General features: G+C 38.5%; 48 protein-coding genes, 2 tRNA genes and 2 pseudogenes (1 of these 52 running past the window's edge). 29 read left to right on the top strand and 23 right to left on the bottom strand.

What is annotated here, in order from left to right:
* Nucleotides 1-610 carry the 5' portion of a Gfo/Idh/MocA family protein gene (locus tag FJR05_RS05665; protein ID WP_168643215.1) on the bottom strand. The gene continues 485 nt to the left of window position 1, outside the view, so only the first 610 of its 1,095 coding nucleotides appear in the window; the start codon lies at nucleotides 608-610; its stop codon lies off the left edge, out of view.
* A gap of 130 nt (nucleotides 611-740) precedes the next feature.
* Nucleotides 741-2,120, bottom strand: coding sequence for a UDP-N-acetylglucosamine 1-carboxyvinyltransferase (gene murA, locus FJR05_RS05660; protein ID WP_168643246.1), 1,380 nt, complete (start codon nucleotides 2,118-2,120; stop codon nucleotides 741-743).
* A 284-nt stretch (nucleotides 2,121-2,404) separates the two neighbouring features.
* Here murA and FJR05_RS05655 point away from each other — a divergent pair.
* A tRNA-Leu gene (locus FJR05_RS05655) sits at nucleotides 2,405-2,488 on the top strand.
* Between the two features lie 203 nt (nucleotides 2,489-2,691).
* Here the strand turns inward: FJR05_RS05655 and FJR05_RS05650 are convergent.
* Together FJR05_RS05650 and FJR05_RS05645 are read right to left on the bottom strand one after the other, a co-directional pair.
* Nucleotides 2,692-2,764 (bottom strand) — tRNA-Arg (locus FJR05_RS05650).
* Between the two features lie 49 nt (nucleotides 2,765-2,813).
* Complete coding sequence (locus FJR05_RS05645) at nucleotides 2,814-4,004, bottom strand: murein hydrolase activator EnvC (protein WP_168643214.1); 1,191 nt, start codon at nucleotides 4,002-4,004, stop codon at nucleotides 2,814-2,816.
* Between the two features lie 225 nt (nucleotides 4,005-4,229).
* Between FJR05_RS05645 and FJR05_RS05640 the strand changes: the two genes are divergently transcribed.
* A complete protein-coding gene (locus FJR05_RS05640) occupies nucleotides 4,230-4,682 on the top strand; it encodes a hypothetical protein (RefSeq protein ID WP_371416810.1) in 453 nt (150 codons plus the stop codon).
* On the opposite strand, the gene FJR05_RS05635 is transcribed toward FJR05_RS05640, so the two are convergent.
* The 5 genes from FJR05_RS05635 to FJR05_RS05620 all read right to left on the bottom strand — a co-directional run bounded on the left by FJR05_RS05635 (nucleotide 4,670) and on the right by FJR05_RS05620 (nucleotide 11,661).
* The gene (locus FJR05_RS05635; protein ID WP_254446756.1) at nucleotides 4,670-6,328 is read right to left on the bottom strand and encodes a sensor histidine kinase; all 1,659 of its coding nucleotides are present in this window, start codon (nucleotides 6,326-6,328) and stop codon (nucleotides 4,670-4,672) included. The genes FJR05_RS05640 and FJR05_RS05635 overlap by 13 nt on opposite strands.
* Before the next feature lie 353 nt (nucleotides 6,329-6,681).
* Nucleotides 6,682-7,020, bottom strand: a complete 339-nt coding sequence (locus FJR05_RS05630) for a P-II family nitrogen regulator (protein ID WP_039201734.1) — start codon at nucleotides 7,018-7,020, stop codon at nucleotides 6,682-6,684.
* Nucleotides 7,021-7,180: 160 nt separating this feature from the next.
* A complete protein-coding gene (gene hetF / locus FJR05_RS05625) occupies nucleotides 7,181-9,652 on the bottom strand; it encodes a cell division protein HetF (RefSeq protein WP_168643244.1) in 2,472 nt (823 codons plus the stop codon).
* 249 nt (nucleotides 9,653-9,901) lie between these two features.
* Nucleotides 9,902-10,027 (bottom strand): hypothetical protein, encoded by a 126-nt coding sequence (locus FJR05_RS27570; RefSeq protein WP_256376174.1) that lies wholly within the window; start codon nucleotides 10,025-10,027, stop codon nucleotides 9,902-9,904.
* 1,349 nt (nucleotides 10,028-11,376) lie between these two features.
* A complete protein-coding gene (locus tag FJR05_RS05620) occupies nucleotides 11,377-11,661 on the bottom strand; it encodes an RNA-binding protein (protein ID WP_168643212.1) in 285 nt (94 codons plus the stop codon).
* A 468-nt stretch (nucleotides 11,662-12,129) separates the two neighbouring features.
* Here FJR05_RS05620 and nrdJ point away from each other — a divergent pair.
* The 3 genes and pseudogenes from nrdJ to FJR05_RS27155 all read left to right on the top strand — a co-directional run.
* A pseudogene (nrdJ, locus tag FJR05_RS05615) lies at nucleotides 12,130-13,356 on the top strand (ribonucleoside-triphosphate reductase, adenosylcobalamin-dependent); the annotation flags it as partial.
* 272 nt (nucleotides 13,357-13,628) lie between these two features.
* Nucleotides 13,629-14,504: an NUMOD3 domain-containing DNA-binding protein gene (locus FJR05_RS05610; RefSeq protein ID WP_168643211.1), complete on the top strand. Its 876-nt coding sequence runs from the start codon at nucleotides 13,629-13,631 to the stop codon at nucleotides 14,502-14,504.
* A gap of 8 nt (nucleotides 14,505-14,512) precedes the next feature.
* Nucleotides 14,513-16,738 (top strand): annotated as a pseudogene (locus tag FJR05_RS27155) (LAGLIDADG family homing endonuclease); the annotation flags it as partial.
* Nucleotides 16,739-16,790: 52 nt separating this feature from the next.
* Here the strand turns inward: FJR05_RS27155 and FJR05_RS05590 are convergent.
* Nucleotides 16,791-17,621 carry a DUF3598 family protein gene (locus FJR05_RS05590; protein ID WP_168643210.1) on the bottom strand — a complete coding sequence of 277 codons (831 nt, stop codon included), beginning with the start codon at nucleotides 17,619-17,621 and terminating at the stop codon, nucleotides 16,791-16,793.
* A 202-nt stretch (nucleotides 17,622-17,823) separates the two neighbouring features.
* On the opposite strand from FJR05_RS05590, the gene FJR05_RS05585 reads away from it, so the two are divergent.
* Nucleotides 17,824-18,042 (top strand): hypothetical protein, encoded by a 219-nt coding sequence (locus FJR05_RS05585; protein WP_168643209.1) that lies wholly within the window; start codon nucleotides 17,824-17,826, stop codon nucleotides 18,040-18,042.
* 164 nt (nucleotides 18,043-18,206) lie between these two features.
* Nucleotides 18,207-19,535: an S-layer homology domain-containing protein gene (locus tag FJR05_RS05580; protein WP_168643208.1), complete on the top strand. Its 1,329-nt coding sequence runs from the start codon at nucleotides 18,207-18,209 to the stop codon at nucleotides 19,533-19,535.
* 331 nt (nucleotides 19,536-19,866) lie between these two features.
* Here FJR05_RS05580 and FJR05_RS05575 read toward each other — a convergent pair whose 3' ends face one another.
* A complete protein-coding gene (locus tag FJR05_RS05575; protein ID WP_371416809.1) occupies nucleotides 19,867-20,742 on the bottom strand; it encodes a peptidoglycan-binding protein in 876 nt (291 codons plus the stop codon).
* A gap of 342 nt (nucleotides 20,743-21,084) precedes the next feature.
* On the opposite strand from FJR05_RS05575, the gene FJR05_RS05570 reads away from it, so the two are divergent.
* Together FJR05_RS05570 and FJR05_RS05565 are read left to right on the top strand one after the other, a co-directional pair.
* Nucleotides 21,085-22,503 carry a hypothetical protein gene (locus FJR05_RS05570; protein WP_168643207.1) on the top strand — a complete coding sequence of 473 codons (1,419 nt, stop codon included), beginning with the start codon at nucleotides 21,085-21,087 and terminating at the stop codon, nucleotides 22,501-22,503.
* Nucleotides 22,504-22,584: 81 nt separating this feature from the next.
* Nucleotides 22,585-22,881, top strand: coding sequence for a hypothetical protein (locus tag FJR05_RS05565; RefSeq protein ID WP_168643206.1), 297 nt, complete (start codon nucleotides 22,585-22,587; stop codon nucleotides 22,879-22,881).
* 128 nt (nucleotides 22,882-23,009) lie between these two features.
* Here FJR05_RS05565 and FJR05_RS05560 read toward each other — a convergent pair whose 3' ends face one another.
* From FJR05_RS05560 to FJR05_RS05545, 4 genes are all read right to left on the bottom strand, one after another.
* Complete coding sequence (locus tag FJR05_RS05560; RefSeq protein WP_168643205.1) at nucleotides 23,010-23,192, bottom strand: chlorophyll a/b-binding protein; 183 nt, start codon at nucleotides 23,190-23,192, stop codon at nucleotides 23,010-23,012.
* Nucleotides 23,193-23,389: 197 nt separating this feature from the next.
* On the bottom strand, nucleotides 23,390-24,325 hold the full coding sequence (locus FJR05_RS05555) for a cation diffusion facilitator family transporter (RefSeq protein ID WP_168643204.1): 936 nt from the start codon (nucleotides 24,323-24,325) through the stop codon (nucleotides 23,390-23,392).
* A gap of 260 nt (nucleotides 24,326-24,585) precedes the next feature.
* Nucleotides 24,586-25,377, bottom strand: a complete 792-nt coding sequence (locus tag FJR05_RS05550; protein WP_168643203.1) for a YdcF family protein — start codon at nucleotides 25,375-25,377, stop codon at nucleotides 24,586-24,588.
* Between the two features lie 409 nt (nucleotides 25,378-25,786).
* Nucleotides 25,787-26,503: a heme oxygenase (biliverdin-producing) gene (locus FJR05_RS05545; RefSeq protein WP_168643202.1), complete on the bottom strand. Its 717-nt coding sequence runs from the start codon at nucleotides 26,501-26,503 to the stop codon at nucleotides 25,787-25,789.
* A 219-nt stretch (nucleotides 26,504-26,722) separates the two neighbouring features.
* Between FJR05_RS05545 and glmM the strand changes: the two genes are divergently transcribed.
* Both glmM and FJR05_RS05535 read left to right on the top strand, forming a co-directional pair.
* Nucleotides 26,723-28,159, top strand: a complete 1,437-nt coding sequence (gene glmM, locus FJR05_RS05540; protein WP_168643201.1) for a phosphoglucosamine mutase — start codon at nucleotides 26,723-26,725, stop codon at nucleotides 28,157-28,159.
* Nucleotides 28,160-28,267: 108 nt separating this feature from the next.
* Nucleotides 28,268-28,906 carry a peroxiredoxin gene (locus FJR05_RS05535; RefSeq protein ID WP_168643200.1) on the top strand — a complete coding sequence of 213 codons (639 nt, stop codon included), beginning with the start codon at nucleotides 28,268-28,270 and terminating at the stop codon, nucleotides 28,904-28,906.
* Nucleotides 28,907-29,014: 108 nt separating this feature from the next.
* Here the strand turns inward: FJR05_RS05535 and FJR05_RS05530 are convergent, their stop codons facing one another.
* The 3 genes from FJR05_RS05530 to FJR05_RS05520 all read right to left on the bottom strand — a co-directional run bounded on the left by FJR05_RS05530 (nucleotide 29,015) and on the right by FJR05_RS05520 (nucleotide 32,625).
* Complete coding sequence (locus tag FJR05_RS05530; RefSeq protein ID WP_168643199.1) at nucleotides 29,015-30,625, bottom strand: hypothetical protein; 1,611 nt, start codon at nucleotides 30,623-30,625, stop codon at nucleotides 29,015-29,017.
* Nucleotides 30,626-30,710: 85 nt separating this feature from the next.
* Nucleotides 30,711-30,920: a hypothetical protein gene (locus tag FJR05_RS05525; RefSeq protein ID WP_168643178.1), complete on the bottom strand. Its 210-nt coding sequence runs from the start codon at nucleotides 30,918-30,920 to the stop codon at nucleotides 30,711-30,713.
* Between the two features lie 37 nt (nucleotides 30,921-30,957).
* Entirely contained in the window at nucleotides 30,958-32,625 is a 1,668-nt protein-coding gene (locus tag FJR05_RS05520) for a DUF262 domain-containing protein (protein ID WP_174783585.1), read from the bottom strand.
* Between the two features lie 281 nt (nucleotides 32,626-32,906).
* Here FJR05_RS05520 and FJR05_RS05515 point away from each other — a divergent pair, with 281 nt between their 5' ends.
* The 5 genes from FJR05_RS05515 (at nucleotide 32,907) to FJR05_RS05495 (ending at nucleotide 36,576) form a co-directional block, all read left to right on the top strand.
* The gene (locus FJR05_RS05515) at nucleotides 32,907-35,018 is read left to right on the top strand and encodes a TIGR00300 family protein (RefSeq protein WP_168643198.1); all 2,112 of its coding nucleotides are present in this window, start codon (nucleotides 32,907-32,909) and stop codon (nucleotides 35,016-35,018) included.
* Nucleotides 35,019-35,106: 88 nt separating this feature from the next.
* Nucleotides 35,107-35,724, top strand: a complete 618-nt coding sequence (locus FJR05_RS05510; RefSeq protein ID WP_168643197.1) for a hypothetical protein — start codon at nucleotides 35,107-35,109, stop codon at nucleotides 35,722-35,724.
* Between the two features lie 36 nt (nucleotides 35,725-35,760).
* Complete coding sequence (locus tag FJR05_RS05505) at nucleotides 35,761-36,000, top strand: type II toxin-antitoxin system HicB family antitoxin (protein WP_168643196.1); 240 nt, start codon at nucleotides 35,761-35,763, stop codon at nucleotides 35,998-36,000.
* Complete coding sequence (locus FJR05_RS05500) at nucleotides 36,000-36,221, top strand: type II toxin-antitoxin system HicA family toxin (RefSeq protein WP_168643195.1); 222 nt, start codon at nucleotides 36,000-36,002, stop codon at nucleotides 36,219-36,221. The genes FJR05_RS05505 and FJR05_RS05500 overlap by 1 nt, the downstream gene beginning before the upstream one ends.
* 76 nt (nucleotides 36,222-36,297) lie before the next feature.
* Complete coding sequence (locus FJR05_RS05495; RefSeq protein WP_168643194.1) at nucleotides 36,298-36,576, top strand: UPF0175 family protein; 279 nt, start codon at nucleotides 36,298-36,300, stop codon at nucleotides 36,574-36,576.
* Between the two features lie 550 nt (nucleotides 36,577-37,126).
* Here the strand turns inward: FJR05_RS05495 and FJR05_RS05490 are convergent.
* Complete coding sequence (locus FJR05_RS05490) at nucleotides 37,127-39,151, bottom strand: bifunctional serine/threonine-protein kinase/formylglycine-generating enzyme family protein (RefSeq protein WP_168643193.1); 2,025 nt, start codon at nucleotides 39,149-39,151, stop codon at nucleotides 37,127-37,129.
* Nucleotides 39,152-39,259: 108 nt separating this feature from the next.
* Here FJR05_RS05490 and FJR05_RS05485 point away from each other — a divergent pair, with 108 nt between their 5' ends.
* Both FJR05_RS05485 and FJR05_RS05480 read left to right on the top strand, forming a co-directional pair.
* Entirely contained in the window at nucleotides 39,260-40,036 is a 777-nt protein-coding gene (locus tag FJR05_RS05485; protein WP_168643192.1) for a Uma2 family endonuclease, read from the top strand.
* Nucleotides 40,037-40,084: 48 nt separating this feature from the next.
* On the top strand, nucleotides 40,085-40,591 hold the full coding sequence (locus tag FJR05_RS05480; RefSeq protein ID WP_168643191.1) for a DUF2085 domain-containing protein: 507 nt from the start codon (nucleotides 40,085-40,087) through the stop codon (nucleotides 40,589-40,591).
* A 39-nt stretch (nucleotides 40,592-40,630) separates the two neighbouring features.
* Here the strand turns inward: FJR05_RS05480 and FJR05_RS05475 are convergent, their stop codons facing one another.
* Nucleotides 40,631-41,470, bottom strand: coding sequence for a DUF4351 domain-containing protein (locus FJR05_RS05475; RefSeq protein WP_168643190.1), 840 nt, complete (start codon nucleotides 41,468-41,470; stop codon nucleotides 40,631-40,633).
* Nucleotides 41,471-41,849: 379 nt separating this feature from the next.
* Here FJR05_RS05475 and FJR05_RS05470 point away from each other — a divergent pair, with 379 nt between their 5' ends.
* The 8 genes from FJR05_RS05470 (at nucleotide 41,850) to FJR05_RS05435 (ending at nucleotide 49,700) form a co-directional block, all read left to right on the top strand.
* On the top strand, nucleotides 41,850-43,883 hold the full coding sequence (locus FJR05_RS05470) for a multicopper oxidase family protein (RefSeq protein WP_217385527.1): 2,034 nt from the start codon (nucleotides 41,850-41,852) through the stop codon (nucleotides 43,881-43,883).
* Nucleotides 43,884-44,308: 425 nt separating this feature from the next.
* On the top strand, nucleotides 44,309-46,699 hold the full coding sequence (locus FJR05_RS05465; RefSeq protein ID WP_168643189.1) for a dynamin family protein: 2,391 nt from the start codon (nucleotides 44,309-44,311) through the stop codon (nucleotides 46,697-46,699).
* Nucleotides 46,692-47,201, top strand: a complete 510-nt coding sequence (locus FJR05_RS05460; RefSeq protein ID WP_168643188.1) for a hypothetical protein — start codon at nucleotides 46,692-46,694, stop codon at nucleotides 47,199-47,201. Before FJR05_RS05465 ends, FJR05_RS05460 begins: the two co-directional genes overlap by 8 nt.
* Before the next feature lie 15 nt (nucleotides 47,202-47,216).
* A complete protein-coding gene (locus FJR05_RS05455) occupies nucleotides 47,217-48,461 on the top strand; it encodes a hypothetical protein (RefSeq protein ID WP_168643187.1) in 1,245 nt (414 codons plus the stop codon).
* Nucleotides 48,461-48,628: a hypothetical protein gene (locus tag FJR05_RS05450; RefSeq protein ID WP_168643186.1), complete on the top strand. Its 168-nt coding sequence runs from the start codon at nucleotides 48,461-48,463 to the stop codon at nucleotides 48,626-48,628. The genes FJR05_RS05455 and FJR05_RS05450 overlap by 1 nt, the downstream gene beginning before the upstream one ends.
* Before the next feature lie 42 nt (nucleotides 48,629-48,670).
* Nucleotides 48,671-48,958, top strand: coding sequence for a hypothetical protein (locus FJR05_RS05445; protein WP_168643185.1), 288 nt, complete (start codon nucleotides 48,671-48,673; stop codon nucleotides 48,956-48,958).
* The gene (locus FJR05_RS05440; protein ID WP_168643184.1) at nucleotides 48,958-49,353 is read left to right on the top strand and encodes a type II toxin-antitoxin system VapC family toxin; all 396 of its coding nucleotides are present in this window, start codon (nucleotides 48,958-48,960) and stop codon (nucleotides 49,351-49,353) included. The genes FJR05_RS05445 and FJR05_RS05440 overlap by 1 nt, the downstream gene beginning before the upstream one ends.
* Nucleotides 49,354-49,403: 50 nt before the next feature.
* Nucleotides 49,404-49,700: a hypothetical protein gene (locus FJR05_RS05435; RefSeq protein ID WP_168643183.1), complete on the top strand. Its 297-nt coding sequence runs from the start codon at nucleotides 49,404-49,406 to the stop codon at nucleotides 49,698-49,700.
* A gap of 250 nt (nucleotides 49,701-49,950) precedes the next feature.
* Here FJR05_RS05435 and FJR05_RS05430 read toward each other — a convergent pair whose 3' ends face one another.
* The gene (locus tag FJR05_RS05430; RefSeq protein ID WP_168643182.1) at nucleotides 49,951-52,401 is read right to left on the bottom strand and encodes an ATP-dependent Clp protease ATP-binding subunit; all 2,451 of its coding nucleotides are present in this window, start codon (nucleotides 52,399-52,401) and stop codon (nucleotides 49,951-49,953) included.
* A 243-nt stretch (nucleotides 52,402-52,644) separates the two neighbouring features.
* Here FJR05_RS05430 and FJR05_RS05425 point away from each other — a divergent pair, with 243 nt between their 5' ends.
* Nucleotides 52,645-52,941 carry a DUF3288 family protein gene (locus FJR05_RS05425; protein WP_168643240.1) on the top strand — a complete coding sequence of 99 codons (297 nt, stop codon included), beginning with the start codon at nucleotides 52,645-52,647 and terminating at the stop codon, nucleotides 52,939-52,941.
* Between the two features lie 71 nt (nucleotides 52,942-53,012).
* Here FJR05_RS05425 and FJR05_RS05420 read toward each other — a convergent pair whose 3' ends face one another.
* Complete coding sequence (locus FJR05_RS05420; protein WP_168643181.1) at nucleotides 53,013-54,479, bottom strand: MlaD family protein; 1,467 nt, start codon at nucleotides 54,477-54,479, stop codon at nucleotides 53,013-53,015.
* 51 nt (nucleotides 54,480-54,530) lie between these two features.
* Nucleotides 54,531-55,322, bottom strand: coding sequence for an ABC transporter ATP-binding protein (locus FJR05_RS05415; RefSeq protein ID WP_168643180.1), 792 nt, complete (start codon nucleotides 55,320-55,322; stop codon nucleotides 54,531-54,533).
* 83 nt (nucleotides 55,323-55,405) lie between these two features.
* Here FJR05_RS05415 and FJR05_RS05410 point away from each other — a divergent pair, with 83 nt between their 5' ends.
* Entirely contained in the window at nucleotides 55,406-55,801 is a 396-nt protein-coding gene (locus FJR05_RS05410; RefSeq protein ID WP_168643179.1) for an MAPEG family protein, read from the top strand.
* A gap of 359 nt (nucleotides 55,802-56,160) precedes the next feature.
* Nucleotides 56,161-57,537: a DUF697 domain-containing protein gene (locus FJR05_RS05405; protein ID WP_174783590.1), complete on the top strand. Its 1,377-nt coding sequence runs from the start codon at nucleotides 56,161-56,163 to the stop codon at nucleotides 57,535-57,537.
* Nucleotides 57,538-57,671 lie beyond the last annotated feature (134 nt).

Below are 57,671 nucleotides of genomic sequence, written 5' to 3'. Positions count from 1 at the left end.
CCGTTATTAAATGAGCGTTTAATTTGTGAACTGAACCGAATAACCAGTTAATATAATCAAAAGCATGAGAACCTAAAGAACCTAAAGCACCTCCACCTTTTTCTTGACTAGAATACCAATTCCAAGGACGAGAAGTATCAGCGCGAGAAGAACCCAACCAATCAATTTTAATTAATCGGATTTTTCCTACATAATTCTCAGCCAGAAGTTGAGCGAAAAATTGCCATTCTGGAACAAAGCGAAATTCAAAATCTACAGTGGCAATTACACCTTGATTCGTTGCTAACTGATATAATTCTTTAGCTTCAGTGACATTTAAAGTAACGGGTTTTTCTAACAAAAGATGTTTACCAGCTTGCAAAACCTGTTTAGCCATTTCATAGTGTAAAAATGGCGGTGTGGAAATACTAACAGCTTCAACTGTAGGTAAAGCTAGAATTTCTGCTAGATTGTTGCTTGCATAGGAAATATTATGAGTTTCCGCAATGGTTTTGGCTTTATTGATATCTCGATGATAAACGGCGACAATCTGAGTATTATGATGCGCTTGAAATGCCGGAATATGAACTTTTTGACCAAATCCTGTACCAACAACTGCTACCCCAATCATGTTTAGTTTTTATGAAATTTACTTAATAATAATTGTACAGATTAATTGGATTTTCAGAAAGTTAATGGCGAAAATTATCAAGAGATAGAAATAATCGCCATTAAGTTTACAAAAACAAAATTCTCAAATCCTAGATAGAAACTGAGGCTGAAGTAATAGTGTTATTTGCAAGTAAATCTACATCTTTAGATGCTTCATTGACGCGCAGAATTTTTGCTCCTAATTGCTGCAATTTGAGATCAAGACGATCATAGCCTCGATCTAAGTGGTGTAGTCCTTGAACAGTGGTTGTTCCCGTCGCTGCTAATCCGGCTATCACTAAAGCTGCGGAAGCTCTTAAATCCGTGCCTATGACTGGTGCGCCCGATAATACTGGTACTCCCCGAACAAAAGCAGTATTACCTTTAACCCGGATATCTGCGCCTAAACGATTTAACTCAGAAGCATGACGCAAGCGATTTTCAAAGACTGATTCGTTAATGATACTGTCACCTTCGGCCACTGTTAGTAAAGCCATGAAAGGTGCTTGCATATCCGTAGGAAATCCCGGATGGGGCAAGGTATCAATATTTATAGCTTTAAGTGCTTTAGCTGGCAAAATCCGTAAGCAATCTTTCCCTTCTTCGATAATTGATACACCAATCTCCTGTAACTTGGCAATAACGGGGATTAAATGATCTGGTACAACTGGGGATAGAAGTATTTCAGAGCGAGTAATTGCACCAGCAATCAACAATGTTCCTGCTTCAATGCGATCAGGAATAATAGTATAATCCGTAGAGTGTAATTTAGGTACACCAACTATCGTAATTGTACTTGTTCCTGCCCCTTGAATTTTTGCTCCCATAGAGTTACAGAAGTTAGCTAAATCAACTACTTCTGGCTCTCTGGCAGCGTTGTCAATGATGGTTTCTCCATCTGCTAGGGTAGCAGCCATCATCAAGGTTTCTGTCGCACCGACGCTGGGAGTATCTAAGTAGATTTTTGCTCCTGTTAATCTGCCATTATTTCCAGGAACATGAGCATTACAAATACCATGTTCAATTAACACTTCTGCGCCCATTGCTTGCAGTCCCCTGACGTGCAAATCTACAGGTCTAGCACCAATGGCACAACCCCCCGGTAAGGGCATTTGTGCTACTCCTAGCCGAGCTAAAATGGGACCAATGGCAAAGAAACTGGCTCGCAGTTGGGTAACTAGTTCATAGGGAGCTTTAGATGTGGTAATTTCCCGTGCATCAACATCTAAGATGTCACCATCTCTATTTAAACGTAATCCTAAAGCTGATAAGACTTGTCCCATCCGCTCTACGTCCGCTAATAAGGGAACGTTGCGAATGCGACAATCACCGGAACAGAGGAATGTTCCAGCCATGATTACCAGGGCGGAATTTTTAGCTCCGCTAATTTTTACATGACCTCCCAAAGGATGCCCTCCACTGATTTGCAAGACTGAGGAGTCTGTTGCTAGTGAAGACTTGGCATCTGGTAAGCTGCTAGAAGAATTAATAAGCCTACCTCCAAAAGTACGTAATTATAAAGGTTTGATGTTGGTTTTGATTCTAAGTTGATTATCCTCTAGCTAAAAGCAAAGAAGAGTTTTCTCTAAGTTGTCAAATGCCATAAAGTCGTTAGATTCTATCATGCACTATGCCGGCTTGATTGCAAAAATGGGGATTGGCTAGATGTGAACAAAATTTTAAAGTTGTTCTGTCTCTATTCTGGCAAATCTTTATCTTGACAAATAAAAAAAATCGGGCAATAATGATAAACTGTTAATAAGATTAGATTTCTGCGGAACTGGCGGAATTGGTAGACGCGCTAGATTCAGGTTCTAGTGCCTTCACGGGCTTCCGGGTTCAAGTCCCGGGTTCCGCATATTAATTTTAGATGTAGTTTTTGACAAAATGCTATAGCTTTGGTCGCTAGTGGTGGGCTAGTTAATGAAAGACCAAGTATATAAAATAGCTTCAGAATTAGGGAAAATTATGTATAAAGATAATATATTCACCATGATGAAGTTGAAATAATCAATGGTTTTTGTCATGGAAGGCTAATTCAAATCCCAAAGAAAATAAAAGTGAGCGCGGAGGGATTCGAACCCCCGATCTACAGGACCGGAACCTGTTGCTCTATCCACTGAGCCACGCGCCCTTATACTTTTGATAGTATAACATACTTTTTGAATTTAAATAGAATTCAATTATAAGTAATTTGCTGGATCAACAGGTGTACCATCACGACGGACTTCAAAATGGAGGTGGGGTCCGGTGGATAGGCCTGTAGAACCAACAGCAGCGATCGCTTGTCCTTTCTGTACAGTTTGTCCTTCACTGACATATAATTCGCTGGTGTGTCCATAGAGGGTGGTTATCCCCTGACTATGGCTAATAATCACGGCTTTACCATAACCACCATACCAACCGGCAAAAATCACCGTCCCTGAATCTGCGGCACGAATTATACTCCCATAGCCGGCGGCAAAGTCTAAACCGGCATGAAACCGCCGATAACCCAGAATTGGGTGTATACGCCAACCAAAGGGGCTACTGGTGGGTGCATCACTAGGAAGTGCAAAGATACCTGTACCGGGAATAATCACATTTTTACTCGCGGTTTTCGCCCTGGCTGCTTCTAAGGCTTTTTGTTCGGCTATTTTCTGTTGAATTAAAATGGTGAGATTTTGGGAATCTTGTTCTAGTTGATTTTGGGCGGCTTCTAGTGCCAATCTATCATTATTTAAACGTTGGACTAATTCCGTTTGTGATTGTGCTTGATTTTGGTAATCGGCTTTTTGGGCTAATAATTGTTCTCTAATTAAAGCAATTTGATTTTTTTGTCCTGCTACTTCTGTTCTTTGTTTAATTAATAAATTTGCTTGTTGAGATAATTTGGCTAAAATTCCTTGATCTGCCTGATAAACTAATTTAAGGCGATAACGACGACTGATAAAATCACTAATATTTTGACTTTGTAATAAAACCGCCCACCCTTGAGAAGTTGGGGAACGTTGCAGAAACCGTAACCTGGCTACTGTAGACATTTGGCGGTTTTCATAATCACGTTCTGCAATAAACAAATTAGTTTCTAATTGCTGAAGAATTTGGTTAGCTTGTTGTAATTTTATTTCACTATCTTGGATATAATTATTAGTAATTTGCAAATTTTGATTCAAACCACCAAGGTGTTTTTGTGCCTCTGTTTGTAAGTTAGTTAAGCGATTCTGTTCCTGAATCACATTTTTACGTTGTTGCTGAACTTGTTGCTGTTGTTGTTGAAGGGTATTAATAGAATTTGCCCACACTGGTAATAGGATGATCATAGACCAAACAAGACCGCAAGATATTAAAAATAACCACCACAATCTAATTTTTTGCCAAAATATCCTTTTCATTTAGTTATATTCAGCGAAGAAGTGCAAACATAAACAGTATTATGCCTGACCTTTGGCAAAATTTAACACAGTAATTCAAACTAGAGTCCTATTCATGGCAGTAATTACGGATACTAAATGATATATTGATTATCATAAGCCGCAATAGTAGTTGTGTAGCAATACACTTTATTATTTTGGGTATCCTATTAATATGAAAACCATAAATAATTATTGATACTAGCAGTGCGAAACCGTCAACTCCCTTATTTTTTATTTTCTTTGACTTTAGTGATCATCATTGGCTTTGTGAAGTGCTTAGATAAATTACCAAACTTACCCTGTGAAAAAGAGGGATTTATGGTTAGCCAAATTACACAATCTTATATCCATCCTGAGAAAATAGTAGTCCGTCCTTGGTTGGGTCAACATCATGTATATGCTGTATTTATGCTGCCAAATAATTATGTATATGACGAGTTTATGAAAGTTAACTTACCAGTTAATAAAACCTTTTGTGGAATTGCAATTAAATTTACTCAAGCCATAGATGACATTAACCTTAAACCAGACCATTATTTAGTCAGAGGATATTTACAAACACGCACTGCACTTAAATATATCTTTGCAGGCAAAATGAATGACTTAAAGCAAATAAATAATTGGCAATTAGGTTATGGTAAACTTTACAATGATTGATTAATAGGGATTTCAATCGTAAATTCTGTACCTTGGTTAGGTGTGGACTTGCAAGACAACCTGCCATGATGTTTATCCACTATAATTTTGTAACTAATTGATAACCCCAGTCCTGTACCTTTACCTACTGGTTTGGTGGTAAAAAACGGATCAAACAGCTTAGAATTAATTTCTTCAGAAATGCCAAGACCATTATCAATAATCCGAACTAATATCCAATTTTCATCTGTAACTTCAGTTCTAACCCATATCTGATTGGGGTTATTTTTCATTTCATCTATTGTATAATGTAAATGGCGATCGCTCACAGCATCAATAGCATTAGCCAGAATATTCATAAAAACTTGATTAAGCTGACTAGGATAACAATTCACTAAAGGTAGAGAACCGTACTCTTTGATTAAAGTAATTTTAGCGTTATTATTTGTTTCTTTGAAGCGATGAGACAAAATCATCAATGTCCCATCAATACCTTCGTGAATATCAACTTCTTTGATTTCCGCTTCATCCAAACGAGAAAAATTACGAAGAGATTGAATAATTGCCTTAATTCTCTCTGCACCAATCTGCATAGATTGCAGCAATTTAGTGAAATCTTCCTTTAAGAAATCCACATCTATCGCCTCAAGTTCTTCCGCTATAATCTGCGGAGGGTCAGGATAATGTTGCTGATATAATTCTACTAATGTAAATAATTCTTGGCTATATTGCTGACTATGAATTATATTTCCGTAGATAAAATTAACAGGATTATTAATTTCATGGGCAATCCCCGCTATCATTTGCCCCAAGGAAGACATTTTTTCTGTTTGAATTAATTGTAATTGCGTTTGTTGTAATTCTTGGAGAGTTTGTTGCAATTCGCTATTTTTTTCCTGCAATTCCTGTGTTCGTTTTTCTACTGAATTTTCTAAATTTTGATTACTTTTCTCTAAGGCATCTTGGGCAATTTTTCTGCCTTTTACATATCCTTGTAATAATTGCAATACAAACATCCACGCTATCATCAGCATGAATAAACTCACCGCAGAAACAAAGATTGACCAAAATAATCCTTGCCGATATTCATTAATTTTAACCTGAAGTTGTTGAAAAATTTCTTGATTGCGACTAGCAACACCAGCAGCATATTTTTGTTTTTGAAGTTCATATTGGCGACTAGCTAAAAGTTTTTGTGCCAATTGGTTTTTACCCCTTTGAACTAAATTAAATGATTCATATTCCATTGCCACTAAATTCTGATTAGCAATGTCAGTCTCCTTAGCAGCTTCAGAGGCATAAGCTTGAGGTGCTAGTTTAATAGATTCCTTAATTACCGCATCTAACTGTGGTTCAAATGATTTATAACGTCGTTCCCAAAGAGAATTACCTGTAGCAGCATTCATTCTTGCTGACATGGTTAACACTTCATCTAAATAAGTAATTCTATCACTCAAATTTTGAAGTTTTAACTCATGTTTAATAATATTATTAAAATTTAGATATGCGTGCCAAGATATCCAAATTTGGGGAACAAATAAACATAACGTTAAAAATACACTTACACTGACAACTTGAGATGGGAGTAATGTCAGTTGATTCGGTAAATTCTTTAACCAATGATAGATTTTATATTGAGGAAAATTCAAGTCACTTTTTTTCATCATTAATTGCGATGTGTTGAAATTGCTTGTCCTTAAGCTTGTATTCCAAAACTATAGCGGTTATCCTTCAGATACAATACAATCGAGGCTGAGGAAACCCCGCCCCTACAGGTTTTGCAATTTAATCACTGTATCTCATCCAAGTGCATACCGCCATAATACTAATTTAAACTAACTACTGAATTTGATTGTGCTTAAAATTTATTTTTTGTTACATAGTTCTGTTTTGTCTGTTCACCTACTGAGATAAATCGCCAACCTTATACTTAATAAACAGCGTTGCTGATTTCCTGTTTTCACATTTACAAAATCAGCAACGCCTATTTTTTAGATAAACAGTATCAAATACTGACTACTTACACAGCTTCAGTATTCTTTTCTCCTGTTCTAATTCTCACAATTTGTTCAACAGGGGAGATAAAAATCTTACCATCGCCAATTTCACCAGTACGGGCAGCAGCGATAATTTTATCCACAACCATATCAACTTGGGCATCTTCAACCACAATTTCCACTTTCAGTTTTTGGAGAAACTCCACAGTATATTCCGAACCCCGATAGCGTTCAGTTTGCCCTTTTTGCCGTCCGAAACCCCGAACTTCAGAAACTGTCATCCCGACGATGCCCGCATTAACCAAGGCTATTTTCACTTCATCCAACTTAAATGGACGAATAATGGCTTCTACTTTTTTCATTTTTTTGATTCCTGACTTCTAATAACGTCGTTTATATATCTAAGCAGATTCATTGTCTCACGCTGTGAATATAGCCATAGTTATTTAATTTCAGCCTGATGGATGGGATTTCACACTTTTTTCACATTTCCCATTATGGACTATTTTTTGGCAAAAGTGATCATTTTGCCTGTCCCAGACCCTGCCAATCAGCGATCGCCTGTTCCGTCCATAGCCAATTTTGTGATAACCTCTCAATAGTAAAGTCTGCTGGTGCATTTTGAATCACCATCTGTCGCAGTTTAATCGCTTCCTGTAAATATTGCTGGCCTTTATCAGCAGGTTGATTCTTAGCTGATTTATATAAACCCAACGCTAACCCAGCATAAGCCGTCAAAGCCTCCGTTTCTCCCGCTATTTGGGGATATTTCACCGGACCTGAACCTTGATTCTGTTGAGGTTTTAAAGCTAAACTCAGAGACTTAAACCAAGCATCATTAGCATAATTGAGATTATTCTCCGCATAATAGGCAAATCCCAAAGAATTATTATACAAAAGAGAATCTGGCTGATTCTGTACAGCCCTAGCCCAATAACGACGGGCATCATCAATACTATACTTATTATTGTTCGTTTGCACTGACTGCCAAGCTAAACGTCCCCGAAAAAAGTTCACAGATGGATTTTCCGCATCCTCAACAGGAATCAAATTTAAAGCCGTTTCCGCAGCCGCAAAGGCCCCACGATTCAGTAACTCATTAACAGCATCCAACCCAGACTTTAAATTACCTTGACTCAACTGTGCCGTAGCCGTAGCCGTAACAATTCCCGTAGATGAACTAGCTAAATTAATGCGTGGATACTGATTACTTGTGAAATTTTCTCCAGGAATGGGTGGAACATCAGAAGACTTCTGTGCTTGTCGTTGATGCCACCACCAACCAATCCCAACCATAATAGTAATTACACCTGCGCCTAGCAAACCATACAACAATGGTGATTTTGTCCGGTGAAAGCGATTACCCTTGGGAGTTACAGGTGATGGTGATAACTGAGGATTTACCTCACGCTGCTCAAAATTCACAGGAGTTGGGGTAATCTGAGTCGGGACATTTCCCCAATCTAAATTTTGTTTCGGGGGGGCAACCTGCATTTCCGACTGATAATGATGATTCTCCTCGATTAATTCCGCCTTCATACTTGGTTCTTCAGCCTTAGTCACCGGCTTGCCAAGCTGACGAAACAAATCGGAAACTATTGCTGAGTCCTCATTATAACTAGGGTCATCATACTCAATTTCATCTACCAGATCACCCCAAGTATCCTCCCCTAGCCAGTCTACCTCCGTCGTTTCCTGCCCAAAATTAGGATTAAGAATATCATCTATAGCCATCATACTCTCAATATTACTGGCTACAGCAGCATAATTATAACTATTGGTCGGCTTAGGCGGCTGATATTCCTTCAGCAACTCAGAATAGCCAGATAAATTAACTTGTGGTGTCAAACAGCCATCAAATTCTCGCTGAAGATACAAAATCGGCAAAGCCCAGTACATCTGTTGAGAACCATAGGCAGAAATTAAACCTTGACGGACTCGACTTACACATAAATCTAAAGCATAGCCCTGACCCAAATTGTGGTAAAACAACTGCGTCAGCGTCAACGCCACCTCATCAGGGATGCGCTCTGACATCGCCAAAATACTTCTAATGCCTCGTTTGACCAAACTTTCAGTTAAGTTCCGTTCGCCTGAATCTTCAGCCACCTCAGACCTCGCCCGATATGCCCCCAAACAGGAATTAAACACTGCCATTTGAATATTATTATTTACCAGCAGCCCAGCTAAATCATCCCCACTGAGAGTTTCTGTTAAACCAGTTTTTTTACTCACTAAATAAATTTGTCCACCATTGCCACCCACATTGCTATGACCAGAATAATGGAGGATATGGTAATGTCCCTGTTCTAAAGCTTGGGTAAGTTCTTCCCGTCCCGGTTGATCTAAAACAGTCAATTCAATTTCTGGCAGATGATGATTACCATCAGCCACTTTTAATGTTTGCCGGTGCAGTTCTGCCTTGAGATTAATAGCTTCTTGTTTGAGTAAATCCAGCCGGACTAAATCAGTAGGTGCAGAAATGACCATTAACACTCTGATCCCCCGTGCTTCCGGCGACGTGGGCAGATGATGAGTTGGTAAACGCGATGGTGGGACAATCCCACTTTGGTAACGGGCAAAGGTAATATAAGGCCCAGTAGCTAAAGGGCGATCGCCCGCGTGCATAATTTCCCACGGCAACCGCGCCAACCGCGTATCCTTCAGTCCCAATCTTAGCCGCAGCACCTGTTGGTGATTTTGGGCAATACCTTGGGCAGTAATCCAACTATCTCGCAGCGTTCCCTGAAACAACGCATTATACAAATCTTGTCCCAAGGCCACCAAGTTAACAGAGTTTCTGGCTACCATATTCCCCTGCAACACCGACTGCAAAGGATCATCCATTAAATCCCCAGCCGCAGCCAACCACTCAGCCACAGGCCAATGCACCAGTTCTTCTGCCACCGGCACCCCAGGCGCAACTTGTTCCGTCCTCACCAGATAGTCATTTTTCCCCACCGGCGTTGCGGAAAGGTGAAATTCCTGGGTCACAATTTCTGCTCCATAAAACTTAGACAATGCTGATAGCACAACGTGGCGCAAGCCATACATTGCTGTTTATTTCCCGCCTCCACCAAGGTAGAATACTACTTCTTGTCCACGTGCGTAACTTTCGGATCAGCCAACCGTACAAATTCCTTTCGTACATTCAGTAGGTTATAACCCACATTTAAATCTCTATCCATTGTAATTATATGCCCTAAACATTAACTGTTCTGGCATCGGCAAACATGATCCCGTTCACCCCACAGAAAGAAATATAGAACAATTAGCAGTATTGCCTTTGAGAATAATGTCATAAGTGACTAACCCTGCCAATACCTTAGATGTATTTTGCCATGCTAATGTTTCAGATGTGTTTAACAAAGGTTTTATACCTATTGGGCTGCCATGACTTTATCCGGATTGCTTGATCCCCGGAAAGAACTGTTTATTGGTAGATGCACCTTGATCTTCAATCCCCCTAGTTGACCAAAATTCACTAGGGGTTTTCTTTTTTCATTTTGGTAAATAAAAAACGTTCCTGGGTGACAAGAACGTTTCTAAGCATTTGTAGATAAACTATTAAGTAGATAAGATCCCAACAACCAACTCCCCTACCCAACCACCAGCCACAGGAATTTTTTCGGTATGTGACAAACAGCAATTTTTGGGTAATTTTTTCCGGAGCATAAGTTAAAAACAATGAACAGTTAACAAGTAGATGCACCCTGATAACTAACTTCCCCTAGCTGGCTAACACCTCTGGGGGTTTTTTCTTGTCTGTAATTAGCACCACACAATTATTGCCCTATACCCATTTTTTTTCCGGAGCATCACATAGAAACCTAGAACAATTAACAAGTAGATGCACCCTGATAACTAACTTCCCCTAGCTGGCTAACACCTCTGGGGGTTTTTTCTTGTCTGTAATTAGCACCACACAATTATTGCCCTATACCCATTTTTTTTCCGGAGCATCACATAGAAACCTAGAACAATTAACAAGTAGATGCACCCTGATAACTAACTTCCCCTAGCTGGCTAACACCTCTGGGGGTTTTTTCTTTTCCTACCGTTGTCAAAAACCTCTGGTTAGTTGACCCCTGAACTCAAAACAAACTTGTTAAATATAAATTTATCCGGAATATCGTTATGCACTTGAGAACATTTAGTTGGTAGATGCACCCTGATAACTAAACTCCCCTAGCTGGCTAACATCCACTGGGGGTTTTTTCTTGAAAACTGAAACTCAACCTACCCTATCATCAAAACAAGTCTCTGGCAATATCCATACTCAATAAGTTTTTAGTAACTTTGGCTAGTCGCACTTACAGACTGTAATATTAGCTGACGCAATGGCGAGCATTGTTGTTTATCCTACAGCTTTACCACAGAATACAGTTCGTGATTGCCTAAATATCAGACTTGCGAATGAACCAATCTGACAACTTTTTCAGAATCACTTTCATTCCATTGTGATCCCTGGCTCTAATTTGAGAATGATCACCGCGATAGATAATAGGACTCTTAATTATTTCTTTATATATCTGTCCTTAGTATAGCCTATTGCAGATTCATAAGGTACAGTATCGGAATTTAAGGGAAATTATTACTTAGGAAATAATAGGCAATAGGTAATAAAATAATCTTACCAGTTACCTATTATCCATAGCCAACCTAGATTAGCAAACTTTAACTATCTAATTGCTTGTTTAGTTAAAAATCTGGTTTTTTTACCCCCAACTACCTCGTCGGTTATCCTCTCTTCGGTTATCCTCTCGTGGTTTTGCTTTGTTAACTCTCAATTGACGACCCATCCATTCTGCACCATCTAATTCTGTAACAGCTTTGTCTTCTTGACTATCGTCCATCATGTCAACAAAGGCAAAGCCCCGCAGTCTTCCGGTTTCACGGTCTGTAGGTAACACAACTCTTTTAACTTCGCCATAATCAGCAAATACGCTTTTTAGGTCTGCTTCGGTAGCTTGGTAGGAGAGATTTCCAACGTAAATAGTCATTATGTATCACGTAATTTTCAACAAGGGGCGATAGTTCAGGCATAAAACAGACACTTTGCAAGTCTGATTTCAGAGACAACAAAAATTATAGAGCGTAAACCTTGACGGATAACTGATCTACAATTGAAGATGCCACTAGCCTGGGCATACGCATATCTCTAATATCATAACTGATTATTGCATTGGTTCGATGTGTGGTATTTTACAATATCTGATTATCAACGTAAAAATTACACAAACAGCACTATTACACAGATGGCCCATTCCGCGAAAACTTAGAGGTAAAATCTTGAGATTCTATTACCTTGATAATGCACTGTCAGGTTTTTATACTTAAACAAAAAACAAAAATATAGTTATAATTGACACAAACTAAGCTATAGCGCAAAGTGGTAAATTTTTCAATCTTTAATCCTAAATCTACTTGGCGTATAGTCATAGTTTGTCCACAAGCAATCATACTTTATCATGGTTCGAGAACTTGAACGTCAACGTCAGGGTGCAACTTTTCCAGAATCAGCCCCAGCAGCCAATCCAGTGTTTTTTAGAACCTACAGCCGTCGGACAGAGGCAGGTTTAAGGGAAACATGGGAGCAGGTGTGCGATCGCACTTTACGCGGTTTAGTAGAACTGGGAAAACTCACCCGTGAAGAAGCTGCCATTTTAGACAAGATGCAGCGAAACATGAAATCCCTCCCCAGTGGGCGCTGGATGTGGGTTGGGGGTACAGATTGGTTAACCAAACCCAAAAACTTCTCCGGTGCTTATAACTGCACCTCTACCAACCTTGTAGACTGGAGTGCTTTTGGATTGATGATGGATCTAGCCATGATGGGCTGCGGTACAGGTGCTATCATTGAACCACAGTATATTAATCAACTTCCCCCTATCCGTAATCGCCTAACTATCACCATCAAAGGTGAAATTGGCAGCACTCCTAAAGAACAGCGTCGTGAATTTACACAAACCCATATAGAAGCAAACACCGCTATTATCCACGTTGGAGACAGCCGGGAAGGTTGGGTAAAATCCTATCAAACCCTGTTAGAACTTTCTACCGATGAACGCTTCACAGGTGACGTTCAGGTAATTGTTGATATTAGCGATGTCCGCCAATCTGGGGAAACCCTCAAAGGTTTTGGCGGCATGGCTAACCCTGTGAAGTTGCCTGGATTGTATCAGCGTTGCGCCTCTATTCTCAATAAGGCAATAGGCAGACAATTAAATTCAGTTGAATGCTGTTTATTAATTGATGAAGCCGCTGTAACAATTGTTGCTGGCAATATCCGTAGAAGCGCGGGCATGAGACAATTCGTTTCCGAAGATGAACAAGGCGCAACTGCCAAAGATAACCTCTGGCAACAAGACACAGAAGGAAACTGGCGCATAGATCCAGAACGCGATTCTTTGCGAATGGCCAACCATACCAGAGTCTTTCACCGCAAACCAACCCTAGAAGAGTCCATTGCTGCTGTACGTAAACAATATTACAGTGGTGAAGGGGCAATTCAATGGGCAGGTGAAGCTGTCGCTAGAGCTAATGCTGATTTATTAAATACACCAGAAATCAAAAAAGACTTTTTGCAGGCTTACGAGCAAGGAAAAGCCAAAGAATGGATACAAGAATACCATCCTGAAATTGATGCTGATGAGCTAGAACATAGAACAGGTAGATTTGGCTTAAATCCGTGTGGTATTTTGTAATACTTGCCTCACGTAAAAAACCCCGCAAATACGGGGAAAGCTGAGAAGCTAATCCCGTGGTAATCAATGGAACTAAAAAGCTGTTGACACCGTACAGCGTAGAGAGTGAAACTAGATTGCAATGAAAATTGTTTTCTAGAATATAAATCTCCAAGAGTGTGGGGGTACGTATGACAAGTAATTTTTATGGCTACTCGGGTTTTTACGGTGAGCATTGTCTCCGGTCTAGTCTTGAATACATTTACGCAAGATACTTGGACTATATGAACATTGGTTGGACATACGAACACAAAACTTATACACTCTCCAATGGAGTCAGGTATAAACCTGATTTCCTCTTGGAGACAGGTGAATATGTTGAAATCAAGGGTGCTTTCAACTTTACGTATGACCTGCCAAAAGTTCAGCTTTTTCAGTCTGAGTACAATGTAAAAGTTACCATTCTGCAAGAAAAAGACTTAAGACAACTTATCAAGCCCACTCCTTTTGTATTTGAACACTTGAAACAGGAATGGAAATCATTTGCTAAAGTCAGAGGCATGAATAGCTTTGGGAGTAAAAACCCAATGTATGGTGTTACTCAAACTGAGGAAACCAAAGATAAAATTAGTGCTAAGGCAAAAGCTAGATTTGCAGATCCTGAATTTAAGGAAAAGTTTCTCAATAGTCCAAAGCGAAAAGCTTATCACCAATCTCGAAAAGGACAGAAAACAGGACTTATAGCTCCTAGATATACTTTAATTTGTGAATTATGCCAACAAAACTTTGAGGTGATACAACATAAGGCATCTCAAAGGCGTTTTTGCTCAAAGCATTGTTCAATCCAAGCACAGCATGGCAAAACTTCATTCACAAATTCAGGTGTCCAAGCATTGGCCTATTCTTTCGCATTAGACAATTCGGATCAACTATTCTCTTTAAAACTAAACAAGCTCAAAAGCTTCTTTCAGCCTTTGTGGGATTCAATTCAAAAGGAACATAACATTTTGGACATTAGAACTATCTGCCAAATTGTTGTGGGAAAACCCTGTAGTCGAAAAGAATTTCTCTATCATTTACAGTCATACGTACAAAAGGTACGCGGAGCTACAGGGAATATAGAACCTGTAGAACTAGAGGATAAAAAGCCTCTAGGATAACAAAACTGGAGATTATTGGTGCTAACTTCCACTGTAATTTGGCTGAGGTACACTTAAACCAACTTGACCCCGACAACTATAAAGAACAAGAAGAAGCATTTACCGCTGGGGCGCTTTCTGTCGTCGCCCTGTTAAATCACCAATTTCTCGAACCCCGCTATCAATACAGCCGGGAATTAGATCCCATTGTCGGTGTATCCTTCACTGGTTTATTTGATTTCTTTGTTCATGCTTTTGGTACAGATTGGTTACGCTGGTGGGAAGCAGGAAGACCCGAAACTCCTGAAGGACTGATTTTTAAACGTGGTGAGCAAAAATATCTCAACTTCTGGAAAGATGTCGTCCATAAAGTAGTGTGGGAATATTGCGATCGCCACAATATCAAACGTCCCAACCGTTGTACCACAGTTCAGCCAGCCGGTTGTCTAGATCGCACAGCCTTACGGATATTTGATCAAGGGTTACTTTACGCTGATGAAATTATAGATGCCGGCAGTGGCGAAACAGAAGGATTAGACCTGAGTGTTCGTCAAGGGATAGCAGCAGATAAAGCGATCGCCAATCAGCCTCTAAACCTAGTCCGCATCACCTTAAATAATGGTCGAGTCTTACGCATGACTCCTAACCATCGTCTCAACGTAGATAATGCTTGGGTACGTGCTGACCAACTAACCATCGGAATGGAAATCACCTATTCTCTTGGAGAATACAGCAAACAAGAAGATGCTCTACTTTTGAGTATTAACCCGCGACCATACACTCGTGATTACCGTCAAGAAACAGAAGGACATAGCCGAGGTGTCTTAGTCAAAGATATTGTTACTCCCACCACCCTTAACCCGGAAATTGGCTACTTTTTGGGTTGCTTGTTTGGAGACGGTGCTTTCAGTGAAAACAAATATCGGATTCGTTTTGCCTTTAATGCTCAAGAATTTGATCTAGTAGAACGACTACAAACCATTTCCTCCAAATGGTTTGGACTAACTGGAACTGTTAGTTACGATCCTCGCAATGACAACTCACGAGGAGAACTAACTTTTGCTTGCAAACAACTGTTTGATTGGCTGAAACTCAATCAACTAGACAAATCTCATAGTATTGATCTTGACCGGATTCCCCAAGCAATCCGTCGTTCATCACGAGAAACAATCCTGTCATTTTTCTGTGGTCTCATTGATACAGATGGCTGTGTCCGTGAGAAAGGATCATTATCAATTGACTCCGCTAGTGAAGCATTCATCCGCAACTTGCAACAAGTAGGTGAAGCCGTCGGACTCTGCTTCTCAATTTTCCATAACACCCAGGGAGAGAACCTACAGAAAACTAAAAATATGTGGGGTTTATCCTTAAGCCGAATGTTGTCTCAACCAGAATCACTGGCTTATCTCAATATCCATAGTCGTAAGTGTAGTTTACGTCCTTTATTTGCACCAAAACGTCAATTTGCCTTTAGTCCCTATCGAGTGGCTGCTATTGAATTTGAAACCATACCTGATTACAGCTATGACTTTGCAGTGGCAGGTGTAAATGATGACGATTCTTGGTACTGGCAAGGAGCGCTGAAATCTCACAATACCAAATCCCTCTTAACAGGCGCTTCTCCCGGTTGGCATCCCCCCAAAGCCCAAAGATTCATCCGTCGCATTACCTTCCGTAAAAATGACCCTGTAGCCCTAGCTTGTATAGACTACGGTTACAACGTCATCCCCTCCCAATCAGACAAAGACGAAAACGGCAACCTCCTCAACGATCCTTTTGATCCTCGGTGTACAGAATGGTTAGTCGAAATCCCCGTCGCTGTATCTTGGGCTGACTTACCCGGTGCTGATGTTATTGATGTATCTCAGTTTTCCGTTTTGGCGCAATTAGACTTTGTGATGCAAGTCCAGAGCCATTACGTCACCCATAACACCTCAGCCACCCTAGAACTCCGTTCTGAGGAAGTTGAACTATTGGGAACACGCATCTATGAAGCTATCCAAAATGATGAAGGATATATTTCTGCTGCGTTGTTAGCCCGATTTGACGACTTGCAATCCTTCCCCCGTCTCCCCTTTGAACCCATAGACAAAGCCACTTACGAACGCTTATCTAAAGAAGTCAAAGCTAGACGCAGAACAGATGATTTCTGTGGAGTCCTAAGTCGTTACGATTTAGGAGAATTATCAGAAGCAGGCCCTAGCGGTTGTGACTCAGATAAATGTATGTTCCCAGAACAGCCACCCACATCATAAAATCCCTTTTCAAAGCCCCCTCCTCGCTTGCGGGGAGGGGGTTGGGGTTCTTCTAAATTTTATATTCAATCACATGAGTCGAATTAATCCATTCCCCCTTATCGCTATAACTACGAATCAACCTTTGGCGTTCATTCTCTCTAACCAACCAACCCGCTTCCACAAAAAAAGGTTTTCTCAATTTCAATTGCAAAGGCACATTACTAGAAGTTCCGTCAGGTAACAACAAAATCTGTCGAGGAATTCCTTCCGTCTCCGAGATGATTTTATTACCTTCTATTCTGGCTTTAGCCGTAATAATTTGAGATTGAAAAGATAACTTTTGCTCTAAATATCCATCACCTATTTTTTGAATTTCTAAATAAGTAGCATAAGTTTCCGATGGTCTCATATCTGAGTAAACTGTATGAGCTTGACCTTGCCAATTCCCAATTAACTGTTCTACCGTCAGTTGCGGACGTTCATAAGCATCTGTAAAACTGCGAAATTCCCGAATCAGAGTTAAATTAATAAAGTTGCCTTGTTGATCATATAATTGTACCAAGCGCGATCGCCGATCATCATCAACAAAACCGTATTCCGTTCCAAATTCCGAAAAAGGTGCTAATTGCAATGTTCCTTTAGAAAAAGCTCCCGTAGCAAAAAATATATTCCCTTTTCCTAAATAACGGTATTCCTGTTGATAATCCTGAAGAGGAGGACTATCATAATCATGAGAATCAAAACGACGTAATCTAAAAATTACAGCTTGATTATTATCATCAGCATCCAAATTTAAAATACTAGGAGTAGAATCTAATATCTCACCATTGGCAGAGATTTTAGTAAATGAACCACGCCATTCTCCTAAATTTTTGAGAAAGTTTTCCCAATTGCTTGCCATAATTTAATTATTAATTTAAATACCGTATTTTAGTTCAAAACTGACAGGAAATCAAGGTTAATGATATCAGTAGATAGTTCAACCAATGATAAATATCATACAGCCAAATATTATCCAATCAGTTGTTAGTTGCTTCTTAGCCGGCATCTGTTAAGATTAATCAAGAATTAATAATTTTTAAAACCAATACCTGGAGAGTCTAATGTTTATTACTGAATTGTCGCCCCTATTTCAAGAACTAGCCCAACATCCAGTTTCATTTTTAGGTGGGTTCGTCTCCGGTGTCCTCCGACTCAACCTGACTGAAGATCCTGTTAAAAGCTGGTTAAATAAAAAAGGTTGTTGCAATAGCTCTAGTAACCTGAGTACAGAAGTACAAAACAGCAAAACCAATGGACCACAACAAATTACAATTGACTAAATCACTTAAGTTGTTAGTTATCTAAAGTTTAGGCTTACAATAGAGAATAGGTAATTACTTCCTATTCCCTATTCCATAGTATAAAATTAACTTGTTTTAATTCCCCAGTCACCCAGCCCCAAAAATGCTAGTGTAGGAGGTGAAAATCAATTTGTGATTTCTTTGTGTTTTCCCGTAACTATCCTGCTATCTTCCTGAGTGTTGCTGTTTTACTATCCTTAACAGCCTGTGCCAACAGTCCAACCGCTAAAAATCTAGAACAATCATTAGCGGCTGACCCTCAGTTGCAAAATAATCCTGTTCCTTTTGGCAAACCTCAGAGTCAGCAAACAATACCAAACCCCAACACATCAACAATTAAATTACCGGCTGATTTTCCCGCAGATATACCCATTTACCCCAACGCCAAACTAGAGGAAGTCAAACCAGTTAATTCCGAAAATAAAATATCAATTCGTTGGCAAAGTGCAGATCCTAGTAATATAATCACCAGCTTTTACCGCCAGCAATTTCAGGCTAAAAACTGGCAAATTGTGCAACAGCCTCAAGATGATGCAGAGGGATATTTTTCTGCCAAACTCAATGATTTACTCATCAATGTCACAATTGTGCCACAAACTGTGACTCAAGCTGAACTCAATCAACCCCAAACAGCCACTAAATTAATAATTGAATATTCATCTAATTCTCAAGTTACAGCTACTAACCCAGTTACCCCTTCAGCTAATCCAGAATTTATTGGTCCAGTATTACCTAATATTAATAATCTTAACGTAGTCACCCAACCAACGAGCGAACCAACCAACCAAACGGAAACCTTAGCAACTCAAGAATTTACTGATATTCAAAAAGCACCACCAGAATGGCGAGCGCACATTCAAGACTTAGCTACATTAGGTGTTTTATCCATCGAACCCAAAACAAACGAATTTCTCCCTGATAAAATTATCACCCGTCGAGAATATGCTCGCTGGTTAGTTGCAGCTAATAATGCCATGTATGCGAACAATCCCGCTAAACAAATTCGGTTAGCAGCCACCAGCACTCAACCAGCTTTTAGGGATATTTTAACCAAAGATCCTGATTTTCCCGTCATTCAAGGATTAGCAGAAGCAGGTTTAATTCCCAGTGCTTTATCTGGAGATGCCACAGCGGTTTTATTTCGTCCTGACGCACCTTTAACACGAGAACAATTAATCCTATGGAAAGTTCCTTTAGATACCCGTCAAGCCTTACCTGCTGCTAATTTAGAAGCCGTTAAACAAACTTGGGGTTTTCAAGATGCAGGTAACATTGAACCAAAAGCATTAAGAGCAGTTTTAGCGGACTTTCAAAACGCCGAACAATCGAATATTCGCCGAGTTTTTGGTTATACAACCTTATTTCAACCCAAAAAACCTGTAACTCGTGCTGAAGCCAGTTCAGCTTTATGGTATTTCGGTACTCAAGGTGAAGGAATATCAGCAACAGAAGCTTTAAAATTGAAAACCTGAATTTTATTTGATCTTGAGTAAACATCTGACAGGCTATAGCAATAGTATTTGAATTTTGAAAAAATCTCAGTATTTGTAGGATGCGTTACGCTACCGCTAACACACCTTACATTTCAAAAATCAAATATTAGTTCTATATTCCGCCTGTCATTTTCCAAGATTTACACAACTGGCACGTTAGTAGGGTGTGGTTCGGCAAACTCACCAACCACGTCAGATATTAACAATCTGTTTATTTGCAGGATTTATGCCATCTGATACACCCGATAACAAATTTTTAGTGTGACACTTGCATAAGTCCTGATTTTCTACCGATTTCTAATTCTTGACTTTACTTTTCGGGTGTAGGTGTAGCTGTTGGTGTAGCCATTGGGTCAGTTGTAGGTGTTGCTGTAGGTGTGGCTGTAGGTGTGACTGTTGGCTTAGCCGTTGGTTTAGCCGTTGGTTTAGTCGTTGGTTTAGTCGTTGGTTTAGTCGTTGGTTTAGCTGTTGGTTTAGCTGTTGGTGTAGGTGTAGGTGTTGGTGTGGCTGTTGGTGTAGGTGTTGGTGTGGCTGTTGGTGTAGGTGTTGGTGTGGCTGTTGGTGTAGGTGTTGGTGTGGCTGTTGGTGTAGGTGTTGGTGTGGCTGTTGGTGTAGGTGTTGGTGTGGCTGTTGGTGTAGGTGTAGCTGTTGGTGTGGCTGTTGGTGTAGCTGTTGGTGTAGCTTTAGGTTCAGGTTTGGTTACTGGTTTACTAATGATAGTTTTAACTTCTTCATTTATTTTTTGGCGAAGTTTTAAATCAGCAATCCCAGTTTCTGGGAGTTGATGTTTTTTCTGGTACTCCTTTACCAACTCTTCTAACTGGGGACTGTAGAATTGATTACGAGGAAGTAGAGTTTTTGGTTTCAGTACAGCATTCAAATTAGCTTGCAAAATTTGGACAATGATAGCAGCTTGATCTTGGGTTTGGGGACCTACTTTCCCATCCACCGTTAACTTGTAGCCTGTTTGAAATTGAGTGATAGCCTTTTTAGTTTCCTCGTCAGTCAGAGGATCTTTTGTAACCTTAACGTTATAACCCAATCCACGTAATACAGATCGGAATTCATCGGGCTTATAGTTGCGCCCACGAGCGGCAAAAGTCATATCTGAAGACACAGCACTTGCTGCCACTATACAGGTTAAAGCTATAGTTACTCTAGACTTGTTTAAATCACACCACATCATAAAAACTCCTTGGGATTAAATCCTTGATAATAAGACACTAGCAGGTAATTTTGAAGTTTTTTTAACTTATGGCTTAATAATTAGTTATTAATTCTGATTAATTCGACTCTAATTGATTATTAATGGATATAACAAAAGTTAGTTTTCACCCTCCGTCTAATATTCGGAATTGCTAAACATACGTATTATCGTTAGTTTGTACAAAGAGAGTAAAGTTTCGATAGTATTAATTGCGTCACTGCGGTAGTATATGCTATTAAATAATACTAACGTTCATGACACTGGTTTTCAAACTGATGCTACTGTATTTCGTAAACCTACAATTTACTATAACTACAAATCATGAGTAAATTAAAAATTCCCCAACACAAAAACCTATGGTTTGAGAGAGTCATGGCAATTACAGCCACTGTCAATTTAGTATTAATTTTCTTTGATTTAAGTTATTTACCTTGGCGAGATTTTTACTTCCGTCGAGTTCCTGGAATAACTCAATTATACGATCCAATTAAAGGTATTGAACCTCATCGTGACACAAAAAAATACCTAGAATTAGTAGCTGAATTAGAAGAGCAAGTAACTCAAACAGGCTTAATCTCTCCGCAAGTCAACGCCAAGTTAGAAAACATTCGTCTTCTCAGCCAAGAAATGATTGAAACTAATCCATTTGCAGGTGCGGGTAAAAGTGGAACTCTGGAAAAAATCAAAAATCGGATGCGAGAACATATCGGACAGGAATCTGCTAAAGCTGCATTTAATACCTTTTGGAGTCAGGAATATTTATCTAAAAATGGTTGGAATCAGGAAATAGCTTTTTTTAACCAAAAAATTCGCCCTGGAATTGCCAAAAACTATTATCGAAAAATTGATGAGAATGGGGAATTTTCTGATGAATTTTGGATAATTGATTTACCATTTATAGTTCTATTTGCCACAGAATTATTAGGACGTACGTTCTTAATAAAACGTAGATATAGCCATTTAAGTTGGTTAGAAGCAATTCTTTGGCGTTGGTATGATATATTATTACTAATACCAATTTGGCGATATTTACGAATCATCCCAGTTACCATTAGGCTTGATCAGGCAAAGTTAATTGATTTTTATGTAATTAGACGACAAATTCATCAAGGTATTCTGGCTAATTTTGCAGAAGAAATTACAGAAATTGTCGTAGTCCAAGTAATCAACCAAGTTCAAGGTTCAATTAAACGAGGTGAAATTACCCGTTGGCTACTAGAATCAGATCATGCACGTTCTTATATAGATATTAATAATATCAATGAAGTCGAAGCAATTACTGGATTGTTAATTAAAACTCTGGTTAATCAGGTGTTACCGAAAATTCAACCAGAAGTAAATGCAATTTTGTGTCACAGTATAGCGATCGCTTGTCAACAATTACCAGGATATAGTAACATCCTTATGTTACCAGGATTAGGTAAAGCTCAAACACAAATTAGTGAACAACTAGCCACGCAAATTACTAATAATATCTATGCTGCTTTATCTAGCACTATCAAAGATCCGGTCGCGGCAAAACTTTCTACTCAGCTAATGGAAAAATTCACAGCTTCATTTAGTTCAGAAATGCAGCAAAAACAAGTTTTAGTAGAAATTCAAAGTTTACTCAATGACTTTTTGGAAGAAGTTAAAATTAACTATATTCAACGTCTATCTCAAGAAGATATAGATAAGATATTGGAAGAAACTAGAAAAATGCGGACGGAATCATCCAGTAGTTTGTCTATTCGCAAATAAAAATTTGGCCAATAGATAGATGAGAATTAGGAGAATTTTTGCCAGGATGGGGTTTAGTTATACTTATGATTCATTAAAACCATGAATAAAATCATAAATACCGACATTAATCAGATTGATATCAGGTTGCTACTGAAAGAGATAAATCCCGGACAAGCAGAAACTTTATGTGGTGGTTATTGTCAATCATCACAGGGTGATCAAGATACATATATGAATGATATTGCTGAGATTATCAATAATGCCAAAAAACAAACGGCAGGTGTAGATAATAAACGCAGTAATCAGAAGATTAATACCATAAGTAATTCCAAAAAAACTTACCTAAACGGGGTAGAGATACCTCGCAAGGGAAAAACCGCAGCTATATCTTTGTAAAATCCAAATTAGTTAAATCATTAACTTTATGGAGAATGAATAAACACTGTATATTTTCAAGTAAATAACCTGGTAGTTAATGATAACTACCAGGCTTTTGATTCATCAAAAATTATGTTATGGAAAAATTACAGAATTCCCCAGAAGTGGAGAAAACCTTGACCGGAAAATAGTTCAATCAAAGCTGCTGCTAAAAAACCGATCATTGCTAAACGGCCATTCCAGATTTCCGCTTCGGGTGTAAAACCCCAGCGCCAACCGTTACGATCAGTTGCTACAGGTAAAGTAGATGTTTTTGTTGCATTAGTCATGTTTAGCACCCCCATTAGGATTTACTAAGCTTTGTTATCTTATGTAAACAAATATAACAAATTTTTTGCAAAAAAAACAATATTTATTTATATTTTTTTTGCAACTATGTGTACATCAGTTGCAAGTAAGTAGCTTGGTGTTAAAAATCTATACACAAAGCTAGTTTTACTCCTAAATTCTGCTGTATTAGGGTTTTTTAAACTACGTGATCTGGTTCTAAGGCGCAGGGATAAGCTGAATCCCCTGTTTCTACCTGAATAGTAGAGTGTTTGATACTGAAATGGTGTTCGAGTTCCTGGGAAACTTCCCATAAAAAAGCATCACCAGGATAACCTCCTGGCATGACTAAATGAACTGTGAGTGCGGTTTCTGTTGTACTCATAGCCCAGATATGAAGATCGTGGATTTTTGAGACTCCAGGACATTCAATTAAATAATTTTTCACGGCACGGGGTTCAATTCCTGCTGGTACGCCATCAAGTGCTAAATTTACAGAGTCTCTGAGTAAGTGCCACGTCCCAATCACGACGACTCCCACAAGCACTAAGCTAAATAATGGGTCAAGCCATAGCCAATGGGTGAATAAAATGGCAATTCCGGCTACTACAACTCCCAAGGATACCAGGGCATCAGCAGCCATGTGTAAAAATGCTCCCCGGATGTTTAAGTCGCTTTTGCGTCCTGACATAAACATAAGTGCAGTAGCAGTATTAATGATAATGCCAACTAGGGCTACACCAATAATTGTTCCTCCTGATACTGGTGCGGAATCATGAAAACGACGAATGGCTTCCCAAGCGATCGCCCCCATAGATAAAAGTAAAACTACGGCATTGGCTAAAGCTGCTAGAATTGAGGAGGCACGCAATCCATAGGTATAGCGGTGGCTGGGAGGACGACGGGCCAGAGAACTTGCACCCCACGCCAGAAGCAGTCCCAATACATCACTCAGGTTATGACCCGCATCAGCAAACAAAGCCAAGGAATGTGCTAAGTAGCCATAAATTGCTTCAACGATGACAAATCCTATATTCAGTACAGTGCCAATGGCAAAAGCCCGACTAAATGTTGCTGGGGTGTGACTGTGATGATGGTGTCCATGTTCGTGATGATGATGGTGGTCTTGTGTCATGTTGGTATGGGCGTAAAGGATGGATGGTTTTTCACGCAGAGACTCAGAGAGTAAGAGTTTGAGCGATGGAATTTTTGACTTTCTTACCTCAATTCTCCAACGCCGAAAATTCTATATTAATTCTGATTTTTGAATTAATATTCAGGGATATTCATCTTTGCAAATACCTTTTTCTTCTTTCTTCTGATAGCGCAGCGTGGCTTTAGCCATACTCCTGACTCCTGACTGGGCGCAGGCCCTGCGCCCCTACCTCCTGACTCCTATAACCAACCTCGCAGGCTATAAATAAAAGTGCCAATATATTCTTTTAATGCACTTGTGAATTGATCTAAATTATCAGTATCAGGTAGTAAATTGAGAATTGCGGATTTAGGCGTGTTGGTAAGTTCTTGAAGTTCGCCTTGACTAACTAAAAAATCGGTGGGTGCGGGAATGACATCAATATCTTGACGTTGAAAAATTTTCAAGGATCGGGGTGTATGTGTTGCTGAGGTGATTAATAATACTTTTTTGATTTGACGAGCTGCGAGAATTTTACGGACGTTGACAGCGTTCTCATAAGTATTGAGGGAATTGGGTTCTTGAATAATTGCTTCAGCCGGAACACCAATGGATGTGAGAATAGTTGCCATGTCTGCTGATTCTGGAGAACCACTACCGCGCCAATCAATGCGACCGCCACTCAGGATAATTATAGGGGCTTTTTTCTGAAAATAGAGTTGTGCTGCATAAATTACGCGATCGCCTGCTTCGTTTAAATCTGCCATTACTCTTGGCCAAGTTGGTGATCTAGTTGCACCTCCTAAGACGACAATGGCTTCAGCGTTGGGGATTTCTGAGGGGGGGATATTTTGCCATTCTAAGCTGCGGACTAAGGATTTGGCGACCCAGGCATTGCTACAAACTAGCAACAACGCTAAGGATAAGGAAATAGCGATAGTCGCAATCCGGGGATGTTTTCGTAAGGTGATCAAAGCTACTATTAAACTTACACTGGCTAATCCTAACGGGTAAAAAAATAGTGGGATGATTTTAGATAAATATAAAAACATAATTAGGGTTTGCTGAAAAAGTTATCTGTGAGGGCTAGGAGTCAGGAGTCAGGAGTCAGGAGTCAGGAGGAAGAAAGAAAGAAGAGGAGATAAGAATAGTCTCCAATCTTTGAAAGTGATATACTGCAAACGGTTCATAGTTTAAAATTTAGGGGTAACTTCCCTCCGGTTGCTTTTATCTACACAAAAACAATCACAAGGCTGTTACCCCTAGATATTATGAGAAAAGTTAATATTTCTCAACTTACAGCAAATGGCAGATCAATGAGGTACAGAATCTAAATTCAAAGTCAGACACCAAGTAAGTTTTACTCTTCCTCCTTTCTTCTTTCTTCTTTCTTCTTTCTTCCTCCTGACTCCTGACTCCTGACTCCTGACTCCTGACTCCTGACTCCTGACTCCTCCATAATTATTCCGCAGTTACCAATTCAGTGCTACCTTTTGTCCGTTTGCGGGTCATGGCATTATAAACCATGATGCCGATCGCTTTAATCAAATTACCTTCCAATTCCTGGAACATTTTCATGTTCACACCAAAAGCGGCATTTGCTTCTTCGGTAATGCGATCGCCTGTAGAATCATCAATAGGCATAGCATCTAAATTGGCTCGATACTTAGCTTTAAATGCCTTTTCATCGGTAATATCTGCAAACTCATAAAAAGCAGTTCCTTCACCTTCACCCAGCTTCATTGCTGTTTGGGCAATACCTTTGAGGATTTGTCCCCCTGATAAATCACCTAGATAACGGGTATAGGAATGAGCAATTAATAATTCTGGTTCAGTCGCCGAAATTTCCCGAATCCGGTTTACATACTCCGCACCCGCAGCAGATAATTTGATTTGCTCTCGCCAATTGTAACCATAGTAGTAATGAAGGTCTTGCTCTAAGGTATGCTTGCGGTTCAGTTCAGGAAAGTAAATTTTGCTTAAAATTGGGTGATGCTTATGTTTCTCCAACTCCTCTTCCATAGCCGCGTAAATGAAGTAAAAGTTAGCAACCAACTTGCGGTAGGAGTTTTTCTCCACAACTCCTTTTAAAAAACACTTGACAAAACCCACGTTTTCTGCCATAGTGTGTGCTTTTTTTGTACCTACACGTAATTTGCTTGCTAAATTGCTGTTCATATTATTAAAATTCTCAACTGTAAAAAAATTAACTGTGGGAGTTTTTTGTCCGTAATGGTGAAAAAACCCCATTAGAATGTAAGATTAAAACTATTTGATGAGAATTTATATTAAAAATCATTAAGCAATGAGTTCCTTTGGCGTTTTATTAGCGTCAAGAATAATGGAAGAAAGTGCTATTCTCCTGTGTGATTGATTGTGTGTGGAGTTTTTAAATTTATGGTTTCATCAATGGCTCGAATTCAAGGCTGTATTTCGGAAGTGGAAAATAGTGGGATGTTCAATTCCATACCACTGCCAGCTAATGCTTTATTTGGCACAGATGGCATTCGCGGCAAGGTGGGAGACTTACTGAATGCGCCTTTAGCTTTACAAGTGGGTTTTTGGGCAGGAGTTGTTCTCCGTAATTATGCCACTGTTCCCGGTCCAATTATTTTGGGGCAAGATTCCAGAAATTCCAGTGATATGTTAGCAATGGCTTTGAGCGCCGGGTTAACTGCTGCTGGTTTGGAAGTGTGGTATTTAGGATTATGCCCTACCCCTTGTGTAGCCTATCTGTCCAGCATCACTGATGCCATTGGGGGAATCATGATTTCCGCCAGCCACAATCCTCCAGAAGACAACGGAATTAAAATCTTTGATGCCGAGGGTGGTAAGTTATCTAAAGCCCTACAAGGCGAAATTGAGGCAGGATTACGAGGTCAATTCTCCTCTGATTTGAGAATAAATAACTGCGGTAGACATTATTCACGGACAGAGTTAATTAAAACCTATAGCCAGTCTATCCAAACACCTTTAGCATCTGGACTGACTCTCGAAGGCATGAAGATTGTTTTAGATTTAGCTTGGGGTGCAGCGGTGGGTTTAGCACCTGCGGTATTTAGGTCAATGGGTGCGGAGGTTATTTGTTTACATAATGAGGCAGATGGCGATCGCATTAATGTCAATTGCGGTTCTACACATTTAGATATTCTCCAAGCCGCTGTCAAGGAACATCAAGCCGATATGGGTTTTGCTTTTGATGGCGATGCAGATCGGGTTTTAGCTGTGGATAATACGGGCAGATCCGTTAATGGTGATTACATTCTTTACCTTTGGGGTCGCCATTTACAACAAAAACAACAACTCCCAGATAATCTGATAGTTTCTACCGTGATGGCTAATTTAGGCTTTGAACGGGCTTGGGAACAAATAGGTGGTAAATTAATTCGTACCGCTGTCGGTGATCAATATGTGCAAGCGGAAATGCGGAAAACTGGGGGAATGTTAGGAGGAGAACAGTCAGGACATATCCTGTGTAGTCATTATGCGATGACTGGAGATGGGTTATTAACAGCTTTACATATTGCAGCGGTGGTAAAAGAGGCTAATCTCTCTTTGGGAGAAATGGTAGATCAAAGTTTTCAAACCTATCCGCAAATCTTACGCAATGTGCGAGTATTAGATCGGGAAAGACGGTTAGGATGGGAAAGTTGTCAACCTGTCCAACAAGCGATCGCTAAAGCCGAAGTCGCAATGGGTGATCATGGTAGAATCCTAGTCCGGGCTTCGGGAACAGAACCCGTAATTAGAGTCATGGTAGAAGCCGCTAACGCTGAACTCGTCCACCATTTGACCAATGAATTAGTTGCAAAAGTGGAACAACACCTAGCTTAAACTTAAAATTTTGTTGCAAACCGCGACAGCCCGATGGGGTAATCGGTCTTTTGTGTCATACTGTCGCGGTAGAATATAAATGTCTTTTTAGAATACAGGGAATCTTACATGACTCTTCGTCTTGGCGATACAGTACCTAACTTTACTCAAGCCTCCACACATGGGGAAATTGACTTTTACACCTGGGCTGGTGATAGCTGGGTGGTACTATTTTCTCATCCTGCTGACTTTACACCAGTTTGCACCACCGAACTAGGAACTGTTGCCAAACTCAAACCAGAATTTGATCAACGTAATGTGAAAGCGATCGCTCTCAGCGTTGATGATGTAGAATCCCATAAAGGTTGGGTAGGGGATATTGAAGAAACCCAAAACACCACCCTCAATTACCCAATTTTGGCAGATCCAGATCGTAAAGTTTCCGAACTTTATGATATGATTCACCCCAACGCGGCGGCTACTGTCACCGTGCGTTCTGTGTTTGTCATTGACAACAACAAAAAACTCCGTCTTTCTTTCACCTATCCTCCCAGCACTGGCCGCAATTTTGATGAAATTTTGCGCGTCATTGATTCTTTGCAATTAACCGATAATTACAGTGTTGCTACTCCCGCAGACTGGAAAGATGGTCAAGATGTGGTAATTGTCCCATCTTTGAAAGATCCTGAAGTCCTCAAAGCTAAGTTTCCTAAAGGTTACGAAGAAATTAAACCTTATTTGCGGATGACTCCTCAACCTAATAAATAGGTTTTCCTAACAATGAATATGTCTCACGCAAAGGCGCAAAGGCGCAAAGAATAAATATTACAAAGCGTAATGTAGGGGCGGGGTCTCCCCGCCCTCCATTGTATTGCTTTAATTCACAAGATTGATGACATTAACATTTAAACCTGTAACGCCATTGAGAATAGCTAGAGTTGTGTTACCAAAGATAATATTAGTATCGCCACCCGTTTGATTCAATACTAAATTAGTGGCAGAAATACCAAGTTCTTTAGCACCAAGAATACTAATAGTATCAATACCAATCTGAAAATCTAAAATCCTATTAGCAGTTTTAGGAAGTTCGAGAGTAACAATCTGGAAATTATCAGCACCAGCACCACCACTGATTAAATTATTACCACCTGTCTGGATAAAGAAGGTGTCGTTACCATCACCACCCAAAGCCCGGTCATTACTACCCAAGAAAAAGGTATCATTACCAGCACCACCGGACATTCGATTACCACCTTTACCATCAGTAGCATAAAAAGTGTCATTACCTAAATCACCAAAAACGCGATCGCTTTTACTGACATCTATCACATCATTACCACTACCTAAGAAAACATTGTTATCACTTGCATAGGTTTTGATAGCCAGATCAACCTTGTCATCACCAGCGCCAGTATATACAGTGTCAACAACAGCTTCTAAATCTTTACCCGCAACTAAGTCATCATTTCCAGAAGTTCCAGATACTAACTGATTTTCTGTAGGGAAAAAAGTTATCCCCACAGGACGTTCTAGAACCGGGTTTGTAGGAACTAAAACCTGAAATGGGTTAACAACTGAACTACCCTCACTTTCATAGCTGAGAATAGCCCCCTGTGCCGTGCTAACATTAAAACCCACAGTCAGTAAATTACCATTAGGCGCAAAAGCAAGTCCGCCAATAAAATTATTACTGGGTGGTTTATTAGTTGTATAATTTGTAGGAAGAGTATTAACTAAATTCCCAGTTTCCACATCATAACGTTGAATACCGTTAGCAAAGTCACTCACATACAAATCACTATCTTCACCCACCGCTAAACCCAGCAAACTGACAAAGTTAAAACTATCTGGAGAAGGTTTCGGAGTAGCAAAAACTGTGGGTGTTGTTCCCGCTGCTAGGGAGTCGTAACGTAAAACTTGACTAGACAAACCTGCACTAAAATCAGCCTTAACCTCTCCAGTTTGAGGATTAACTGTAGCTACACTTCCTTGGGTGGTAACATAAAGACTATTATTGATAAAGAGTAGCCCGTTTGGTCCATTTAAGCCATCTTTTTTACTATTTCCCTGGGCAAAAACATCAATAAATGCCCCCGTTGCGCCATTATAACGTAATATTTGGTCAGTTAAGAAACTGGAAACGTAAAAATTACCATCTGGTCCATAAGCAAGACCATAGGGACGAATTAAACCACCACTTTCATCTAAGTTGGTATTGGGATTATCTCCCACAAATACATCTATAAAACCACCAGTTTGTCCGTCAAACCTCAATATAGAAGAACTGCCTTTTTTTGTCCCACTGGCTATGTAAAGGTCACTTTTACCATCACCATTTCCGTCGGGTCCAAAGAGTAAGGTATCAGGGTTATCAAGTCTACCCTTTTCGATAAATGTCCCCAGAGGACTGCCTGTATAGGCATCAAACATGAGAACGTTATTGCCTCTGGTGTTACCAACTAGAAACCGACTATTTTTGTTTTGCATATTTTTATAAAACTGTCATGATGCACCTCTGTAAGAATTTACCATGATAGCGATCGCTAATTATTGAGGCTGAGTATTTTTGGCTTTATACTCTAGTCGTGTTACCTATTTGTTGTTGAAGAGAAGTAATAACTTCAGGAGTTAATTCTGCTTCTGGTTGTACTACTTCACGTTCAGCTAAAACTGATTTAATTCGACTTTCGGAAGCTTTTCCTAAACCTTGTAACAGTGTTTTAAAACTCTGTTCTTGATCAATTATTTCTTTTTTTGGTGTTGCTTGAAGTTTTTTATCCATAGCTTTGTTGATAGCTTAATACACCTTATTATCTCGGTTATTGGACTAATTTACTTAACATCTCATTTTGTCTTGTTTCCAGTATGGTTGTATTCCATTCCTGATAAATTGCGAAAATCCTACCGCTTGGAAAAATATCCATTCTACCTTTCAAATATCGTTCTTTTTTTTCTTGAAAATCAAGATTGCTTAAGGTTGAATTTTTTCGTGTGCTAATCAAAACAAGATTTGCTAACTTATTTATCCAATTTTTTCTTTCATCATCTGTAAATACTGATTTCCATTCACTAGAATCTTTGGGATTTTGCGGTAAAATATGTTCTACACTTATAGTTCTATAACTTGAAAGATGAACTATATGATCCATATTCAAATATTCATATTTTAAGAGGATGTATTTTGCAAATTGTTTTCCGTAAATTTCTCCATTTAAAGTTTTATATAATTCAGTCTTATTTACATCAAATATAGTTTTATTTGATAAAACATCCTGGGAATTGTTACTTTTTTCAATCTCTTTCAAAATTCTACTCATATTATCACTACGTTGAGTAGGAGTGTATTGTAAAATCCAATCACTACTGAATTTATATTCTAATTCTTTCAAAAATTCTAATAAATTTGAGCTTTTAAACTTATAGTAAAATGCTAACAATGGTGCTATCCAATCACTAGAAGACAAACCAAAATTCATTATAGTCACAAGATTTTTATATTCGTTGTCTAGGTTTATTCCATGTGTATTTGTCAGAGTAATAATTTTATCATAGTTGTCTTTTGTAACTTCAATATAGTTAATACTTTCTTCGCCTTTTTTGAGTAGATTTTTCTTGTAAATATTTTCTTCAAATTCATCCAGTAAACTTAACCGAGCTTTTTGTTTAACCAATATAGTTCTTATAAAAGAGAGAAAACGATCAAATTCATTACCAAAATCTCCTTCAATTTCTTCCCATTTTTTTGCATAATTGTCACGGATTGTTAAATCAGAAATTTCACCGATATTGATTGATTTCAAAATATCAGAATTTGTTAATGGAGTTCCCCGATTGTTGAGTATAGTAAATAATCTAAAAGCATCTTCTTGATTTTCCGTAGACACATATATCAATACTGGTTTTAATCCAAGATAAGCACCAAAATTTTCTATTTCATGCGATTCTTTTTCTGAAAAGAATTTTTGCATTGTTAAAATAGCATTTGCAATATGAGATATAGAAATATTTTGATCTTTACAATAATCTCCAATTTTTATGTCTTTAGTCCCATCTTTTTTAGCAATATATTCATTAATGAATTTTTCTACATTATCTCGAATTTTATATATTATTCTTATTCTTTTTGGAACACCTCTAAATCTATCTTCTTCTTGAATTATTTTTTCATGGCAGGCATTTTTTAATCTTTCATTTTCTGTTATATCCCGTAAAACTGCCATCAAAATTAGAAAAGTTGTAAGTCTTTGTTGTCCGTCCAAAACTTCATATTCATTAAACTTTGTTTCCTGTGTTTTTTTCAAAACAAGTGAACCCAAAAAATATTCATTTTCACATTTTGTTTCAAAAGCAAACCAGAGATCATCGAGTAATTCATTTACGTTGTCATTTTCCCACACATAAGACCTTTGATATACAGGAATTATGAACCAAAAATCAGTATATATGGAATGAATTACTTTCTTTTCTGCAACTATTTTGTGTGCCATAATGATTGAATTTCCTTATAAAATACAAAATCTATACTTAGCTTAGTATATAAATACGCTTTTGTATACAAGGTTATTAGCAACACTATAACATCCCCCATAACACATTTTTCCTCCTACCGCTCACATTGTCCCTAGCAGTAATAGAATAGGAACGATCGCCTTATAAAGCCTACCAAGAAGAGAAGGTAGAGGTTAAGTAACAGATTTGACAGAATTGGATCACCAAAACTCTGTATCCAGAAGACATTAGTAGCATTTTAGAAGTTAGTAAGATTTTTATGGTTTCCCAAATTCGTTTTTTGATGTGCGCTCCTGACCATTATGATGTGGATTATGTGATTAATCCTTGGATGGAAGGGAATATTCATAAGTCCTCACGCGATCGCGCTGTGGAGCAATGGAATAAATTATACCATGTAATTAAAGATCACGCCATTGTTGATTTAGTTGCCCCTGAAAAAGGCTGGCCTGATATGGTATTCAGTGCCAATGCGGGTTTAGTCCTCGGTGAAAACGTCGTTCTTAGCCGCTTTTTACATAAAGAACGTCAAGGTGAAGAACCGTATTTTCAACAATGGTTTGAAAATAATGGCTATAATGTATACACTCTTCCTAAGGACCTCCCCTTTGAAGGTGCTGGAGATGCACTCCTAGACCGAGAAGGGCGTTGGTTATGGGCTGGATACGGTTTCCGGTCAGAATTAGATTCTCACCCCTACCTGGCTAAATGGCTGGACATTGAGGTGATTTCTCTGCGGTTGATGGATGAGCGGTTTTATCATCTTGATACCTGCTTTTGTCCCTTAGCAAATGGTTATTTGCTGTATTATCCCGGTGCGTTTGATTCCTACTCCAACCGCGTCATTGAAATGCGCGTCGCACCGGAAAAACGCATCGCTATCACAGAAGCTGATGCTGTTAACTTTGCTTGTAATGCGGTGAATGTGGAAAGCATCGTGATTATGAACAAAACCAGTGAGAGTTTAAAATCACGGTTAGCAGAAGTTGGTTTCCAAGTTATTGAAACCCCGTTAACCGAATTTCTCAAAGCTGGTGGTGCGGCTAAATGCTTGACTTTGCGGGTAACAGAACCCATTGGTGATGAAATTCACGCTAATGTATCTGTAGAAAGTCGTGTCATTCGCATGGAAGGACACTTATTAGATGCAGGTTTAATTAACCGCGCTTTAGATTTGATTGTGGAAATGGGGGGAAGTTTCCAAGTTCTCAAATTCAACTTGGGAGAACAACGTCAAAGTACATCTGCGGCTGAGGTGAGGGTATCTGCTCCATCTCACGAGGTGATGGAAGAAATTATCTCCCAGTTGATTGATTTGGGTGCGGTTGATTTACCCCAAGATGAGCGCGATACTAGGTTAGAACCTGTAATTCAAGCGGGTGTAGCTCCTGATGATTTCTATGTCAGCACGATTTATCCGACTGAAATTCGGGTAAATGGGGAATGGCTGAAGGTGCAAAATCAACGCATGGATGGAGCGATCGCTATTTCCACAACTGCCAATGGTATAGTAGCAAAATGTAAACTCCTCCGTGATTTAGAAATCGGCGATAAAGTGGTTGTGGATGTATTGGGTATCCGCACCGTCCGCAAAGCTGAATCACGAGAACAACGCAACTCCCAAGAGTTTAGCTTTATGTCTTCCGGTGTTTCCAGTGAAAGACGGGTGGAATTAGTCGTTGAACAGGTGGCTTGGGAGTTACGTAAAATTAAGGATAGTGGCGGTAAAGTAGTTGTCACAGCCGGTCCTGTGGTAATTCACACCGGCGGTGGTGAACATCTCTGTCGCTTGGTTCGGGAAGGCTATGTACAGGGTCTTTTAGGCGGAAATGCGATCGCTGTTCATGACATGGAACAAAACCTGCTAGGAACATCCCTGGGTGTGGATATGAAGCGGGGTGTAGCTGTGCGGGGTGGACACCGACATCATTTGAAGGTAATTAATACTATCCGCCGTTTTGGTAGCATTGCTAAAGCAGTAGAAGCGGGAGTTGTCAAAAGTGGGGTAATGTATGAATGTGTGAAAAATAACATTCCCTTCTCCCTGGCTGGTTCAATTCGGGATGATGGACCTTTACCCGATACCCAAATGAACCTGATTTTAGCACAACAGGAATATTCGCAAATCATCCAAGGTGCAGACATGATTCTGATGTTGTCTTCGATGCTGCATTCTATTGGGGTGGGAAATATGACTCCTGCGGGTGTGAAGATGGTTTGTGTGGACATTAATCCGGCTGTGGTGACAAAATTGAGCGATCGCGGTTCAATAGAATCTGTAGGTGTAGTCACAGATGTGGGTTTATTCCTCAGTCTGTTAACTCAGCAATTGGATAAATTGACGAGTCCTTATGTTGCTAATGTAGGTTAAAGTCAATTATCAATCTTGTGGGGTGGGCATCTTGCCCGCCACCATTTCAGATAACATTTTAATATAATTATTATTGCAGGTAGGAACTATGGGAAAAATACAAATAATTGACTCTAATCAATCCTACACATTTGCTGATTATTTCAAATTGAATTATGAACCAGATGAAATTATAGGATATTTTGGGTATAAATTTCAATTACAATCTCTAACTTTACCAACAACTCAACAAAACTTAGAAAGATTAACAGACCTAAAAAATCGTATTGAAGAAAGTTTACCCTATATTAGTTTAACCAGTGAAACCGCTAGGAGAGAATTTTTAATTGCTCCTGTAATTATGGAACTAATTCACTATACCCATGCTAAAGTTAGAGTAGAGTATGGGTTAAATATCAATAATCAATTAAAAGGAGTTGTTGATTATTATATTAAAGCTGACAATCAATTATTAGTTATTGAAGCTAAAAATGCCGATTTAGAAAGAGGAATTGTCCAATTAGCTGTAGAATTAATTGCCTTTGATAATTGGTCTCCTATTGATAATCCTATTCTGTATGGTGCAGTTTCTATTGGTAATATTTGGCAATTTGTAATTTTACATCGTGAATCAAAAGAAATCACTCAAGATTTAAACCTTTATCGTGTAACCAATGATTTAGAAATTTTAATGAGAATTTTAGTGGCTTTAATGAAGAATTTTTAGGCTATTTACACATTTTTCAGCAAAAAGGTTAACTAAATGCAAACCCTAATTCGACTCAAAATTGAAAAATTTATTGAAGATGAACAAGAATATTTTGTAGCTACCAGTGATGATTTACAAGGTTTAGTGGCAGAAGGTAAAACAGTACAAGAAGCCATAGAAATTGCTGAAGATGTAGCTAAGGTATTATTGGAATTGGAGAAAGAAAAAAATCATAATTTTCATTTACAAGATGTACCTTCTCAATTTGAATATCCGTTAATTATGGAGGTATAATGGGAAGATTAGCGGGTTTTTCTTATCGAGAAGTAACGAGAAAGTTAGGAAAGTTGGGGTTTGAGTTTTACCGTGCAGCTAAGGGAGATCATGAAATTTGGTTTAATGCAGCAACAAATCAAAAAACAACCATTCCGCATCATCGAGAGATTAAGGAAGGAACACTAAGAAGTATTTTAAAACAAGCTCAGATTGATGTTGATATTTTTCTTGATGTTTAGTTATTATTTACTCAAAATATTGCTTAGGAATTTTTCTTCACGCATTGCAAGCTAACAAATAAACAAATGTGATTTTATGACTAAAATAGAGTTTACCATTCCCATCCATAGCGTCACAGACACTATCAGAAAAGAAGCAGAAAATAAAGCTAAAGAAGCTTATGTAATGACACTACTAAAACACGGAGAAATTAGTAGTGGTAAAGCTAGTCAATTATTCCTCATTTCTCGATTAGATATGATTGAGTTAATGTCTAAATATGATATATCTCTTTTTGACGATAGTATGAGTTTAGAGGAATTTCAGTCAGAAATCAATCAAGTGAGAATGGGGTTAAAAGCAAATAATTTATGATTATTGTTTCTGATACAACCCCATTAAGCAGGAGAATATTAAAAATTGTCAGAATCAGGATGTCCAGGATTTAAGGATTTTCAGGATGTGGGTTTGATTTTTTATTTTTAGGATTTAAGAATTTATGATTAAGGTTAATATATACGAACAGAATTTAAGTCATTCAACATTGTTAAACATAAAATTCTCAAAATAAAAATTATAAATACTCAATTCATTTAAACTAATTTAGGAATGGGAATATGGACATGACAAAAATCCTGAAAATCCTGTTCGCGCAGCGTTAGCCATTTATGACAATATTGAATATTCATTTTCACGCAAAGACGCAAAGGAAAACCAGAAATTTATCAATAACATCCTGTAAATCCTAAAATCCTGGATATCCTGATTCTGACAATTTAAAAAATGTGTGCTATCCTAAGCAAAGACACCACAATCTGCTTTATTGTCGAAAGAAAAAATTTTATTTTTCCGCCTAACGGCGGGGGTTAAGAAGGGAAAAGAGAAAGAAAAGAAAAGGGCAAAAGAGCAAGAGTGTAAAGGGCTACTAAGTCTTCGCCGCACCACTACAAACAACCCGAAAACCAATATTGCTGTAGTTGCTGCCGAGGCCGTTGAGGCCGCGAACAGCAGAACGGCAATAAACAGGATAGTAGTTCCACGAACCACCGCGCAGCAGCTTTGTACGGCTTTGCCCTGTCAAGGCACTACCATCTGTAGAGGCGTTATTATAACTATTTATATAATTATCCTGACACCATTCCCACACATTACCGTGCATATCATACAAACCAAAAGCGTTAGGGGGAAAAGAACCTACATCTGTAGTTTGTTGACGATACTGGCCTTTTGGTGCAGAAGCATAAGTGTAATTACCATCATAGTTTACCAATTCTGGGGTAATACTTTCACCAAAATAAAATGGTGTAGTAGTTCCGGCTCTACAAGCATACTCCCATTCAGCTTCACTGGGTAATTTATAGTTTTTTCCTGTTTTTTGACTTAACTTTTCACAGAATGTAACTGCATCATTCCAACTGACTTGTTCAACTGGGCGATTATTGCCTTTGAATCCAGAAGGGTTACTACCCATGATAGCTTGATATTGTGCCTGTGTCAATTGATATTTTCCCATGAAGAAACTAGGAACAGTAACTTGATGTTGGGGACTTTCGTTTGAATTCCTTCCTGCTTCGTTTTCCGGTGAACCCATGATAAATGTTTCTCCTGGGATTTCCACCATTTCCAATGTCACACCATTTCCCAAATCTTCTGCGAAATATTTTGCGCTTTCATTCCGTCGGTTAATGATGTTTCCGGTTGCGTTGGTGCTGACCACTTCAAAACTAAAGGTTTTCAGGTTATTTGAGGAAGTTGTATTCTCAGGAGTTGATGTATTTTCAGGAGTTGGTGTATTTTCAGGAGTTGGTGTATTTTCAGGAGTTGCTGTATCTGAAATTGAGGTTTGATTTTGCTTCCCAGAAAATAAATTTTGTCCCATAAATGCGACAGTTACACCACCTAAAAATAATCCTCCATAGATAAAACCGCGACGATTTATTGTAGTTGGAGAATTTCCCGAAATTTGATTTTGAGAAATTTGATTTTGAGAACTTCCAGAATTTCCTGAAATTTGATTTTGAGAAATTTGATTTCCCCCTGGAGGTACATAAATAGTAGGAGGAATTTGTATATCTTTGATAACTTTATCCGCAGATTGATACCGTTCTTGAATCTCAATTTTCAGCAACTTATCTAAAACTTTCCCTAAATCCTGATCTACAGGACTAGGTAAATATTGTCGCCAATTATTCACCCAACTAAAACCATTTATTGTCCAAAGTTGAAAAGGTGAATCTCCTGTTAATAAATGAAAACAAGTTGCACCTAAAGCAAATAAATCACTGGCTGGATAAGCTTCACCACCTTGTATTTGTTCCAATGGACTATACCCATAAGAACCTATTTGTGTTCCTATTTGGGTGTGAACTGTGGTAGTTAATTGTTTCGATGCCCCAAAATCAATTAATACCAACTTACCATCACTGGCTCGGCGCATGATATTCTGTGGTTTAATATCCCGATGAATAACCTGGCGCTCATGAATAAACTTTAAAGATGGTAATAAATCTAGTAATAATTCCCGAATTTGGGTTTCCTTGTATTTTCCCTTTAATTCTAATTCATCTAATAAATTCTCCCCTTTAATAAACTGTTGTACCAAATAGAGAAAACCATTATCTTCAAAATAAGCAAACAGCGTTGGTATTTGCGCGTGTTCTCCTAAATCTTGTAAGCGTTTAGCTTCTTCAATAAATAATTCTGTGGCTTTTTTTAAAGCGTAAGTTCCTGACTGTTTAGGTGCAAGTTGCTTGATTACACAAGTTTCATTGAGTTTCTGGCTATCTTCCGCTAGATAGGTTCTCCCAAAACCACCTTCAGCAGAAAGCACCCGCAATACTCGAAAGCGATTGATTAATAATGGTATTAACGGGGTTCTGCAACTTTGACAAAACTCGTTATCATCAGGGTTGATAGGTTGGGAACAATCTGGGTTTAAGCAGCAAATCATAAACTGTGATAGATGACTGTATAACCTTTATAATACAATATTCAGTAATTCCGCGCTCCCTATTCTCTGATATAATACTAAATAAACAACTGCAATCTTTTAAACAGTATGAGTGAAACCCTGGCTGATATTGCTATACCACCGCAGTTTCCTGATCATACTCAACTACCAGAGTCTGATGGTACTTTCGTGAAAAACTTTCAAGAACATCCTCAAAGTATAATTATCACAGATTCCATAATTCAAACTTTACAAAAGTTACATCCTGATGGACAATTTTGTATAGGTCAAGATTGTGGGATTTATTGGCGCGAAACTGAACCACCAGAAAAAGGTACAGTAGCACCAGACTGGTTTTATGTCCCTGATGTAGCACCACAATTAGCAGGTAAAATTCGCCGTTCTTATGTTTTATGGCGGGAATATATTCCTCCATTAATTGCTATAGAATTAGCTAGTGGTAATGGTGAAGAAGAAAGAGACACAACACCTCTACCGGGTTTAAAAGAAGGTGAAAAACCTGGTAAATTCTGGGTATACGAGCGCATTATCCGCGTTCCCTACTATGCTATTTATGAAATTAATAATGGCAAATTAGAAGTTTATCATTTGGTTGATTTTTCTTACCAAAAAATGCAGCCTAACGAACGCGGACATTATCCTATTCTGCCATTAGGTGTGGAATTAGGACTATGGCAAGGAAGTTATTTAAATAATCCTGAACAACTGTGGCTACGCTGGTGGGATTTAGATGGTAATTTATTATTGGTAGGTAAAGAAGAAGCTCAATTACAAAAATTAAGGGCTGAACAAGCAGAACTTAAAGCTGCACAATTAGCTGAACGTCTACGGAAAATGGGTATAAATCCAGATGATGATTTATAATTATTTTGAGTATTGAAGAAAACGAAACACAAAGGACACAGAAAAAAGATGCAACGGGCAATTTTATCAAGAGATTTACAGATTAGACAAGTTAATTGGATGAGTTTTTTTGCTGATTTCCTGTTAGCTGGTATGGTTTTTGGCCCCCCTATTGCTCCTTTTTTAGCTGCGTCTGGTGTGTTTTTGCTTCCGGGTATTGCGGACATTATTTACTTCATGGGTAATCATGTATGTCCACAGCCTACTATGGGTTTGGAGTTATCTCCACCGTTTATCATGGCGGTTTGTATGCGCTGTTATGGCACGGTTTCAGGTCTATTGATAACTCGGATTTTGTATGCTTTAACTAAAGGAAAAGGCGTTTTTTGGTTAAATCAATATGGTTGGAATGGTGCGGTATTTGCTACTGTGTTAATGATGGCTTATCCGTTGGAGTTAGCAGCACAAGTTTTCGGTTTGTGGAATTTTAATAATTATATTGTTACCCCTTTTGGTTTGATTACAGGTTTGGCTTGGGGTTTATTTACTATGCCGATTTTGCATTTTCGCAGATGATAAAGTTGGTTGGGTTGCGAAACCCAACACCACAAATTATTAATTCTGATGATCTTGTTGATTTAACCAAGTTACTAAATCAGAAACCTCAGAAATATTAAACAACGCTGCACCTAAATTTTCTAACTGTTCTACAGGTAAATTTTTGACTCTTTCAACTATTAAAGAATCAAGTTCCCCAAACCGTTGATTAAGTAAAAACAAACAAAATTTCAGTTCTCCTTTCAGTTCTCCTTTTCTTTCACCTTTCTGCAAAATATCCTGATAAATGACTGATTCTTGCATAATATCCTCACTTAACAATTGACGAATAAAGTCTTTCTCAAACCGCAAACCAGCTAAAATTTCTGTGTAAGCTGCAATATCCTGTTTAGTCTCCCTATCTGCAATTTTAGCAACATTCTGGGAAACCTGAGATAACAGGCTTTGGGGTGAGTTTGTCTGTGTTAATGGTGCTAATGGTAATAATGCCAGATTATCGAGAAATAAAGCTGAATCTTGCTCCCACATTCTGATTACGCGATAACGGTGATGTGTGGTTTCATTGATGTATGCTTCCGTAAAAGCGATTTCGTCCGTTGTTTCTTGCAAGAAAATCACTACTTGAGTTACAGGAACTTGATATGTACGGATTAATCTCACTGAATAGTCTAATTCCCTAAAAGGAATCGGAGGTTTAGATTGTGGATTAGTTTGAAATTCAATATGTAAAATGCGATTTTCTGTTTGTAAGAATGTGACAAAATCAGCGCGAATTGGTTCTATACTCAATTCGGTTTTTAAGACTTCGATGGTTTTTGGTGCTTGGGGAAGCAACCAACGAGCAAAATCAAAGGGATATTTTTCTGCTAGTAGTTTACAAACGTTGTCAAAACTCACGCGGTTATTTGGGGTTATTAATATTTAGATGATAATTGTAATTATATAAATAAAAAGAAACTAAGCATAATGAAGTTTCTCATATTTACTGAAGTTTTGTTACAAAAACTATTTACTTAGCAATGAAAGTAAATAAAAATAAAGTAGCAAAGTATTTACAACTACACTTGTATATGATTATTATCTTAATTGGTATAAAAGTTGCTACATCAAGCAATAAAGTAGGTGTCAATAAAAAGACCATTTGTGGTTAAAGAGCGATAGCGCAGCGCTCCGTAGGAATCGCCCACCAAGTTATCAAAGAAACATCAATAATTCCATCTCTCTCTCTTCCCTGTTGTTTGAAAGTAACGTCATAAAAAATCAGGAAATTCTCAAAATGTCTAAATACAACTGTCATTATCCAGACTTGATTAGAGCCTGGAAAGTGCTTGCTTTCACGGCTTTTGTTTCAGTATTAATGATATTCTCAGCGCAATCTGTACAAGCAGAACCAGCAGAACGCATCTTTGAAAACCCACCGCTGTTGGAACTCCATAAGCAAGACATCCCTAAGACAAAACCGGATGGTCAGGTCGAGTTTGATCTCAGCGTTAAATATACTAGTGGCGAAATCTACAATCCGACAACAAACCACGATGACAAAGTGAACTTACGTAGCTATGTTGGCACTGGTACTAGCACGGAAACACCTTATGTTGGACCGACCATCGAGGTCAAACCAGGCAACACCGTGCGAATCAACCTAAAAAACGAACTACCGCCGAATTTTAGTCTTCGTTGCCAAGACTTACGTGAGCCAGGTAATGAGAATCAGCCTAATTGCAACAACCACAACCGCACGAATTTGCATTCTCATGGCTTATGGATCAGTCCAACCGGCAATAGTGACAATGTGCTATCAGTCCTCGATCCGACAGTTACCTTCCAATATGAATACAACATTCCCCTTGACCATCCTGCTGGCACGTTTTGGTATCACCCCCATCTACATGGTTCAACAGCACTCCAAGTAGCTAGTGGTATGTCCGGCGCTCTGATTGTGCGCGGCGATCGCTTGCCAAGCAAAAGTGCTAATGGCGACATTGACACCTTACTGAAGAAAGCCGATATCAAAGAACAAATCTTACTTTTCCAGCAAATCCAATACGCCTGCTTGGACGAGAACAACAATGTAAAGTGGAATTGTCAACCCGAAGAGACTGGTGAAATCGAATCTTACAAAGGGTTATTTAGCCCCAGATCCTGGATTGATTCTAAACGCTACACCAGCATCAACGGTCAAGTTCTACCAACTTTCACAGCCGAACCCGGCAAAATCGAGCGCTGGCGGATGATTCATGCAGGTGTCCGCAACACCATCAACCTAGAGTTTCGTAAGTTGAAAGATAATGCACCTACACTAAAAGATTATCTTCAAGACAAAACAGCAGACAACACAACTGACAGTTACAAGAAGAAATATTGTCCGAGTACAAATGAAACCCTGCCTTACCACATCATCGCCGATGACGGACTGACCAGATCCGCAGCATGGGAAACCAAATTAACTACCTTGCAGCCTGGCTACCGCAACGATGCACTGGTAGTTTTTCCTCAAGCAGGTGGTTACTGTGTAGTTGATGCACAAGCCCCAGCATCCGAAAGTGTCACTCGAGAGGAAGAGAAAAGCCAACTGTTGGGTTTCGTTAATGTTATTGATCCTAACGCTGGGGTTAATAACACGTCAAAACTGCCAGTGTTTTACATTGAAGACAAGGACATTCACAAGTATCTGACAAATAAACTTGTTGCTGCTGCTCGTGATCTTTCCATTCCTTCGATGGAAGAGAAGATTGTAAACGACCTGAAAAACGGGCTGAAACTTACAGCCTTTATGCCTCATCTTGATGTTCAAGATAGCGAGGTCAATGGCTATCAGGAATTGGCTTTTTCTATTGATAATCGGGGTTTTCTAGTCAGCAATGACATAGGCAATGACCCCAAATTAGAGCCTTACGATCACAAGCGCATTGATCGGACGCTGACGCTAGGCAAAGTGGAGGAATGGACTTTGCAATCAAACGTCGCTGGACATCCGTTCCACATCCATGTGAATCCTTTCCAGATCGTCAAAATCCTTGACCCGCAGGGTAATGATGTCAGTTTGCCAGACGCGAAAGATGGTGTCGAAGGAAAAATCGATCCAGAATATCGGGGGCTGAAAGGCGTATGGAAAGACACCATTTGGGTAAAAGGCCCTAAGTCGAAGACAGAGCGTTACACCATCGTCATCCGCACCCGTTACGAACGTTATATCGGCGACTTTGTGTTGCACTGCCATATTCTTGACCATGAAGACCAAGGCATGATGCAGAACGTCAGTATTGTTATTCCAAAAGCTGTGAGCGCAAAAACTGCCAGTCACAGTTAAATAGGCGGTTCACAGCCAATACTTGTCGGTTAAGCTCAAACATTGAAATTACGTAGGTTGGGTTGACGCAAGGAAACCCAACATTTATAAGCATTTGTTGAGTTTTACTATCGTTCAACCCAACCTACATTTCCTTAACTGAACAGTATTGAAACTTATTCACATTTCATGATCTTCACTGAAATTTTGTCACAAAAATTATTTACTTAGCAATGAAAGTAAACAAAAAATAAACGAGAAAAGTATTTACAACTACGCTTGTACATGGTTATTATGTTAACGGGTATACAAGTTGCTACATCAAGTAGTGAAACAGATTTTCTTAAAAAGACCATTTATGGTTAAATGATCCAAAACAATTAGAAAGGCCACTGCTACCAGAACACTGGAAACAAGAACTTTTAATAATTAGAGAGGTAAACCAAGTGAAACTGAATATTGATGCCAAATTAAACAACGCCCGCACTTTATTAAACGAATTAGGTAACTCAATTGCTAATTTAGTTAATTCCTCTCCTGATGTATTTGCAGATCCGGGAATTAAATCAGCTTTAGACGGTTTTTTAGATGCTTTTGAAGAAGCAGTAGAAAGATTAGAAAATCCCAGTTTTCGTATAGCTACCATTGGTACAACATCCTCTGGAAAATCAACCATAGTTAATGCTTTAATAGGGCGAAAAATTGCCCCTATAGACGCAGAAGAAATGAGTGGAGGAGTTTTAACACTTAAACATTCTCAAGATTCAAAATTAATTATTGAAAAAACACAAAATGCTGCTTGGGAAACTGGAGAATGGACGGGATTAACTGATGATGACTTATATCAACGTATTCGTTCAGTTATGAACTCCTATCATGAAGCAAGACAAAAACGCGAATATGTAGCACCACAAATAACAGCTTATGTTCCTTTATTACCAGCTTGTGATTCTAATTTATTAGGTTTACCTCCAGGAATAGGAGTAGAATTAATTGATTTACCTGGTTTAAAATCAGTGCAAGATCGGACTAATTTGGCAACTATTCAACAGCAAGTTAATAAGACTTTTAGTTTAGTGGCTTTGGACTATACACAGGTAGATGATAGCCATAGAAAACGATTATTAGAAGAATTAAAAAAGGTAGTTGAATATTTACAAGGTCGTACAGACTCGATGATTTTTATTTTAAATCGAGTTGATCGTCGGACTGAAAATGATTTACCTTTAAAAGTGAGAATTAATAAGTTAAGAGCAGAAATTAAAGAAGTTTTATCACTTCCTGAACTTCCAGATGTTTTACCTTTTAATGCTCTGCTTTTATATTATGCCCAATGTGCTTGGGGTGCTGGTGCTTTAAATGAACCTTCAACAGTTGATCAAAAAACAAGATTAGAATTGTTGAAATATATGTTTAAAAATTGTGCAAATACTTTAGGAGAACATACTGAGAATAACTGGGATTTAGAGGACTGGTTTCGAGACATTAAAAGACAGGTATCTCGAGGAATTTCTATCAATGATGAAACTATGTTAAAAATTCTAATCTATGCTTTAGAATGGAGTGGAGGCAAGGAACTATGGCAACTTTTTAAGGAAAGAGTAGAAAAATCATTTACTGAGTTGGTCATATTTCCTGCTGTAATTTCATTACATAAACAGTATAATGATTTATCAGAGAAACTTAATACCCTAATTATTACCAGAAAATTAGAATCTAAGGAAGAAATAGAACAAGAAAAGGCAAATGTTCAAAAAATTAGTCAGAATTTACAAAGTTATACAAAAAAAGCAATAAATGAATTTAGCAATGAAATAAGTACACTAATAAAAGAATTACAAAACTTGCAAAAAAACAATAAAGTTAATACATATAAATATATCAGAGATACAAATCTTCAAAAATTTCAAAAAATTATTGAGAGTGTCAATGAAATAGAAAAAGACTTAATATCATCCTTAATTTTTCCTATAATAGATGCTTTAAAAAATAATCATGGTAGCTATGATCTTCAGGATAAATTAAATGAGGTAATTAATCCTCAATTAGCAAGACATATTGCAGAAGTATATGATAAATTAAGTAGAGAATTATTAACAGGTGGATTTGATAAACAACCAGGGTATCTTATCAAAAAAGTACGTTTAGATAATAAAAAGGATGTTCAAGAACTTGATCATATAGAACGGCGTGTTAGGTTAATTTATGCAACTGTAAGAAATGCCATAGAAGCAAGAAGTCAATTTTTAATGCAATCTAAAGGACAATATTTTATATCAGTCTTGGATAATTTCATAGAAACATCATTTAAGCATCAATCGCTAACTTTTGTAAATACAGTATTATCAGTGATGAATCTTGATGAAGCTATTATTAATAACTTCATTAAAAAGTTACCTCCAACTTCACCAAATTTACCTGACGAGTTTTTTAATATTCCTCTTAATGTTCAAATATATGAAGGTACTGACAAAGACGGAAGTTGTGGCAGTAAGGCTGATAAGTATAATGATAAAAAATATAAATACCTAAAAATACCAGATATAGACGCAATGGGGAAACAGTGGTCAGATGGTATTGCAAAAGCAAAGAATAATTTATGGGATATATTCCATGATTGGATGATTAAACAATTAAATTCAGCAAGTAATGTATTTTCTGAATCAGTTAATGAAATTTCTGATTTTGCTGAAAGGATATTAAATGAACAATTCAGTATTATTCAGGAGGAAATAGAAAAACAGGAACGTTGGCGAAAATTTGAAATTGAAAAAGATAGCATTGCAGAGATTTTCAAAAATTTACAATCTATTTATGGAGAAAATAATCATGTGTAATTTACCAGCAGTATTAGCAAGATTACTGAATAAAAAAAATCAAAATTTATCACCATCTAACGGTATAAATAGGAATAAGCAAAGTCATATTTTAGAGATAATAGATCAAGATAAACAACAAGTTCTCATTTTAGTAATAAATTCACTGAAAAAAGATTTTGTTGAATCCTTAGAGACACAAGGAAAAATAGAAGCTCAAGATTGTGATCAACTGTATCGCGCTACTCAGACCTTATGGTTAGGTAATAAAGAAAGCGATTCTTCAAACTTAAATTATCGTTTTGAGAATCCTAAGCAATTTGTAGTTCAACAACAAGAGGACTCAGAATATGATGTTTACTTAATCAAAATAGAATTAGATGATCCTCATCCTGGATTTAAACCTAATGTGAATCAAATTGAAAGAATGTCAGCTTTTCGTACATTAGCTGGTTCAAGTGTTGAAATTTCGCTGAGATTAACAGTAGAAGTGTTTATAGACACAGGCGTTTACAACTGCTAAATAATAGGATTTACGATGCTAATTGATACAACTCTTTTATTAAATAGTCCAGAAATTATCCAAGGTTTACTAGATGGTTCACTGACTCGCTATGGTAGTGTAATTAGATATTCTAAAGGTACAGAAAAAGCAGGTCAAATTATTAGCCATTTAGCAGAAACACCAGGATTAACCAATAAATTAATAGATGCTGGATTTTCCCCCACATTAGGAGGAGTTGATGTTATTAGTCAAGGTTTAAATTATCACAAATTAATGGGAATTGAAAAAAGCTTATCTTCAGTTATTGGATTAACTCAAATAGCTGCTGGTGCAAGTGTTTTAAACCTGGGAGTAAGTATTGCTGGTTTTGCTTACATGGGTTATAAATTACATCAAATTCAAAATTCTTTAAACAATCTTCAGCAATTTGTAGAAAAAGAATTTGCAATTGTTAAAGAACGCCTAGAGATAATCTCAGGACAACTTGCCTATTTATATCTATTAGTAGAAGATAATCGCCAAAAACAACAAAATTTAGCAAAAGCAATTTCTCATATTCAACAAGCAATGATAATAAAAGAAATTGCCTCATTAAATGCCGAATTAAACGACAGAAAACTATTTCCGAACGAATCACCTAGAGAATGTTTAAAAGTTGCTAATAGAGTACGTTTATTTTTATCAAATCAAGCATTACAAATTAATCCAGTATTAGATGCAGAATTAATGCTAAATACAGATATTGCTATTCAAGGTTGGGCGGTAGCAACAGCAACAGAAGCTAACTTATTATTAGAAATTGGACAACATCAAGAAGCTAGAGAATTATTAACAATAGAAGTAGATAAATTTCAACAAATAGCCCAAAACTGGGCAACTCAATTAATTACAGACGAAAACCCTTATTTATCTACAACCTATCGCTTTACACATTCTCGTTTTCAAGAACATATTACACCAGAAAGAGTAGAAAGAATTACCCAAATTTACCCCCAAGATTATACATTATCTGCTGAAGATATTCGCCGCAAAAAAACTAATATAGATGTAGAATTTCAAATGTCCTATAATGAAAAATGGGATGAAACATGGACACATCGGCAAATTGCTATAGCTGAATATTTAGATACCCTCAGCGAACTTTTAGCGAGATTAGACAGCTTACAATCTTTTGCCGTTTTATGTGAAAATCAGAATGTGAAAAGTAGTAACGATATTCTTCCTGATAATAATGCTGAGACAGGCTTGTATGTAATAATGATAAATCCGCAAGACTAATGGATAAAATCTACAGGTATGCCAAATTATTGATAAAATTTGATTTAGCTGCTCATTTAACAGCGTTAATTCAAGAATTTTACACTCAACCGCCAATTGATGATATTACGGATGATGATATTATGGCAGAAATCAAAGCTGTGCGTCAGCAAAACCGCCCAACATGAAATTTCTGGTAGTCATTGACACTAAAATGAGGATAAATAAACATGAAAATTAGAGGGATAAAGCGCGGTCAAACTATTGAGATATTAGAGCAAATAAATAACATTCCAGATGGAACAGAAATAATAATAGATTTGGAATTTATTGAAAAGCAAATATCTGAACCCCAAATAACTTTAACAGCAGAAGAGAAATTAGCTAAATTAAATAAGTTATTTGGAACTTGGAAAAATCAACCAGATTTAACAACAATATTTGCAGAAATTGACCAACAACGCCATGCTTATCAAGGTAGAAATATTGACTCAATTGATAATCAGGATAACGGCTAATGTACTTGTTAGACACTAACATTTGTATTGCACTGCTAAAAGAGAACACCCAAGTAGCTAAAAAATTTAATCGCTACTTTAGCCAGTGTTATCTATCTACAATTATAGTTGCAGAACTTTATAAAGGCGTTTATTATTCTCAACAGGTAGCTAAGAATCTAGAAACTTTAGAACAGTTTACTGACCTATTGCTTATAGAACAGTTTGACTTAGATGCAGCTATTGAATTTGGCAAGATTCAAAGCGAACTCAAAAAAATTGGTAAACCAACTGGAGAATTAGATGCTTTAATTGCTGCTGTTGCTCGTTCTCGCAATGATATTATCGTAACTAATAATATCAAAGATTTTATCAATATTCCCAATTTGCAATTAGAGAACTGGTTAGAAAATTAGATGCAAAATTTTACTTACCCCGGAAAACCATTAAAAAAGGTGGGTTAATAATGGTGATGATAGATTTATCTAAAATAGCTGAACAAACACCAACACAAAATATTAATTTAGCTTTAAAGTTTTTACCAAAGCTACCAGCAGAGGCTTATTCAGCATTGCAACATATAGAAGTAATAGCTTCACCTGAAGATTGGCAAAAAATCACCTATCAAATAGCACGTACTTTAGTAGATGCTCAATATGAAATCACTCATCGTCAAATTATGGAACAAATGAAGGTAGATAATTTAGATGAGATAGAATCTGATGATGATATTTTAGCCGCTGCTTTGAAACTTACGAGTTAATTTATATTCCGTTAGTCCTGGACTGATTCTTGATGATGAAACAGCAGGTAATGTCATAGTGATTGAAATTCTCAATGCTATCTAAAATTACCTATCTTCTTCTTTCTTCTTCCCTCTTCCTTCGCGCTCTTCGCGTCTTCGTGGTTCATTTAATCCATATTATTCTGTAAAAAAACCATAAAAAAAGGTGGGTTAACAATAAAGTCACCCACCCATCAAAATAATTTACCGATATTGTCGAAATCCCGAATTAACCCACATTAGTTAATAACAACTCACGGGTTTCTGATTTTCTGACTTTTACCTGGCCATCATCGTCTACATCCACAATGGCTTTATCTCCATCTGCAATTTCCCCAGATAGAATCGCTTCCACCAAAGAATCTTCCAAGAGACGCACAATAGCACGGCGTAATGGTCTAGCACCGTAGCTAGGATCATAGCCTTCTTGGACAACCTTCTCTTTAAAGGCTTCTGTCACTTCTAAGACAATATTCTTATCTTTGAGGCGACTACCAACATCACGCAGCATGATTTCAGCAATTTGCTTGACTTCATCTTTGTTGAGTTGAGTGAAGACGATAATATCATCAACACGGTTGAGGAATTCGGGACGGAAATAGGCTTTGAGTTCTTCGTTAACTAGGTTACGAATGCGATGATAACTAGCGTCTGCTGCATTATCAAATTCAAATCCTAAGCTGCTACCACCTTTTTCAATTACCTTAGAACCGATATTAGAAGTCAAGATAATTAATGTATTCTTGAAGTCTACTTTTCGACCTTTAGCATCCGTAAGATGACCGTCATCTAAGATTTGTAGCAGCATATTAAATACATCGGGATGCGCTTTTTCGATTTCGTCGAATAGCAACACTGTATAGGGTTTGCGCCGCACAGCTTCCGTTAGTTGTCCGCCTTCGTCGTATCCTACATAACCTGGAGGTGAACCAATCAACTTGGAGACGTTGTGGCTTTCCATGTATTCGGACATATCCAAACGCACCATTGATTCTTCCGAACCGAAGAAGTAAGCGGCTAAGGCTTTGGCTAATTCGGTTTTACCAACACCGGTTGGTCCAGAGAAGATAAAACTGGCAATGGGACGATTAGGATTTTTTAAGCCGACACGGGCGCGACGAATGGCGCGGGAAACGGCTGTAACTGCTTGTTCTTGACCGATCAATCTTGTATGTAAGGTGTCTTCCAGATGTAAAAGTAATTCAGATTCAGATTCAGTGAGTTTGTTGACGGGAACACCTGTCCACGAGGCGACAATTTGGGCGATGTCTTCTTCGTTGACGACGGGAGAGTTAACAGTTTCCTGATTTTCTTCTACATCGAGTCTGGCTTGCAGTTCTAATTCTTGTATCCGCAATTTACCGGCTTTACCAAAATCTTGGGTTCTGATGGCTTCTGATTTGGCTTTGGTAGCGGTGGTTAATTCGCGTTTGAGTTCCTTGTTTTTGGCAATGTGGGAGTGACGCAAGCGGACACGAGAACCAGCTTCATCAATTAAGTCAATGGCTTTGTCGGGGAGAAAGCGATCGCTAATATAACGATCTGCCAATTCAGCCGCCGCAATTACCGCTTCATCAGTAATATTAACTCTATGATGTTGTTCGTAAGCGCCGCGCAAACCATAGAGAATTTCAATAGTTTCTGCTACTGATGGTTCTCCTACCAAAACGGGCTGAAAACGTCGCTCTAGAGCCGCATCCCGTTCGATGTGTTGACGATATTCATCTAATGTGGTCGCACCAATACACTGGAGTTCACCCCTGGCTAAAGCCGGTTTGAGGATATTAGCTGCATCCAAACCGCCTTCTGTGCCACCTGCACCGACTAAGGTATGAATTTCATCAATCACTAAGATGATGTTCCCTGCGCTGCGGACTTCTTCCATGATTTTTTTGAGGCGTTCCTCAAAGTCACCCCGGAAGCGAGTTCCCGCCACTACAGAACCCATATCCAAACTAATTACTTGTTTATCAAGTAAAATTTCGGGAACGTCTTGATTGACAATACGTTGTGCTAGACCTTCAGCGATCGCTGTTTTTCCAACTCCTGGCTCACCAATCAAAACCGGGTTATTCTTAGTCCTCCGACCGAGAATTTGCACCGTTCTTTCAATTTCGTTCTGACGACCAACTACTGGGTCTAGTCTGCCCTCCTGAGCCAGTTTGGTGAGGTTTCTGCCAAACTCCTCTATGGATAAATTTTGATTGCGCTGGGAATTACTTCTACCACCAGTGACAACCGCCGTATCTTCACCCAATCGGCTCATTACCGCCGAACGGACGACAGGTAAATCCACTCCTAGATTTTGTAATACTTTGGCGGCGACTCCTTCACCAGCCTCCGTTAAACCTAATAATAAGTGTTCAGTGTTTATGTAATTATGTCCAAGACCGTGAGCCTCTCGGAAAGATTGCTCAAACAGGCTTTTGACTTTCGGGGTAAAAGGAATTTCCGGTGGGACAAACCCAGAACCCCGGCCAATTATTTTTTCTACTTCCCGACGGGCTTCTTTGAGGGTAACACCCAACTCAGCCAGCACCTTAGCAGCAACACCCGTTCCTTCTCCCATTAAACCCAGGAGAATTTGTTCTGTTCCTACAAAGTTGTGTCCCAGTCGTCGTGCTTCCTCCTGAGCTAACATGATTACCCTAATGGCTTCGGAAGTGAAGTGTTCAAACATAGCGGGTTCTTTCCCTCGTGCTGCTTGGTCTTTGGGTGAGATATAAGTTCACCCTTATCTAAAGTTTCTTGTATTTTCTTAAAGATAATGTATCTTTATTTTAAGCTGAATTGCAGTAGTGAGAGCCGTAAGTGACAAGGCGTAGTTGCCGTCATTCACTAGATTATGGTGGATAATTAGCAATGATCGAGATTTTGGCTCTTGAGTTGTTGATGGATTGCTAACTTCGTACAGGTATGAATGATGACAGAAATTCCCGGCGGTAAAGATCAACAACATCCACTCTACAACCGCGATCGCCCCCTTATTGATATTTTACTCGCTCAAGACGCAACCGATTACAATTTATCGGAATTAGCTAGACTAAAAATTCGCTATCAAGGTTTCCCCGGTGCGCGAGACATTCAAGTTAACTTAGATAAAGTTTTGCAACGCTGGGGTTTAACCGAATCTGAACTATTTGCCAAAACCCGTCAAATCCATGATACAGGCGGAATTTACAAAAGTCGTGGCAAAAAAGATGAGCAAGATTGGAACTGAGGAGTCAGGAGTCAGGAGTCAGGAGTCAGGAGAAAGAAAGAAGAAAGAAAGAGAAGGAGAAAATTCCTCCCCTACCCCCCTGCTCCCCTGCTCCCCTGCTCCCCTGCTCCTCTTTTTCCCTGTTCCCGATATTCTCGAAGTTTCTGGAGGAGTTGTTCTTGGGATAAATTGGGTTGTTCTGGAACTGGTTGGGGGGTTGTTTCCACTTTCTCTACTATTTTGGGTTGGGGATTGATTACTAAGTTTCGACTGCGCTCAACTACCGCTACTTGTTTTTGAGGAATAGGTGCGGTAATTACTACCTTGGATTGATTAGCATCAGCTTTGAGAGCATCTAGAGTTACAGCTACCTTGGTTTGTTCTTGGATGTCTTTGCTGGAAGAAACTAATTTACTCAGACCATTTACCAATCGCAGCATATTTTGACGGAACTTAGGATCACCCGTTAATTCATCTAAATCAGCGGTGATTTTTTGGGTATTTTCAAATGTTGCTCTTGCTGAATCTAAGGTTTGCTGCAATAAAACAATGTTTTTGGGATCATTTAAAGTTTTAGAAGCATCTTTTAAATTTACAGAAGCTTCGGCTGCATTTGCTGATAAGGTTTCTAAATTGGTTAATAATTGTCCTTGAGTTAAGCGATTAATAGCAGGTGATAAACTTGTAACCGTCTGTCTAAGTTGGTTGCTTGTCTCCGTCATACTATTTAAAGCACCAACCAAAGAAGAACGATTAGTGGTGATGAGATTGTCTAAATTTGTCAGTAAACGACCTGCTTGTTTAGCTGTGACGCTAAAATCTTTAGCTGTTGTCCCTAATTGATCTGCGGTTTTGGTAGTAGTTGCAGTTAATGTGGCTGTAGAGCGTTGTAATGTAGATGCTGTTCCAGAAAATACACTTATTTGTCCTTTGAAGGTTTTGCTCAAATCTTGTAAATCCTTACTTAAATCGGCGATATTAGTAGCAGCATTAGCCGAGGTTTCTAAGGTGCGATTCACATTTTTATAGAACTTTTCATTACTGTATTGAGCCGCAAAAATAGTTGATTGACGCATCAGTTCATCTACACTAATCCCAATTTCTCCTTTTAAGCGAGAACCATTACAAATAATCAAGCTAGAATTACAGTCTTTATCTAGAGGTTTGGCGGATAACTGCCCCGGTAAATCTCCTTTTGGAGTAATTTCAATAATATTTTCGCTAATTAATCCACTTTGATTAGCTTCAATGAGGGAGTTACTGGGAATAATTAAATCAGGGGAGTTAATTTGAATTTCCACATCAATCGCATTTGTTCCGGGTTGAACCTTGGTGATAGTTCCCACTTTCACACCTCGAAACCGAACCGCTGAACCCTTTTGCATTCCCCCAGCGTTAGCAAATTCGATAATTGCTTTGTAAGAAGTTTCTCCAGGGGTGATTCTATTTAACCACAGTAAAATTATTCCAAATGCACCTAACCCTACCAGGAGCAACAATCCTACAGAACCTTCTCTCATCATGCGTGCAGACGTGAAACTGCTAATTAGACTTCGCATTTATTCCTCCACAGATAGCGTTAAACTCAGCAATTTTCTTTAATTTGGTACTTAACCAGCTACTTGAATGGGGCCATTTACACTTCCACTCATAAATTGTCTAATTAGGGGATTTTCGGTGTGATCTAAGGCATCTACTGTACCTTGCCATTGGACTTTTCCTTGATAAAGAAATACTATTTGATCGGATGTCCGCCGAATAGTGCTTTCTTGGTGAGTGACAATGGAGTAGGTACTACAGACTCCTTGTGTATTTTGTAAGTCACGGATTAAGTCCTCAATTACCGTTGAGGCAATGGGATCTAATCCGGCTGTAGGTTCATCGTATAATAGAACCTCTGGAGTGTCTGTAGGACGTTGAGGATTTGACATAATAGCACGAGCAAAACTGACTCTTTTTCGCATTCCTCCAGAAAGTTCTGATGGGTAAAGGTGGCTAATATTTGCTAGTCCTACCAATTCTAATTTTTGATTGACTAATTCCCGAATGTGCGATCGCTTGAGTCGAGAATGCTGATAAAGTAGAAATCCAATGTTTTCCTCGACTGTCAGAGAGTCAAATAAGGCCGCTTGCTGAAATACCATGCCAATTCCCACAGGATCAGCAGCATCTTCTATTAAACCTTCTCTGCGGACTCCTTGAATATAAATTTCTCCCTCATCGGGTTTTAATAATCCGGCTATAATCCGTAAAACCGTTGATTTACCTGTTCCCGAAGGGCCAATTATTCCTAGTGCTTGTCCTCGGTATATCTTCAAATCAATATGATCTAAAACCTTATTGTTACCAAAAGTTTTAGAAATACCTTTTAATTCAATTAATGGTTCTAATGTTTCTATCATTGCTGGTTAGTAATTAATTAAATTCTCATCTGTCACCTATAATATTTTGTAAATAACGTTATTTTCCCATTTTACACAAGTTTATGTCTCCTTATCCTAGTTTAGTTACTGTTTCCGCACTTATACTATATCTTGTAGTGACAATTAATGTTGGTATAGCTAGAGCTAAATATAAAGTCCCTGTACCGCAAACTACAGGAAACCTGGATTTTGAAAGAGTGCTAAGGGTACAACAAAATACTTTGGAACAACTAGCTTTATTTATTCCTGGTTTATGGTTGTTTTCTATTTACGTTAGTCCTATTTGGGGTTCTGTGCTGGGTGCTGCTTGGATAGTAGGAAGAATTGCTTATGCTTGGGGATATTACCAAGCTGCTGAAAAACGCGGTCCTGGTTTTGCAATTGCTTCTCTCAGCGGTATGGTGCTAATTCTGGGTTCGCTAGTGGGGATTATTCTATCTATGGTGAAGCCCCAGTAAATCTAGTAGTCTGTCAACCCAAAAATGACGGGTGAAGGCAAGTAGGGGAAGTGGGGGAAGTGGGGGAGTAGGGGAGCAAAGAATAGAAGTTTTTTTATATTATTACCCGTCAAAACAAATTTGACTAACTACTAGAATAGAAGGATAGCGTTTGATTGCTGACCGCTGATGTTCACCTACTTAATTGGGTGAGGGTGGTAAACTTCAATCTGTCAAACTATTGTTTAAAGAACTTGTTTTAATGCCAAAAGTTCTAGAATAAATGAAGTAAAAGCTTTTTCATCGCGTGGAGAATCACAGTTGTGAAGTTACAGCGACCAATATTAGTGGGGGGACTAGGACTATCGTTCTCCCTGTGGATGTTAAACAGTTGGCATGATTCAATAGTGCAAGTGGGAGAATTCGGACTCCTGAGTGCTTTGGCTGTGGGTGGGGGTTTGTGGTTATTCAAAAAAAATCAACCCCAATTAGGTGAACAGCAAAATGATATAGTTGCAGATAGAGCAATTGTGGAAAGAGCGATCGCTCAAACCCAAGTAATAATTAATCAACTAACCCAAGAAGCAGCCAATCATCCTCACCTAGCAATTCTCCGCGAAAACCTCGCTAAATTGCCATTAGAACTCAATAGAAAGGAAATCGCTGTTACCGTTACTGGTGGTAAATCCGTAGGTAAAAGTACAGTTATTGAAGTTCTAAAAACTGCCCCAACCCTTTCAGAAATGTCTTTGCATTTTGCGGAAACAGCACCTTTATTTTCCGTAGCTGGTGAAAATTCTGATGTTGTCACCTTATCAGAAATCCAGAAATCTGATTTTGTCTTATTTCTGACCAACGGTGATTTAACAGATTCAGAATTTCAGGTTTTACAACAACTAAAAGCCGCAAAACAACCAAGTTTGCTGGTTTTCAACAAACAAGATCAATATCAACCTGATGAACGCGCTACAGTTCTCCAATCATTAAAACAGCGCATGGGTGCAAATATAGTTGCGACAGCAGCTTCTCCCGTACCTGTAAAAGTGCGAAAACATCAAGAAGATGGTTCTTTCCAAGAATGGATGGAACAACCAACGCCAGATATCCAGCAATTGACACAACAATTAATGGAGATTGTCCGACAGCAGGGAGAACAGCTAGTTTGTAATACGACAAATCGCCAAGTATTATTATTGAAAGCTGAAGCTAAAAATTGTTTAAATGGTGTCAGAAGAGAGCAAGCTACACCTTTCATAGAACAATATCAATGGATTGCAGCGGCGGCGGCATTTGCTAACCCCGTACCTGCTTTAGATATTCTCGCAACTGCGGCGATTACTGCTCAAATGGTGATAGATTTGGGTAATATATATCAGCAGAAAATTTCCTTAGAACAAGCGCAACAAGTAGCGGGAACTATGGGAAGTTTAATGTTGAAATTAGGTTTAGTGGAACTTTCCACTAGGGCCGTAACAGGTATTCTGAAAACTAATGTTGCTACCTTTGTCGCTGGAGGAATGGTAGAAGGAGTTAGCGCTGCTTACCTAACCAGAGTAGCGGGATTAAGTTTAGTTGAATATTTTGAACAGCAAGAAATCGCCTTAGAATCAGGAAGCGCTTTAAATCTCGACAAACTGCGTCAAGTTTTGCAAACCGTATTCCAGCAAAATCAAAAAATGGCTGTGTTGGAAGCTTTTGTCAAGCAAGGTGTAAAGCGGTTGTTACCAGAAGCAAAAACAGTGGAAGTTGTGGCTTAATTTCGATAATATTCAGATCCCCGACTTCTTTAAGAAGTCGGGGATCTCGGTAATGATATATTTAAATTCAATACCCGTGAATGAAATTGTCAAACTGCTTGTGGGGGAAGGATTTTCAAGTCTTTTTCTATATC

Origin of the sequence: Dolichospermum sp. UHCC 0259 (genome assembly GCF_009711935.1) — a bacterium.
Classification (GTDB): domain Bacteria; phylum Cyanobacteriota; class Cyanobacteriia; order Cyanobacteriales; family Nostocaceae; genus Dolichospermum.
This window is presented reverse-complemented; position numbering and strand designations above follow the sequence as displayed.

What these genes read in the sequence shown, in the direction of transcription:
- FJR05_RS05495 (WP_168643194.1), top strand. Translation starts at nt 36,298, where the DNA reads ATGACTAAAATAGAGTTTACCATTCCCATCCATAGCGTCACAGACACT.
- FJR05_RS05545 (WP_168643202.1), bottom strand. Translation starts at nt 26,503, where the DNA reads ATGAACAGCAATTTAGCAAGCAAATTACGTGTAGGTACAAAAAAAGCA.
- FJR05_RS05620 (WP_168643212.1), bottom strand. Translation starts at nt 11,661, where the DNA reads ATGACTATTTACGTTGGAAATCTCTCCTACCAAGCTACCGAAGCAGAC.
- FJR05_RS05555 (WP_168643204.1), bottom strand. Translation starts at nt 24,325, where the DNA reads ATGACACAAGACCACCATCATCATCACGAACATGGACACCATCATCAC.
- FJR05_RS05460 (WP_168643188.1), top strand. Translation starts at nt 46,692, where the DNA reads ATGTGTAATTTACCAGCAGTATTAGCAAGATTACTGAATAAAAAAAAT.
- FJR05_RS05630 (WP_039201734.1), bottom strand. Translation starts at nt 7,020, where the DNA reads ATGAAAAAAGTAGAAGCCATTATTCGTCCATTTAAGTTGGATGAAGTG.
- FJR05_RS05585 (WP_168643209.1), top strand. Translation starts at nt 17,824, where the DNA reads ATGTTTATTACTGAATTGTCGCCCCTATTTCAAGAACTAGCCCAACAT.
- FJR05_RS05610 (WP_168643211.1), top strand. Translation starts at nt 13,629, where the DNA reads ATGAACATTGGTTGGACATACGAACACAAAACTTATACACTCTCCAAT.
- FJR05_RS05560 (WP_168643205.1), bottom strand. Translation starts at nt 23,192, where the DNA reads ATGACTAATGCAACAAAAACATCTACTTTACCTGTAGCAACTGATCGT.
- FJR05_RS05420 (WP_168643181.1), bottom strand. Translation starts at nt 54,479, where the DNA reads ATGCGAAGTCTAATTAGCAGTTTCACGTCTGCACGCATGATGAGAGAA.
- FJR05_RS05415 (WP_168643180.1), bottom strand. Translation starts at nt 55,322, where the DNA reads ATGATAGAAACATTAGAACCATTAATTGAATTAAAAGGTATTTCTAAA.
- FJR05_RS05565 (WP_168643206.1), top strand. Translation starts at nt 22,585, where the DNA reads ATGAATAAAATCATAAATACCGACATTAATCAGATTGATATCAGGTTG.
- FJR05_RS05430 (WP_168643182.1), bottom strand. Translation starts at nt 52,401, where the DNA reads ATGTTTGAACACTTCACTTCCGAAGCCATTAGGGTAATCATGTTAGCT.
- FJR05_RS05410 (WP_168643179.1), top strand. Translation starts at nt 55,406, where the DNA reads ATGTCTCCTTATCCTAGTTTAGTTACTGTTTCCGCACTTATACTATAT.
- FJR05_RS05645 (WP_168643214.1), bottom strand. Translation starts at nt 4,004, where the DNA reads ATGAAAAGGATATTTTGGCAAAAAATTAGATTGTGGTGGTTATTTTTA.
- FJR05_RS05470 (WP_217385527.1), top strand. Translation starts at nt 41,850, where the DNA reads ATGTCTAAATACAACTGTCATTATCCAGACTTGATTAGAGCCTGGAAA.
- FJR05_RS05525 (WP_168643178.1), bottom strand. Translation starts at nt 30,920, where the DNA reads ATGGATAAAAAACTTCAAGCAACACCAAAAAAAGAAATAATTGATCAA.
- FJR05_RS05510 (WP_168643197.1), top strand. Translation starts at nt 35,107, where the DNA reads ATGGGAAAAATACAAATAATTGACTCTAATCAATCCTACACATTTGCT.
- glmM (WP_168643201.1), top strand. Translation starts at nt 26,723, where the DNA reads ATGGTTTCATCAATGGCTCGAATTCAAGGCTGTATTTCGGAAGTGGAA.
- FJR05_RS05570 (WP_168643207.1), top strand. Translation starts at nt 21,085, where the DNA reads ATGAGTAAATTAAAAATTCCCCAACACAAAAACCTATGGTTTGAGAGA.
- FJR05_RS05435 (WP_168643183.1), top strand. Translation starts at nt 49,404, where the DNA reads ATGGTGATGATAGATTTATCTAAAATAGCTGAACAAACACCAACACAA.
- FJR05_RS05455 (WP_168643187.1), top strand. Translation starts at nt 47,217, where the DNA reads ATGCTAATTGATACAACTCTTTTATTAAATAGTCCAGAAATTATCCAA.
- FJR05_RS05520 (WP_174783585.1), bottom strand. Translation starts at nt 32,625, where the DNA reads ATGGCACACAAAATAGTTGCAGAAAAGAAAGTAATTCATTCCATATAT.
- FJR05_RS05480 (WP_168643191.1), top strand. Translation starts at nt 40,085, where the DNA reads ATGCAACGGGCAATTTTATCAAGAGATTTACAGATTAGACAAGTTAAT.
- FJR05_RS05445 (WP_168643185.1), top strand. Translation starts at nt 48,671, where the DNA reads ATGAAAATTAGAGGGATAAAGCGCGGTCAAACTATTGAGATATTAGAG.
- FJR05_RS05515 (WP_168643198.1), top strand. Translation starts at nt 32,907, where the DNA reads ATGGTTTCCCAAATTCGTTTTTTGATGTGCGCTCCTGACCATTATGAT.
- FJR05_RS05505 (WP_168643196.1), top strand. Translation starts at nt 35,761, where the DNA reads ATGCAAACCCTAATTCGACTCAAAATTGAAAAATTTATTGAAGATGAA.
- FJR05_RS05635 (WP_254446756.1), bottom strand. Translation starts at nt 6,328, where the DNA reads ATGATGAAAAAAAGTGACTTGAATTTTCCTCAATATAAAATCTATCAT.
- FJR05_RS05590 (WP_168643210.1), bottom strand. Translation starts at nt 17,621, where the DNA reads ATGGCAAGCAATTGGGAAAACTTTCTCAAAAATTTAGGAGAATGGCGT.
- FJR05_RS05450 (WP_168643186.1), top strand. Translation starts at nt 48,461, where the DNA reads ATGGATAAAATCTACAGGTATGCCAAATTATTGATAAAATTTGATTTA.
- FJR05_RS05485 (WP_168643192.1), top strand. Translation starts at nt 39,260, where the DNA reads ATGAGTGAAACCCTGGCTGATATTGCTATACCACCGCAGTTTCCTGAT.
- FJR05_RS05535 (WP_168643200.1), top strand. Translation starts at nt 28,268, where the DNA reads ATGACTCTTCGTCTTGGCGATACAGTACCTAACTTTACTCAAGCCTCC.
- FJR05_RS05530 (WP_168643199.1), bottom strand. Translation starts at nt 30,625, where the DNA reads ATGCAAAACAAAAATAGTCGGTTTCTAGTTGGTAACACCAGAGGCAAT.
- FJR05_RS05500 (WP_168643195.1), top strand. Translation starts at nt 36,000, where the DNA reads ATGGGAAGATTAGCGGGTTTTTCTTATCGAGAAGTAACGAGAAAGTTA.
- FJR05_RS05550 (WP_168643203.1), bottom strand. Translation starts at nt 25,377, where the DNA reads ATGTTTTTATATTTATCTAAAATCATCCCACTATTTTTTTACCCGTTA.
- FJR05_RS05440 (WP_168643184.1), top strand. Translation starts at nt 48,958, where the DNA reads ATGTACTTGTTAGACACTAACATTTGTATTGCACTGCTAAAAGAGAAC.
- FJR05_RS05490 (WP_168643193.1), bottom strand. Translation starts at nt 39,151, where the DNA reads ATGATTTGCTGCTTAAACCCAGATTGTTCCCAACCTATCAACCCTGAT.
- FJR05_RS05425 (WP_168643240.1), top strand. Translation starts at nt 52,645, where the DNA reads ATGACAGAAATTCCCGGCGGTAAAGATCAACAACATCCACTCTACAAC.
- FJR05_RS05575 (WP_371416809.1), bottom strand. Translation starts at nt 20,742, where the DNA reads ATGATGTGGTGTGATTTAAACAAGTCTAGAGTAACTATAGCTTTAACC.
- FJR05_RS05405 (WP_174783590.1), top strand. Translation starts at nt 56,161, where the DNA reads ATGTTAAACAGTTGGCATGATTCAATAGTGCAAGTGGGAGAATTCGGA.